The following is a 57,671-nucleotide window of genomic DNA, read 5'->3' as shown; positions in this document are numbered from 1 at the left end:
CGGGCCCATTGGCCACCAGCGAATCCCAGCGGCGCGAGCGCCAGTGTTCGGCAATCCGTGCGCGTTCGACCACCAGATGCGGCACGCCCAGCCGCGTCAGGTGTTCGCTGGCCGCGATCCCCGCCTGTCCACCGCCGATCACCAGCGTATCAACGCTTTCGCTGTGCATGCCATGCCATCCTTGTCGCCTGTGGCACAGGGTTTAGGGCCAGCGCTGGTTTGGATAAATACGGAAATATGTCAAGATTGCATCGGAAAAGCTGAACCAAGCCCCGTTACCAGCCGCGCGATCATCCGTTCGAGCATCGCATCGCAGCGCGCCAACTGGTCTTCGGTGACGAATTCGTCGGGTTTGTGCCCCTGATCCATCGAGCCGGGGCCGCAGATCACCGCCGGTACGCCCAGGCTTTGCGCAAACAGTCCGCCCTCGGTGCCAAATGCCAGCTTGATTTCGGCACCGTTGTGTCCCGATACCGCGCGGGCAAAGGCCAGTGCGCCGGGGTGGCGGGTGTCGAGGCCGGGATAGTGGTTGACCGGTTCGATCAGGATCGCGGCCTCGGCAAAGCGGTCGCGCCAGGGTGCCACGATCGCCTCGGCAGCGGCGCGGATGCGGGCCTCGATCGCGGTGACATCGTCGCTGGCCAGGTCGCGGATCTCGAAGTCCAGCGTGCAGCTATCGGGCACGATATTCAGCGCCTCGCCGCCGCGAATGACGCCGACGTGCACGGTGGAATAGCCCACGTCATAGGCCGGATCGGGCGCCGTGCCGCTGATCAGATCGTGTTGCACGGTGCGCAAGGCGGCAATGAAATCGCAGGCCAGATGGATCGCGTTCAACCCCTGCGGGGTCAGCGCCGAATGCGCCGCCCGGCCCGTGCATGTCACGCGGTACGCCGATTTGCCCTTGTGCCCGCTTGCTAGCGCCAGCCCGGTCGGCTCGCCGATCCACACCAGCAGCGGGCGCACTGGCTGCGCCGCCAGCATCGGCAGCAGCGAGCGCACCCCGACGCAGCCGATTTCTTCATCGAACGAGATCGCCAGATGCAGCGGCGTGCGCAGCGGCCAGCGCGCCGCCAGCAGCATCGCGCGGATCGCCGCGGCGACAAACCCCTTCATGTCGGCAGTGCCGCGGCCATAAAGGCGACCCCGGTCGGCGTGCAGCATGAACGGATCGCGGCTCCACGCCTGCCCCGCCACCGGCACCACATCGCTGTGGCCGGACAGCACCACTGCGGGCACATTCTCGGGCCCGACGCTGATCCACATATTGGCGCTGTCGCCATCGTCGGTCAGCACCACACGCGCGCCTGCCGGTTCGACCAGTGCGCGCACGTGTTCGACCAGCGCGCGGTTGCCGCTACGGCTTACGGTGGGAAAGGCGATCAGGTCGGCCAGGATCGCGCGGGTGGTCGGCAGGGTGTCGGGCATCGTATGCTTGTTGCGCAAACGCGGCGGCTTGGCACGCGGGATTTTTGGTGTCCCCACGTCACCAGGGGGTGTCCTTTAAAACACTTGCCGACGATTTTTCGCGCGCGTAACCGCCGCACAGACCCATTATAAAAGGCACTGCGCCATGGCCGGCATGACACGTTTCGACTGGAGCGATCCCTTCTTCCTCGATGCGCAATTGACCGAGGAAGAACGCATGATCCGCGACGCGGCGCAGGCCTATGCGCAGGACAAGCTGCAACCGCGCGTGATCAAGGCGTGGTCCGATGAAACCACCGACCCCGACATCTTTCGCGAAATGGGCGCGCTGGGCCTGCTCGGGCCGACCGTGCCGGAAATCTATGGCGGGGTGGGGGCATCCTATGTCGCCTATGGCCTGATCGCGCGCGAGATCGAAAAGATCGATTCCGGCTATCGCAGCATGATGAGCGTCCAGTCGAGCCTGGTGATGTATCCGATCTATGCCTACGGTTCGGACGAGCAGAAGCACAAGTATCTGCCCGGCCTTGCGCGCGGCGAGCTGATCGGCTGTTTCGGCCTGACCGAGCCCGATGCCGGATCGGACCCGGGCGGGATGATTACGCGCGCCGAAAAGATCGATGGCGGCTATCGCATTTCGGGCGGCAAGACGTGGATTTCCAACGCGCCGATCGCCGATGTCTTCGTGATCTGGGCCAAGTCCGATGCGCATGGCGGCGCGATCCGGGGCTTTGTGCTGGAAAAGGGCATGGCCGGGCTGTCGGCGCCCAAGATCGGTGGCAAGCTGTCGCTGCGCGCCTCGATCACCGGGATGATCCAGCTCGACGGCGTCGAAGTGGGCGAAGACGCGCTGTTGCCGCATGTCGAAGGGTTGAAGGGGCCGTTCGGCTGCCTCAACCGCGCGCGCTACGGCATTTCGTGGGGGGCATTGGGCGCGGCGGAATTCTGCCTTCACGCCGCGCGGCAATATGGCCTCGATCGCAAACAGTTCGGGCGGCCGCTGGCGGCGACCCAGTTGTTCCAGAAGAAACTGGCCGACATGATGACCGATATCGCGCTGGGTCTGCAGGCCAGCTTGCGTGTCGGGCGGCTGATGGACGAAGGCCAGTTCGCGCCCGAAATGGTCTCGATCGTCAAGCGCAACAATGTCGGCAAGGCGCTCGATGTGGCACGCATGGCGCGCGACATGCACGGCGGCAACGGCATTTCCGAGGAATACCAGGTGATGCGCCATCTCGCCAATCTGGAAACCGTCAACACTTATGAAGGCACCCACGACGTCCACGCGCTGATCCTGGGCCGGGCAATCACCGGCATCGCGGCGTTCTGAACGATGACCCCGCTGGCAGGGCTGAAAGTCGTCGAACTGGCGCGCGTGCTGGCGGGGCCATGGGCCGGGCAGATCCTGGCCGACCTGGGCGCCGAGGTGATCAAGGTGGAAAGCGCCGCGGGTGACGACACGCGCACCTGGGGGCCACCGTTTGTCGAATATGCCGATGGCAGCCGCGATGCCGCCTACTACCACGCCACCAACCGGGGCAAGCGGTCGATCATTGCCGATTTCGCGACGCCCGAGGGGCAGCAGACGGTGCGCGACCTGATCGCCGATGCCGACGTGCTGATCGAGAATTTCAAGCTGGGCGGGCTGGCCAAATACGGGCTCGACTATGCCAGCCTGTCGGCGATCAACCCGCGTCTGGTCTATTGCTCGATCACCGGGTTTGGGCAGGACGGGCCCTATGCCCCGCGCGCGGGCTATGATTTCATTATCCAGGGTCTGTCGGGGATCATGGACCTGACGGGCGATCCCGCCGGATCGCCGCAAAAGATTGGCGTGGCGTTCGCCGATATCATGACCGGGCTCTATGCGGTGATCGCCATTCAGGCGGCGCTGGCGGCGCGTGCCGTGACGGGGCGCGGCGAACATATCGACATGGCGCTGTTCGATGTGATGGTCGGCGTGCTGGGCAACCAGGCGCTCAACTATCTGGTGTCGGGGATCAGCCCGACGCGCATGGGCAACGCCCATCCCAATGTCGCGCCTTATGCGGTCTATCCCACTGCCGATGGCTGGTTCATTCTGGCAGTGGGCAACGACGGGCAATTCGCCAAATTCTGCGCGGAGACCGGCTGTCCCGAGCTGGCCGGCGACCCGCGCTTTGTCGGCAACACCGCCCGGCTGGAACACCGTGAGGCGCTGGAAACAGCGATCCGCGAAGTCACGCGCAGATTCACCCGCGACGATCTGCTGGCGCGGCTGGCGACGGCAGGCGTCCCGGCGGGGCCGATCAACACTGTGGCCGATGCCTTTGCCGACCCGCAGATCGTCGCGCGCGGCATGCAACTGGCGCTGCACGCCGATGATGGCACGCCGATCCCCGGCGTGCGCACCCCGATCCGCTTTGCGGGCCTCGATCTGGCCACCGACAGCGCGTCTCCGCGCAAGGGGCAGCATAGCGCATAAGGCCAAATTCGCTGGCCGCGCCGGGGCGCATTGCTATAGTTGCGGCATCTGCGAAAGGATCGCCATGCGCCGGATTGCCCTGATTATCGCGCTTGCCCTGTTCACCAGCGTGCCTGCCCTGGCCCAGACTTCGGCGGTGATCGCCGATCCCCCGGTCGATGCGGCGCATCCGGCGGCGCAAGTTGCCTTTGTCCTGCCGGTCAAGGATGGCGCGATGAATGCGGTGATGCTGCTGGCCTCGGGCGCCGGTCCGCATCCGACTTTGCTGTTGCTGCACGGGTTTCCGGGCAACGAGCAGAATCTCGATCTGGCCCAGGCGGCGCGGCGCGACGGGTGGAACGTGCTGACGCTGCATTATCGCGGTTCGTGGGCCAGCCCCGGCACGTTCTCGCTGTCGTCGGCGGCCGAGGATGCGCATGCCGCGCTGGCGTTCCTGCGCACGCCTGCGGTCGCGGCGAAATTCCGGGTCGATCCGGCGCACATCGCGGTGGCTGGGCACAGCATGGGGGGCTTCATGGCCGCCGATGCCGCCGCCGACGATCCGGCAGTGATCGGGCTGTTCTTGATCGATGCCTGGGATATCGGGCGCGAAGCGCATGGGCTGGCGACGCCCGAGGGGCGCAAGGCCTGGCACGAGGAAGCCGTTGGCGACCTGCCGCCGCTGACCGGCACCAGCGAGGCGGCATTGTCCGCCGAAATGATCGCCAAGGCCGAACGCTTTTCGCTCGAAGCGCGCATCGCCGCCTATGGCAATCGGCCGCTGGCGGTCTATGGCGCCGCGCGTGGCAACGGTGTGGGCAATCTGGCCTATCTGTTGGCGGCGCACAAAGCGGGAAATACCCATTTGATCGGTGCGCTGTGGAACACCGATCACCCGTTTTCCGACAAGCGCATCGCGCTGACCCAGGCGCTGATCGAATGGCTTGACGAGATTGCGCCGCCCGTCCGCTGATCGGTCGCACCCTTTTTGGCGGCCTCTGAAAAATGTCTATACATAATCGCCCGTGCGTGGCAGATTTTGCGCCTTGGTAGACGGGCAAAGGCGGAACGCGCGTGGTGGCACAGCAGGCGGGGACAGGGGACAGCGTCGTGCGCGCCGCTGCGCTTGTCGCGGCGCCGTGGGTCAATGGCGGCGGGGTCACGCGGGTGATCGCCGATGGCCCGCTGTTTCGCCTGAGCCTGGCGACGATTGCGGGTGAGGGGCCGTTTTCGCTTCTGCCGGGGGTCTTGCGGCATTTTGCGCTGGTGACGGGCCGCGTCGATCTGGTCGGCACGGCACCGTGTTTTCCCGCCATGCTGGATGCGATCTCGGCGCCGATCACGTTTTCGGGCGATGTGGCGGTGCACGCGACCCCGCGCAGCGGACCGGCGCTGGCGCTCAATCTGATGGTGCCGCCCGGCGCGCCACCCTTGCGGTTGGAACGCAGCGACGGCGGCGTGCTGCCCGATGCGCGCGCGGTGTTTGCCTGCGACGCGGTCAGCATCGACGGGCTGGCGCTCGCCCCGCATGATACGTTGTTTCCCACCGGCGCAGTGCGGCTGGTCGGGCGCGCGCTGGTGGTGCGATGATCCGCGCGGGCGTGCTGGCGCTGGCGCTGCTGGCCGGGGCCTGCCATGGCGCGGCGCGCAGTGGCGATGATCTGGTGATCGGCACCGAGGGCGCCTACCCGCCGTGGAATTTCACCCGCGCCGATGGCACGCTGGCAGGGTTTGAGCCCGATTACTTGCGCGATCTGTGCGCGCGGCTGCACCGGCCTTGCCGCATGGTGGCGATGGATTGGGACGGGATGATCGGCGCCTTGCAGACCGGCAAGATCGACCTGATCGCCGATGCCGTGCAGATCACCCCCGACCGCGCCGCGGTGCTGGCGTTCGGGCGGCCCTATGCGATGACCACCGGGGTGATCGCCACCTTGCGCGGCAGTGCGTTGTCGCGACTGGCCGACACCGGCGCCACGCTCGATGTCGATCGGCCCGATCCACTGCGCGAAGATATCACCGACCGGTTGCGCAAGGCGCTGGCGGGCAAAGTGGTTGGGGTGGAATTGTCGGGCGCGTTCGACGCGTTCCTGACCCAGACAATCGGGCCGGGCGTTACCGTGCGCTATTACCGCACGATGGGCGAACGCGATCTCGACTTGCTCAACGGGCGGATCGACGCAACGCTTGAAGACGAATCCTATATCCGCCCGTTGCTCGCCACGCGCGATGGCACGGCGCTGGTGATGGTCGGGCCACGGCTGGTCGGCGGCTCGCTGGGGCGTGGCGAGGCACTGGCCTTCCGCAAAGGCGACACCGCGCTGCGCGCCGATTTCGATCGGGCAATCGGGGCCAGCCGGGCCGACGGCACGGTCCATCGGCTCTATCTCCAATGGTTCCGTATGGACGCCTCGCCGCAATGATGGACGCGGATCTTTCGCCGCTGGTCTTGCTGGGTGGCGGGCCCGACGGCTGGGGCCCGGCGCTGCTGGCCGCCGCCATGCTGACGCTGGCGGTGGCGGCGGCGGCCATGGCAATCGGCACGGTGCTGGGCGCGGCGCTGACGGCGGCGCTGATGTCGCGGCGGCGCTGGCTGGCACGGGCGGCGGCGACTTATGGCCTGATCTTGCGCGGGGTGCCCGAATTGCTGGTGGTGCTGTTGCTCTATTTCGGCGCACCGGGGTTGCTGGCGTCGGTCGCCGCGCTGATGGGGTCGCCCGCGCCCGGATCGCCGCCCGCGTTTCTGACCGGGTGTCTGGCGATCGGGCTGGTTTCGGCGGCCTATCAGGCCGAAGTGTTTCGTGGCGGGTTGCTGGCGGTGCCGCCGGGCCAGATCGAGGCGGCAATCGCGGCAGGGATGGGGCCGTTCACGCGGCTGCGCCGGATCATCGCGCCCCAGGTGCTGCATCGCGTGCTGCCGCCGTTGGGCAATATCTGGCAATTCAATCTGAAGGATTCGGCGCTGGTGTCGATCACCGGCCTGGCCGAACTGATGCGGGTCAGCCTGGTCGCGGCGGGATCGACGCGGCGGCCGTTCCTGTTTTTTGCGGCGGCGATGGTGCTCTATCTGGTGCTCACCAGCGCCAGTTCGGCACTGTTTCGCCTGGTCGAAACACGTGGGCAACGCTGGGCAGGGGGGCGATGAACGAAGAAATCGCCTTTCTGACCGTGACCGGGCTGGCCATCGTGCGGGCGCTGCCGGTCACGGTGGTGCTGGCGCTGACGAGCGCGCTGGGCGCCAGTGCGGTTGCGGTCGCGCTGGTCGCGGCACAGGCGACGCGAGTGGGGCGTCCGCTGGCGCAAGTATGGATTTTCGTGTTTCGCGGCACGCCGCTGCTGTTGCAGATGTTCATGGTCTATTATGGCCTCGCCGCCGTCGGCCCGATCCGCCACGGCCTGCTGTGGCCGCTGTTTCGTGATCCGCTGTTCTGCGCGTTTGCGGCGATGACCTGTTGCTGTTCGGCCTATATCGCCGAAGTCTTGCGCGCCGCGTGGCAGGCGATCCCGCCGGGACAGGTCGAGGCGGCACAGGCCTGCGGCATGTCGCGCTGGACCCGCGTGCGCCGAGTCATCGCGCCGCAGATGCTGCGTCTGGCGCTGCCCGCCTATGGCAACGAACTGGTCATGTTGATCAAGTCGACCTCGCTCGCCAGCACGATCACCGTGCTCGATGTGACCGGCGTGGCGCAGACCCTGATCGCGCATTCCTATCGTACGCTCGAAGTGTTCTGCCTGGCGGCGGCGGTCTATCTGGGGCTGACGGCAGGCCTGACCGCGCTGTTGCGGCGCATCGAACGCAATCTGGAAAGGGGCACGGGCCGATGACCGAAGTGTTGCGCGCGCGCGGCATTACCAAAAGCTTTGGCGGGCGGGCGGTCCTGCGCGGGATCGATCTGGATGCGCAGGCGGGCGATGTGGTGTCGATCCTGGGCGGTAGCGGATCGGGCAAGAGCACGTTCCTGCGCTGTCTCAACTTGCTCGAATTGCCCGATGCGGGCCGTATCGAGATTGCCGGAACCACCGCGCCGCTGGATCATGATCGCAAGGGGCGGCCCCGGATCGCCGATCCGCGCGCGCTCAACGCCTTGCGCGCTAAAACCGCGATGGTGTTCCAGAATTTCAACTTGTGGTCGCACATGAGCGTGCTCGACAACGTGATCGCCGCCCCGGTGCACGTGCATGGCCAGCCGCGCGGCGAAGCGATCGAGCGCGCGCATGGCCTGCTCGACAAAGTCGGCATGACTGGGTTTGCCCAGCATTGGCCGCGCCAGTTGTCTGGCGGGCAGCAACAGCGTGTGGCGATTGCCCGGGCGCTGGCGACCGATCCCGATCTGATGCTGTTTGACGAGCCGACCTCTGCGCTCGATCCCGAACGCGTGCGCGAAGTGCTCGACCTGATGCGCGCGCTTGCCGCCGAAGGGCGCACGATGCTGATCGTCACGCACGAAATGGCGTTTGCTCGCGATGTGTCGAGCCGGGTGGTGCATGTGCGCGATGGGGTGATCGAATCGATGGGCCCGCCCGACGCGATGTTCGGCGCCGGGGCCTCGCCCGCGTTCCGCGCGTTTCTCGCTCACTGATCTCGGGACAGGCCCGCGCGCACCAGGTCTGCGCCGCTTTCCATCACGCCCTGCATCGCGCGATCGTCGGCATAGGCGGGGATCTGCGCACGGACGTGGGCGTGCAACCGGGCGGTGGCGGGCGCACGCGCGGCGGGGGGCACCGCGGCATCGTGCGCTTGCGCGGCGGCGGCCAGTTCGATGCCCAGGATTGCCTCGACATTGGCGACGATCGTCAGCGCCTTGCGCGCGGCGGCGGTGGGGTGCGACAGGTAATCCTCTTGCAAGCCCGAAGTGATCCCGCCATCGAGGCTGGCCGGCGCAGCCAGGCGACGGTTTTCGCCGACCAGCGCAGCGGCGCTGTACTGCGCGATCATGAACCCGCTCGACACCCCGGCCTGATCGGCCAGAAACGGCGGCAGGCCACTGACCAGCGGATTGACCAGCCGGTCCAGCCGCCGTTCGGCAATCATGCCCAGATGCGCCACTGCCACGCCCAGCGAATCGAGCGCCATCGCCAGACCCGCCGCCACGGCATGCGCCTCGGACCCGGCACGTGGCGCGTCGGGCGTGCCGAGCACGACCGGATTGTCGGTGACCGAGGCCAGCTCGGTGTCGATGATCGCACCGACATGCGCCAGCGCATCGCGCACCGCGCCATGCACATGCGGGATTGCGCGCAGCGACAGCGGGTCCTGCAACCGCCCCGGTGCCGCAAGGTGCGCGCTGCCCGCCAGCCAGCCATTGAGCGCCGCAGTGGAGGCGGCGATCCCGGTCGACCGGTGCAGCGCCATCAGCGCGGGGTCAAACGCCGCGGGATTGCCGCCCAGCGCCTCGAAACTGAGCGACGCGACCGCATCGGCCGCCGCCACCGCGCGGCGTGCGCGCGCGAGCGCGACCGCGCCAAGCCCGGTGGCGCACGGCGCGCCATTGATCAGGCTCAGCCCTTCCTTGGCCTCCAGCACCAGCGGGCTCAGCCCCGCGCGCGCCAGCGCCTCGGCCCCGGTCAGGCGCTCACCGCCAATCCGCGCATGGCCTTCGCCGATCAGCACCAGCGTGATATGCGCCATATGCGTCAGATAGCCGACCGATCCGCCTTCTGGCACATCGGGCACGATGTCGTGGTGCAACAGCGCCAGCAACGCCTCGACCACCGCGACCCGCACCCCCGAATATCCGTGAGCGTGGTTGTTGGCCTGTGCGGCGATGATCGCGCGGACCTCGGGGGCGGGCAACAGCGGCCCCACACCGCAGGCGTGGCTCATGATCAACTGGCGCGACAGCCGCCGTTGCAGCGCCGGTTCGACCGCGCGGTCGAACAGCGCGCCAACCCCGGTGTTGATGCCATAGGCGGGCACGCCGCCCGCAACGATGGCGCGCACCAGCGCGTGCGCTGCCGCAATTCGCGCCCGCGCGGATTCGCCCAGGGTCAGTTGCGCCCCCCCGGCGACCGCCGCCAGGGCTGCGGCATCGAGCGGTCGGTCGAGCGAATGGGGCAAATGTGTCACCGGAAAACCTCCATGGCGGGGCCAAACGATCTTGTCGCCACCCTTTTATGTCTAGTCATATTGACAAAACACCCTTGATAGCAAGGATGTTGTGCAACCGCGCCAAGTTACGCAACATGGTGTGGAAATCCGGGGGTAGCGGACAATCCGTCCGGGTCGCAGGGAAAACCAGGAAGCAGGAGTTTCGGGACATGGGGGCTACATATTCGGCCGCACGCAAGGCGGCATGGTTGCTCGCAGGGGCCGCACTGGTGCCGTTCGCGGCAACATCGGCGATGGCGCAGTCTGCCGACAGCAGTCCGGCCACGGGCGAGGCCGCGACGGCCAATACGTCGGGCGAAATCGTGGTGACCGCACAAAAACGGTCGGAAAGCATCCAGCACGTGCCGATCAGCATCCAGGCGCTGGGCGCGGCCACGCTGGAACAGCATCAGGTCACCTCGTTCGACGATTACGCCAAGCAATTGCCCAGCGTGTCGTTCCAGTCGTTCGGTCCGGGGCAGAGCCAGTTGTTTTTCCGGGGCATCACCTCGGGCGGCGACGGTCTGGCATTTGGCGCGCTGCCGACCAGCGGCGTCTATCTCGACGAAATCCCGGTTACCACGATCGGCGCGCTGCTGGATATCCATGTCTATGACATGGCGCGGGTCGAGGCCCTGTCTGGCCCGCAGGGCACGCTGTTCGGCGCCAGTTCGCTGTCGGGCACGTTGCGGATGATCACCAACAAGCCGGTGCTCGACAAAGTCGAGGGCAGTTTCGACGTGACCGTCGACAAATATGGCAAGGGCGATGCCGGTGCCACCGTCGAAGGCATGATCAACCTGCCGCTGGCCAAGGATGTGGCCGTGCGCATTGTCGGGTTCTACGACCACGAAGGCGGCTATATCAACAACACCTATGCGACGCGGACGTATCCGAACTATTACGATGATGCCAACGGCAATCTGCAAAGCGCGCCCTATACCGCCAACAACAGCGCCTATGTGAAGAACCATTACAACGACGTCACGACGTATGGCGGGCGCGTGGCCCTGGACATCGAGCTGGAAAACGGCTGGAAGATCAGCCCGCAAGTGATTGCCCAGCACATGCATAGCAACGGCACGTTCCTTTACGATCCGGCCGATGGCGATCTGACGGTGCACGATTTTACGCCCGAATACGATATCGACCAGTGGCTGCAGGCTGGGTTGACGATCGAAGGCAAAGTCGGGGACTGGGATCTGCTCTATTCGGGCGGTTTCATGGCGCGCAAGATCCTGACGGCGGCGGACTACAGCTATTACACTGTGGCCTATTCGCAGCATAACGGGACGACCGTGGGTGGGTATGCCGGGTACACGCGGTTCACCGACGCGAACGGCAACCAGCTCAACCCGACGCAGCAGTTCAGCTCTTCGCAAAAACTGACCAAGCATACCGAAGAAGTGCGTTTGAACTCTCCCGGATCATCCGCGCTGCGGTTGACGACGGGCCTGTTCTATCAGGAACAGACCAATCACAACGTCAACAACTATGCCGTTCCCGGCGCCGCGACCGCCAATTTCACCGGCTATGCCAACGGCGTGAACGTCTATGGCGATGATCTGTTTCTGACCAACGCCTATATCACCGATCGCGACTTTGCCGCTTATGCGCAGGGCAACTATGACATTACCTCGCACCTGACGCTGACGGCGGGCCTGCGCGGATTTATCTATACCAACACGCTGGTCGGGTTCTCGGGGTATCCCTTCTACGTGCCGCCCAATTCGACCTGCACGTTCCCGCTGGCGACGCTGGATTCGTGCAATTTCAACAACAAGCGGTCGCATGATTCGGGCGAGACGCACAAAGTCAACCTGACCTGGCAAGTCGATACCGACCACATGGTCTATGCGACCTATTCGACCGGGTTTCGCCCGGGCGGCAACAATCGCGATCAGGGCGCAGGGATCGGCACGATCTACAAGCCGGACAAACTGAACAATTTCGAACTGGGTTGGAAAACCAGTTGGTTCGATCACCTGCTTCGCTGGAACGGCGCAGCCTATTATGAAAAGTGGAACGATCTGCAATATGCCGAACAGGCGGCGGGCGCGGGCATCACCAATATCCAGAATGTCGGTGGCGCGCGCGTCTATGGTGTGGAAAGCGATCTGCAACTGCGGCCTGCCAAAGGGCTGACGATCACCGCGACGGGCGCCTATAACGATGCGGCGCTCACCACCAATTTCGGCAACCCCGGCAAAGGCAACTATGCGCCTGCGGGAACCCGCCTGCCGGTGCAGCCACGGTTCAAGATGTCGGCCACCACGCGCTATGAATTCCCGGTCGGATCGGTCGATGCGTTTGTTCAGGGTTCGATGAACACCCAGAGCAATTCGACCAGCCTGCTCGGCGTGGGCGATGATGCGGTGTTCGGCAACAGCCCGGGCTTTACCACGGCGGATTTCTCGGTGGGCGGCAAGAAGGGCAATTATACCTTCCAGTTGTTCATCCAGAACGCCTTTGATGAACGCGGATCGCTGTCGCACAACGCGCAGATCTCCCCGGCCGACTTTGAAAACACGTTCCCGGCCGGATCGAGCCCCGCGCATTATTCGCGCACCTATCCGATCAAGCCGCAATATTTCGGTCTGAAAGTCGGCACCAAGTTCTGATAAAAAAGGGGGGCGAAAGCCCCCCTTCTTCATGTGCCGCCGCGCCGAAGCGGGCGAGCGGCTGCGTTCGACGTCCGATATCGACACCCGTTTGCATCCGACGGGTCCCGATCCGATCAGAATTCGGCGCTGAAACCGAATGTAAAGGTCCGCCCGCTCTTGGTGTAGACTTCGGTCCGGTTGGCGTTGAGGTCAACCGACTGGACGATCGGTTCGTTGGTCAGGTTGATCGCTTCGGCAATCAGCCGCATGCGGGGCCGGATGTTGTAATGCGCCTGAAAATCAACGTTGTTGGTACCGCGATAGCCATCGCCGCTGTTGTTGATATCGGTCCCGGCGCCCGTCAGATAGCCGCTGCGATAGGCATCTGAAATGCGCGCGCCCCACACCAAATTCTCATAATACAACGTCGCGTTGGCGGCCCATTTTGAAAGGTTGTATAGCGGCAGTACTTTGGGCACGCCGCTGTAGAACACGGTCTGTGCACCATCGAACCAGGTGCCATTGGCGACCACGCCAAAATGCTTGAGTGCGCCGGGCAGGAAATTGAAATCATGCTGAAGGGCTGCTTCCAGACCTTTGATGTTGGCGCCCGGGCCGTTGATCGGCTGGGTTACCGTGAACACCGTACTGGCATCCTCGCCCTGCACCAGCAGCGACAGCGGAAGGCCGGTCTGGCCATACGGTACATTGGTCGTGGCCGAGGTGATGAAGCTGTCCATGTGCTTGAAGAAAAACCCGAGCGACGCAAACCCGTGGTGATCCATGTAATATTCGACCGATCCTTCGACCGAGGTCGCCATGTACGGCCGCAGATAGGGATTGCCCAGGCTGAGGCTGCCGCCATTCGGGCGCGTGGTGATCGAACCCGCTGCGGCAAGATCGGCCAAAGCCGGACGATTGACATCGCGACTTGCGCTCAGGCGCGCGACGACCTCCTTGCTGACATCGAGCGCCACGTTTGCGGCCGGCAGAAAGGCGTGGCTGTCGGTGCCGATCGCAACCGGTTCATACCCGCCACCCGTCGCAAGATGGCCTGATGAGGTCAGATCGGTCGAATAATAGCGCAAGCCTGCGTTGGCGCGCAGGCGCATGCCTGCAAGCATCGTATCGAGATCGACCTGCATGTAACTGGCCCAGGTCTGTTCATCGATCTTGTAATCGCTGCCCGCCTGAAGATAGGCCGGCGAAAGGTTGGTCGGATCGCCGATATAGTTGTATACCCCGTTGACGTTGCCAACGGTATATTGCAGCAAGGTCTGCGTTCCAACACCCTGCTTCAGATTGTTTGGAACGACGGTATCTGTGGGAACATTGTGAAACACTTTGTTCACCCAGGTATAGCCACTATTGATAAAGTGCTTGAACTCCCCGCCGACCTTGAATGTTAGAACGTCGGTAAGGCGATAGTCGAGGTCGATCTTGCCATTGGCATATTGGCTGGAAATCTTGTTCTGCTGCACGTCCAGCCGCTGAAGATTCCAGTTGTTCGGGTCGGTCAGGTTGGCGCCATAGGTGTTGACTGGGACCGTCGGGCGATCGTCAAAGCTGAAGGCGGTGTTCTTCAATTCGAGAAACACTTTGTCGAACACCGGCTGCCCGAAATCCGATTCCTCGTAACCGCCAAGCGCGTGCACCGTCAGTCGATCGGACACGTTCCAACTGGCATTGGCCACGCCCTGGTAGAAATCGGTATGATTGACAATGATATGGTGTTCCGAACGCAGATCGATGCCGGTGTAGCTTGCCGCACGCAAGGTATCGGTGCTGTCGACGACCGCCGACTGGATGACTTGCGTGCCGCTGATCGGGGTTCCTGTCAGCGCGTTGCTGCCGGCACTGGCAAGCGCATAGTCATCGCGGTGATCGGCCAGGCGACCGTAGAGCAGATCGACGTCGAGCTTGAAATCGTTGCCGGGGTGGTACTGCAGCGACGTGGTCAGCCCCAGGCGATGGCGATCGGTATACCAGCTCGACGGCGATTCCGCCTGCGGGGCATAGACCCCGTTGATCAGCGCGTTGCGCGTCGTGCTGTCGATGTTGGGGCTGATGTTGGCGGGGTTATACTTGACCAGACCCCAGCCCCAGTTGCGATAGCCAAATTCCACACTCTTGATTTCGCTGTAGGCAACCGACACCAGCGCGGCGAAATCTCCCCAGCGGTGCGACACCAGCGCGGCGACGCGCGGGGTCACGCCCGATGCATATTCATTGGTCTGGCCTTTGGCGGAGATGACCAATTTGTCACCGGCATCGAACGCCTTGGCGCTGGTCAATTGGACTGTGCCGGCAATGCCGCCTTCATCTTGTTCGGCCGAAAAGGATTTCTGAACCGCCACCCGGTTGAACAGTTCCGAGGCGAACAGGCTGTAATCGAACGACCGAGTGCGGCTTACCCCGCCCCGATTGTCCATGCCCGATGCGGTGTTGCCCAGCACTTCCATGCCGTTCAACTGCGTGCGCGTGAAGTCTGCACCAAGACCCCGCAACGCGATCTGTCGGCCTTCACCGGTGTCGCGCGTGATGGTGATGCCGGGAATGCGTTGCAACGATTCGGCCAGGTTCAGGTCTGGAAAGGCGGCGATATCGGTTGCCAGAATATCGTCTTCGGCGCCCACGGCGTGACGCTTCAGCGCCTGCGCGGCATCGATGCTCTGGCGATAGCCCGAAACGATGATATCGTCGGGGCGGTTGGCATTGCTGATGTCGGGCAGCGGGGCCGAACCGGATTCCAGTTGACTGCTGACCGCGGGCGCAGCGCGGTCTGGCCGCCGTGTTGCGGGCTTCAGCACCGCGACATCGCCGTCGAACGTTGCGGTCAGCCTGGTTCCGCGCAGCAACATGTCGATCGCATCGCGTGCGCTCATGCTCCCGTGAACGCCACCACTCGTCTGGCCGTTCAACGCATATGGCGCAACCACGACCTGCACACCCGACACTTTCGAGAATTTCGAGATGGCGCTGCGCAAATCGGATGCATCGATGTCAAAGCGGATCGCGCGGGCTGTGCCTGCCTCGGCCGGATGAGCCTGCGCCCAAACCGGTGTCAACACGGCCAGGGTCGTGGCCAAAGTGATGAACGATTTGCCCCTAAGTCGTTTCATGATGTCCTCCGAGTGGACGTAATTGCCCCACGAACGGAAGACGGTGCGCATCCAAAATCAGGACAAAATAATTTTGTTTCAATAAGATGTCATAATTTTTGCAGTTACATGACGCCTGGCTTCAGCACGATCTTGCCGCCTTGCTCTACCGCTGCAAAGCCATAGGCGGGCCCGATCGCGCGCAACAGGTGCGGGGCATTGTCCAGTTTGAAGCGCCCGGCCAGCATCAGCCCGGCGAGCTTTGGCGGTGGCGAATTGATGATCGGGCCGCCGCTGCGGTTGAGCGCATCAACCAGATCTTCCAGGCGGATTCCATCGGTATCCAGCCATTTGTGTCGCCAGTCCTGTTGCGTGGGATCAAACCGTGTCGGCGCGAGGGCCGTGTTTCCGGCAAAGCGCGATTGCCAGCCGGCGGCCACATCCACGCTGCCGTTCGCCCCGCCAAAACGCACCAGACCGCGATAGACCTGAATTTTAACTTCGTGCCGCGCGACATTGATATCGAACGCGGTGCCCAGCACGCGGGTTTGCGAGCCTGCGGCGGAAATCACGCATGGCCGTTTCGGATCGTGCGCAATGTCGAAATAGGCCTCACCACGTTGCAAGACGATGTCCCGCTCCGGGCCGCCCAGGGTAACGTCGACCGCGGTCGCACCGTTCAGCTCCAGCTTTGATCCGTCGGCTAGTGCGACTTCGCGCTGTTGGCCCGGTTGCGTCTGATAATGCAACGTTGGCGCGCGTGCGGGCGCGAGGATCCTGGCCTGCCAGGCGCCGAGACCGATTGCCAGCACCAGCGCGCACGTTGCGCCGGTTGCGAGATGCCGGCGCCGTGCCGCACGCATTGCGCGCACATCCTCGTCAGACAAGCGACCGAGCGCGGCGACTTCGGCCAGGGCCTCGGCGAGCGCGGGATCGTGCCGTGTCGCATAGGCATCGGCGGCAATCGAAGCGCTGTCCGATGCCGGGCGCTCAACGGCAGCATGTTCGGGCCGCCCCATCATCGCCGTGCTCCCGGCGGCAGTCCGCGTCGTTCGAGCGCTGCGCGCAGATCGGCGAGCGCGCGCGTGCAATGCTTGTCGACCGCCGCTCGGCTCAACCCAAGATCGCTGGCGATCGTTGCGGCGGGAATGTCATCGAGTTGGCGGCGCAGGAATACCTCGCGCCGCAGCGGGGGCATCGTTTTCATCGCGCGCACCAATATTGCCACGCGCTGGCGATAGTCGAGCACTTCTTCGGCCAATGGCCGGGTACAGGCAAGTGTCTCGTCAATGGGTTCGGACTGCGGCGCATTCCTGCGGCGACGAAAATGATCGAGGATCAGGTTTCGCGCCACGGCAAAGCAGAATGCGCCGACATTTTCGATGGGCCGGGTGCGTCGGTAGTCGACAAAGCGAAGATATGTTTCCTGCACGATATCGTCGCTGTCGTCGCGATGACCAAGCCGACCGCCGACGTACCGCTGTAACGCCGCGCGCAATTCCTTTTCCTCGCGCCGGGCATCTCGCCGGAGCAAGATCGCCACGGAATCGTTCATTGCACCGCGCTCCATGCAGAATATCCGTGAATCCTCGCGTCGCCCGTCACCCCTGCATCGGCCGTGCCTGAGACGTTGCCCGCGATCCGGTCCGCGTTAGGAGACTTGCGTGAATCCTGCGTGACAGAATGCCGGGTGACTTCAGTGTGAAAGAATCGACGGGCAGACCCTCGCGCTCGGTACGGGCAAGGGATGGTGTCGATGCGCTTGGGTTTCCGATTGGCGACAACGGTCTTGCTCTGGTCTGCTCTTGCTGCGGCATCACCGCCGCCGCAGCTCAGCATCGGCGTGATTGCCGATGCGCAATATACCGATGAGCCAGACAGCGGCCAGCGCCTGTACCACACCGTACCGGCCAAACTCGCGGCGGCAGTTGCAGATTTCAATCGCCGCAAGCTCGCGTTCGTCGTCCATCTCGGAGACTTTATTGACCGCGACTGGGCGAGCTATGACGCCCTGCTGGCGGTTGCGCGGCGTTCGCGCCATCCTTGGCATTTTGTGCTCGGCAACCACGAATTCGCGATCGACGAAGCGCACAAACCGCTGGTCACCGCCAAGCTGGGCATGCCGGGCCGCTATTACAGCTTTGTCCGGTCAGGATGGCTGTTCATCGTCACGGATGGCAACGATCTCAGCAGTTACGAATGGCCCAAAGGCAGCGCGCAGGAGCGGGCCAGCATGGCGCTGCACGCCACACTCTATCCCGACAAACCACTATGGGACGGCGGTATCGGTGCCACGCAATTGCGCTGGATAGACCGCCAACTGGACAGCGCCGACCGTCGCGGGCTGAAGGCCATGCTGTTCTGCCACTTCCCGCTCTGGCCGGAAAATCCCCACAACTTGTGGAACGCAGACGCCGTGCGCGCGCTGCTCGAACGCCATCCGTCGGCAAAGATATGGATCGACGGGCATAACCATGATGGCAATTATGGGGAACGCGCGGGGATCCACTACGTCAACCTGAAAGCGATGCTGGACACGCCCGAGACATCGTATGCCAGGATCGATTTTTATGCCGGTCAGGTGGTCGTGCACGGCACCGGACGCCAGCAGGACCTGACTTTGATGTTGCGCTAGAGATTGGGGCCGAACCGGGCGACCAGTTCGTAGCGGTCGGCGACGAAATATTGCCGCACGCGGGTCACTGTGTCGGGCCCGCGCCAGGTGCGCCGTTCCAGCACCAGGCACGGCGCGCCGCGCGCCATGCCCAGTGCGCGGGCAATCGCGGGCGGGGCGGCGGCGGCGCTGATGCGGTTTTCCGCCTCGGTCCATGGCACATGCGCGATCAGCCACGATCCGGGCGGGGTCTGCGACAGGTCGGCGTCGGCGATGCCGGGCACCAGCGCCAGATTGACCATGCGTTCTTCGAAGGCCAGCGGCAGCTCTTCGGCAAAATGCACGCCCGTCACGCTCAGCACTTTTGCCGAAACGCCCAGCGCTTCGGCCTGGGCGCGGTCGGGCGCGGTGATCTTGCGGCTGGCGATGTCCCAGCGATAGCGTTGTCCGCGCGCGGCGATCGCGGCGGCCAGATCGGGCACGTCGAGCACCATCGATTGCGCACGCGGGCGCGCCACGAACGAACCCGCTCGCTTGCGCCGTTCCAGCATGCCAGCGCCCGCCAGCGCCGACAGCGCCTTGTTGACCGTCATCCGCGCGCAGTCATACTGCGCCATCAGCTCGGTTTCCTTCGGGATTCGGTCGCCGGGGCGCAAGTGCCCGGCCATGATGGCGCTTTCGATTTCGGCGCGGATACGTTCGTGCAACGGCACAGGCTTCATTCAAGCATTCCGGTCAGGACGGCGCGATACTGCCGGACAATTGCATCGCGCGCGTGATGGCGCCCTTGCGATACCAGTTTGACGCCATGGCGCCAGACGCAATCGATGGCGCCGCGCCCGGCGGCAAAGATCCAGCCATCGAGCAGCGCGTCGCCGCTGCGCCCGATCAGGCAGGGGTGTCCTGCATCGAGGCTGATCAGATCGGCGCTATGCCCCACCGCGATCCCCGCCGGGGCACCCAGCGCCGCCGCGCCGCCGCGCAGGCTTTGCCCGAACAGCGCCGCGCCGGTGCTGGTGCCCGGCGCCGGCGCCAGCAAGTTGCGCCCACGATAGACCAGCCGCTGGCCATATTCATAAAGCCGCAATTCCTCGCTGGCGTCGATCAGCACGTTGGAATCGCTGCCGATGCCCCAGGCGCCGCGATAGTCGCGTGCGGGAAACAGCCCGTCGCCCAGGTTGGCCTCGGTAATCGGGCACAACCCGGCGGTCGCCCCGCTGCGCGCCAGCCGGTCGGTTTCCGCAGGCGTCATGTGGGTGGCGTGGACCAGGCACCAGCGCGCATCGACCGGAGCATGGTCGAGCAGCCATTCGACCGGTCGCGCGCCGCTCCACGCCAGGCAATCGTCGACTTCGCGGGTCTGTTCGGCAATGTGGATGTGGATCGGCGCGGTCCCGGCCATGGTGGCCAGCGCGCCGATCTGGTCGGGCGTGGCCGCGCGCAACGAATGCGGCGCCAGGCCCAGTACCGCATCGGGTAGGGGCGCCAGCGCGTCTCCCGCCGCCGAGCGCAGGCGCGCAAACCGGTCAAGATCGGTCAGGAACCGGCGCTGCCCGGCATTGGGCGCCGCCCCGCCAAACCCGCCATGGGCATAGAACACCGGCAACAGCGTCAGCGCGATGCCGGTCTGCGCGGCGGCCTGGGCAATTGCCGCGCTCATCGCGGCGGGATCGGCATAGGCGTTTCCGTGCGGGTCGTGGTGCAGGTAATGGAATTCGCCGACGCGGGTGAACCCGGTTTCGAGCATTTCGATATAGGCCAGCGCGGCAATCGCGGCCAGATCGTCGGGCCCCATGCGTTCCAGAAAGCGGTACATCACTTCGCGCCAGGTCCAGAAACTGTCGTCGCTGGCGCCGCGCCGTTCGGCCAGTCCCGCCATGCCGCGCTGAAACGCGTGGCTATGCAGATTGCCAAGGCCGGGCAATGCGATCGCGACAGGCTCGTCGCCCGGTGCAGTGACTGCGTCGGTGTCGATCGCGGTAATCCGTCCCCCATCCACCGTGATGCGCACCGCGCTGTGCCAGCCATCGGACAACAGGGCCGTTGTGGCAAACAGTGTCTGGGGCATTACCGGTTTCCTTTCATCGGCCTACGGTGCAGAGAGGGGCTTGCGACGGCAAAATAATGTCTATACATATTAACAGACCGAGGCAATGCGATTCCTTGGCATGCGAATCCTGTTTCCCGCCGTTTGAAAGGGTGGCCGATGTCTGCAACTTTGTCGTGCGATACCGTCTGGACGGCGGCACGGCTGTTGCCGATGACAGTGCCTGGCCAGCCCGATGCGGTGATCGAGCAAGGCGTGGTTGCTGCGCGCGACGGGCGGATTGTCTATGCCGGTTCTGCCGAGGCGGCGCCAGCGTTTGCCGCAGGCCGCACGATCGATTGCGGCGGGCGTCTGGTCACCCCCGGCCTGATCGATTGCCACACCCATCTGGTCTATGGTGGCAGCCGCGCGGGCGAATTCGAGGCGCGGCTGGAAGGTGCCAGCTATGAAGCGATTGCGCGGGCCGGGGGCGGGATCGTTTCGACCATGCGGGCGACGCGCGCCGCCGATGAAGCCGGGCTGATCGCGGCAAGCGCGCCGCGCCTGGCTGAGATGATCGCCGAAGGGGTGACGACGGTCGAAATCAAGTCGGGTTATGGCCTGGAACTGGCGGCAGAGCGCGCAATGTTGCGCGCCGCGCGGGCGCTGGGCTCGCAGATGCGCGTGTCGGTGGCCACCACGTTCCTGGGCGCTCATGCCTTGCCGCCCGAATATGCCGGGCGCGCCGATGCCTATATCGATCTGGTGGCCGACACGATGCTGCCCGCGCTCGCCGCCGAAGGGCTGGTCGATGCGGTCGATGCCTTTTGCGAAGGGATCGGTTTTTCCGCCACGCAAGTCGAACGCGTGTTCGCGGCGGCAGGTGCGCTGAACTTGCCGGTGAAGCTGCACGCCGAACAGTTGTCTAACTTGCACGGTGCCGCGCTCGCTGCGCGCCATGGCGCGCTGTCGGCGGACCATCTCGAACACTGCGATGATGCGGGCATTGTCGCGATGGCGGCGGCGGGCACGGTGGCGACTTTGTTGCCCGGGGCTTATTATTTCACCCGCGAAACCGTGTTGCCGCCGGTCGCCGCGTTTCGCGCGGCGGGGGTGCCGATCGCGCTTGCCACCGATTGCAACCCGGGGACCAGCCCGATGACATCGCTGTTGCTGGCGATGAACATGGGGGCGACGCTGTTCCGCCTGACGGTCGCCGAATGTCTGGCCGCGGTCACCATCAACGCCGCGCGCGCGCTGGGGCGGCGCGATATTGGCGCGCTGGCGCCGGGCCTGTGGGCCGATCTTGCCGTGTGGGATGTCGCCCAGCCGGCCGAACTTGTCTATCGCATCGGGGGGCGTCCCCTCCATGCGCGTTATTGGAGAGGTCAATGACCACGCTAGTGCTTGTCCCCGGTGCCGTCGCCTTGTCCGACTGGCGTGCCATCTGGCAGGGGGCGCCCGCGCGGCTCGATCCCGCCAGCGCACCGGTGATCGCCGCCAGCGCGGCGGCGGTTGCGCGCATCCTGGCCAAAGGCGAGCCGGTCTATGGCATCAATACCGGCTTTGGCAAATTGGCCAGCGTGCGCATCGATGATGCCGATCTGGCCACGTTGCAGCGCAATATCGTGCTCAGCCATGCGGCGGGCACGGGCGATCCCGCGCCGGTCGCGGTGGTGCGCCTGATGATGGCGCTGAAACTCGCCAGCCTGGCCCAGGGTGCCAGCGGGGTGCGGCCCGAAACCGTCGCGCTGCTCGAAGCAATGCTCGAACGCGGGGCCACTCCGGTGGTCCCGGCGCAAGGCTCGGTCGGCGCCAGCGGCGATCTGGCCCCGCTGTCGCATATGACCGCTGCGATGATCGGGGTGGGCCAGATCGATCTGGGCGGCGAGCGCCTGCCCGCGACGGTGGCGCTGGAACGCGCCGGGCTGGCGCCGGTGGTGCTGGGGCCCAAAGAGGGCCTGGCGCTGCTTAACGGCACCCAGTTCTCGACCGCCAACGCGCTGGCCGGGCTGTTCGGCGCGGAAAACCTGTTTCAGTCGGCGCTCGTCACCGGGGCCCTGTCGACCGAGGCGGCCAAGGGATCGGACACCCCGTTCGATCCGCGCATCCACACCCTGCGCCGCCATCAGGGGCAGATCGAGACTGCCGCCGCGCTGCGCACGCTGATGGCGGGCAGTGCAATCCGCGCCAGCCACCGGGAACACGATCCGCGTGTGCAGGACCCCTATTGCCTGCGCTGTCAGCCGCAAGTGATGGGCGCCGCGCTGACCGTGCTGCGCCAGGCCTCCGCGACGCTTGATGCCGAAGCCAACGGCGTGTCCGACAATCCGCTGATTTTTCCGGAAACCGATGAAGCGCTGTCGGGCGGCAACTTCCACGCCGAACCGGTGGCCTTTGCCGCCGACATGATCGCGCTGGCGGTGTGCGAGATCGGCTCGATCGCGGAACGCCGCGTGGCGATGCTGGTCGATCCGGCGCTGTCGGCACTGCCCGCGTTTCTTACGCCGCGCCCGGGTCTCAATTCGGGGTTCATGATCCCGCAAGTAACCGCGGCTGCGCTCGTCTCGGAAAACAAGCAGATGGCCTATCCGGCCAGCGTCGATTCGATCCCCACCAGCGCCAATCAGGAAGATCACGTGTCGATGGCCGCGCACGGCGCGCGGCGGCTGGCGGCGATGGTCGCCAATGCGCAAGCGGTGATCGGGATCGAATATCTGGCGGCGGTGCAGGGGCTGGAATTCCACCTGCCGCTGCGGTCTTCGGGCGCGCTCGAAGCGGCGCGCGATCTGCTGCGCGACCACGTTCCCGCGCTGGAGGACGATCGCCATTTCCACCCCGATATGGAGGCGGCCAATGCGCTGGTGCGCAGCGGGCGGCTGATCGCGGCGGTTGGCCATACCTTGCCCGGCGTGCGCTGATGGACTGGCTGCAGGTGCATCGCGGGGATGCCCCGCTGGTGGTCGCGTTTCCCCATGGCGGCACCGATCTGGCCGGGCTCGATGCGCGGTTTGTGTCGCCATGGCTGGCGCGGCGCGATGCCGACTGGTGGATTGCTGATCTCTACCGGTTCGCGCGCGATCTGGGCGCGACCACGGTCGCCACCACGATCAGCCGCAGCGTGATCGATTGCAACCGTGATCCGTCGGGCGCCTCGCTCTATCCGGGGCAGGCGACCACCGAACTGGTGCCGACCACCACGTTTGATGGCGAACCGCTCTATGCCGGGGCCTTGCCCGATGCCGATGACATCGCGGCGCGGCGGGCGGCGTGGTTCGATCCCTATCATGCCGCGCTGGCGGCGGAAATCGCACGGCTGCGCGCAGTGCATCCGCGTGTCGTGGTCTATGATGCGCATTCGATCCGCAGCCGTATTCCGCGCCTGTTTGATGGCGAACTGCCGCAGTTCAACATCGGCACCAATGCGGGCCAGACTTGCGCGCCCGCACTCGAAGCGGCGATTGCGCAGGCTTGCTACCAATCCGGGCTGGGCCATGTCGTCAACGGCCGGTTCAAGGGCGGCTGGACCACGCGCCACTATGGCCGCCCGGAAACCGGTGTCCATGCGGTGCAGATGGAACTGGCGCTGCGCGGCTATGTCGCCGAACCCGACCCGATCGATTCCACCAACTGGCCACAACCGCTCGATGCGGCGCCGGTCATCGTCCCCACCTTGCGCCGCGTGCTCGATGCCGCGCTCGCCTTTGCCATTTCGGGAGAATCCGCATGAGCACCCGTCTCGACAACACCCGCGTCATCCGCGCCGCGACCGGAACCGAACTGACCGCCAAATCGTGGCTGACCGAAGCGCCGTTGCGCATGTTGATGAACAACCTGCACCCCGATGTGGCCGAACGGCCCGAGGAACTGGTGGTCTATGGCGGGATCGGTCGCGCCGCGCGCGACTGGGATGCGTTTGACAAGATCGTCGCCGCGCTGCGCGATCTGGAAGACGACCAGACGCTGCTGGTGCAATCGGGCAAGCCGGTCGGCGTGTTCCGCACCCACAGCGATGCGCCGCGCGTGCTGATCGCCAATTCCAACCTCGTGCCCAAATGGGCGACCTGGGAACACTTCAACGAACTCGATCGCAAGGGGCTGGCGATGTACGGCCAGATGACGGCCGGGTCGTGGATATATATCGGCACACAGGGCATCGTTCAGGGCACGTATGAAACTTTCGTCGAGATGGGCCGTCGCCACTTTGACGGCGATCTGGCAGGCAAATGGATCCTGACCGCCGGCCTTGGCGGCATGGGCGGGGCGCAGCCGCTCGCCGCGGTGATGGCGGGCGCCTCGTGCCTGGCAATCGAATGCCAGGCCAGCCGGATCGATATGCGCCTGCGCACCGGCTATCTCGATCGCCGCGCCGACACGCTGGATGAGGCGATGGAAATCATCAACGCCGCCAATGCCGCGAAAACGCCGGTGTCGGTCGGGTTGTTGGGCAATGCCGCCGAAGTGCTGCCGCAGATGCTCGAACGCGGCATCCGTCCCGATCTGCTGACCGACCAGACCAGCGCGCACGACCCGGTCAACGGCTATCTGCCGGCCGGTTGGACCGTTGGCGAATGGATCGAAAAGCGCGAGCGTGAACCCGAAGTGGTGGCGCGTGCCGCCAAGGCCAGCATGGCACGCCATGTCGAAGCGATGCTGGCGTTTCAGGCGCTGGGCGTGCCAACCACCGATTACGGCAACAACATCCGCCAGGTGGCGCAGGATGAAGGCGTGATCAACGCCTTTGCCTTTCCCGGCTTTGTGCCCGCCTATATCCGCCCGCTGTTCTGCCGGGGCATCGGTCCGTTCCGCTGGGCCGCACTGTCGGGCGATCCCGAAGACATCTATCGCACCGATGCCAAGGTCAAGGAACTGATCCCCGACAACCCGCATTTGCACCGCTGGCTCGACATGGCGCGCGAAAAGATCCAGTTCCAGGGCCTGCCCGCGCGGATCTGCTGGGTCGGTCTGGGTGACCGGCACCGGCTGGGGCTGGCGTTCAACGAGATGGTGGCGAGCGGCGAATTGAAGGCGCCGATCGTGATCGGGCGCGATCACCTCGATTCGGGTTCGGTCGCCAGCCCCAACCGCGAAACCGAGGCGATGCTCGACGGATCGGACGCGGTGTCCGACTGGCCGCTGCTCAACGCGCTGCTCAATTGTGCCAGCGGCGCGACCTGGGTGTCGCTGCACCACGGTGGTGGCGTCGGCATGGGCTATTCGCAGCATTCGGGCATGGTGATCGTCGCCGACGGCACGCCCGAGGCGGCACGTCGGCTGGAACGCGTGTTGTGGAACGATCCCGCCACCGGCGTCATGCGCCACGCCGATGCCGGCTATGACATCGCACTCGACTGCGCGCGCGAAAAAGGCCTGAACCTCCCCGCGATTCTGCCCTGAACTCTCCTCCCCGGCACGGGGAGGGGAACCGCGCAAAGCGCGGTGGAGGGGCGGCGAACTGTGCGTGGGGCACCGCCCCTCCACCAGCTTCGCTGGTCCCCCTCTCCGTGCCGGGGAGGTGGGCAAGTTGTTGGCATGGCTTGCTGCAAACGATTGTTGCCAGAGCATGCGATCTGTGACATGACCCCGCTATGAGGGCCGACAAGGCCCCTGGGGAGAAGATCGGTGCCTGCCCAACGCCCGCATTTGTCGCTTGGCCGCATTCTGGAAATGAACCTGGGGTTTCTCGGGCTGCAATTCAGTTTCGGGCTGCAACAGGGCAACATGTCCCCGATCTACAGCTATCTGGGCGCCAACGAGAGCCAGTTGCCACTGCTGCAACTGGCCGGGCCACTGACCGGGCTGCTGATCCAGCCGCTGATCGGTGCGATGAGTGATCGCACCACCGGGCGCTGGGGGCGGCGCACGCCCTATTTCCTGCTGGGCGCGGTGTTGTGTTGCGCCGGGCTGTTCCTGATGCCGCTGTCGGCCTCGATCCTGATGGCGGCGTCGCTGCTCTGGCTGCTCGATGCGGGCAACAACATCACCATGGAACCCTATCGCGCCTATGTGTCCGACCGGCTCGATCCGGCGCAGCGGCAATTCGGGTTTCTGTCGCAAAGCGCGTTCACCGGTCTTGCGCAAATGCTGGCGTTCCTGACGCCGTCGATCCTGGTCGGGTTCGGCATGAACCAGGACTGGGTCGATGCGCACCACATCCCCTATACAGTGCGGGTGGTGTTCACGATCGGCGCGGTGCTGTCGCTGACGACCATCGTGTGGTCGATCTGGCGCGTGCCCGAATTGCCGCTGACCCCTGTCGAACGCGCCGAAATCCTGGCGCGACCGGCCGGATTTGGCGCTACCCTGATGGAAATCGTGCACGCCATCCGCGACATGCCGCGCGCCATGCGCAAACTCGGCCTGATGAGCCTGTTTCAGTGGTTCGGCATGTCGGGGTATTGGACTTATGCGGTCTATTCGCTGGGCCGCACGATCTATCACACATCAGACCCGCAGACGTCTGCGTTTCACAGCGCGGTGCTGACCAATGGTGAAGTCGCCGCGTTCTACAACGCGGTGGCGTTCGTAGGCGCCTTTGCAATGGTGCCGCTGGCGCGCCGGATCGGGCCGGGGCCGCTGCATGCGCTGGCGTTGGGCTGCGGCGGGCTGGGCATGATTGCGCTGCCGCTGGTCCATGCCAAGGCGCTGCTGTTCATCCCCGCGATCGGCATCGGGCTGGCCTGGGGCAGCATCATGGGCAACCCCTATACTATTCTCACCAGCGCCATTCCGCCCCAGCGCACCGGGGTCTACATGGGTATCTTCAACATGATGATCGTGCTGCCGATGCTGTTTTTCGCGGTGGTGATGAGCAGGCTGGATCTTGGTTTCGTGTCGATCGGGTTCGATGTCTATCATCGCCTGCTCGGCAACGATCCGCGCAATCTGCTGCGGCTGTGCGGCGTGTGCCTGATCGCCGGGGGGCTGGCGGTGGCCTGGGTCGAGGAAGGGCGCGTGCGCCCGGCTGCGCTGGAGCCCGCCGCCGCATGATGCCGCTGGTGCTCCATGCGGGCGGCGGCTCGCTCGTGCTGGAACCGGTGGCCGATACGGCGCCACTGTGGCGCCATTGCGGTGCGCGGGTTGTGCCTGGCGCACTGTCGCCGCTGGCCGCCACACGCACGGCGGCATCCTATTCGCTCGATCGCGATTGCCCGCTGTCGACTGCGCCACTGGCAGGGCAGGGCTGGTTCGGCCCGCCGGTGCTGACGCTGCGCCGCGACGGCATCGCGCTGGCGCCGGTATGGACCCGCGCCCGGGTGGAAACCGGTGAAGATCGCTGGCGCATCACGCTGGGCGATGGTCGCTCCGGGATCGAACTGGTGCAGACCGTTCGGATCGAGGCCGGGGTCGGCTGGCGGATCGGCGCGGCGCTGACCAACCGGGGCGAGGCCCCGATCGTGCTCGATCATCTGAACAGCGTGATCGCGCCCTTGCCGCCGGGCGCGGCGCGGGTGGTGTCGTGGCGCGGGCGGCACAACGCCGAACTGGTCGAATGTGACGAGGCGCTGCCCGAACATGTCTGGCTGCGCGAAACCCGGCGCGGCATTTCCGGGCACGGCGGCGCGCCGGGCGTGCAGGTCTTGCAGGCCGGGGCAGGGTGGGACCATGGCACCGTGTTGGCGCTGCAACTGTGCTGGTCGGGCGACAGCCGCATCGCCATCGAGCGCGACGATGAAGGGTTTTACGTGCTCAGCGCGGGCGCGGTGCTGCAACCGGGCGAAGCGGTGCTTGCGCCCGGCGCGACCTGGGCCGCGCCCGATGCGCTGCTGGCGATCAGCGGGGCGGGACGCAACGGCGCAATGGCGGCGCAGCATGCCATGGTGCGCGCGATGCTGCGCTGGCCGGGCGGTGCAATGGGCCCGCGCAAAGTGCATCTGAACAGTTGGGAGGCCTGCTATTTCGACCACGACGCCGCGCGCATCCTCGATCTGGCGCGCGCGGCGGCAGATATCGGCATCGAACGGTTCGTGCTCGACGATGGCTGGTTCAAGGGGCGCGGCGATGACAGTGCAGGGCTGGGCGACTGGACGGCCGATCCGGTCAAATACCCGCACGGGCTGAAGCCGCTGGCCGATGCGGTGCGCGCGCTGGGCATGGAATTCGGGCTGTGGGTGGAACCTGAAATGGTCAATCCCGACAGCGATCTCTATCGCGCGCACCCCGAATGGGCGCTGCATCGTGCGGGCACGCCGCTGCTGACCGCGCGCGGGCAACTGGTGCTCGATATGCGCATCGCTGCGGTGCGCGATTATCTGTTTGGTGCGCTCGATGCGATCTTGCGCAGCGTGCCGGTCGGCTATCTCAAATGGGATCACAACCGAGATCTGGTACCGGCCGGTGGCGCGGGCCAGGTGCGCGGCACCTATGACCTGCTGGCTCGGCTGCGCGCCGCGCATCCCGCCGTGGAGATCGAATCCTGCGCGGGCGGGGGCGGGCGCAGCGATGCCGGGATGGTGCCCTACGTCCATCGGTTCTGGACCAGTGACAATATCGATGCGGTCAGCCGGGTGGCGATGCAGCGCGGGTTTCTGGCGTTTCTGCCGCCCGAACTGATGGGTTGCCATGTCGGCGCCAGTCCGGCCCATGCCACCGGGCGCAGCCAGTCGCTGGCATTTCGCGCCGCCGTCGCCAGTTGCGGGCATTTCGGCGTGGAGCTTGATCCCGCCGCGCTCGCACCGAACGATCGCGCCGCCCTGGCGCAATGGATCGCGTTTGCCCGCTCTGCGCGCGATCTGGTGCACGGCAGGGGCGTCTGGCTGGGGCAGGCGGGCGACGGGCTGGTGTGGCAGGCGCAAGGTGCGCCGGACACCGGGCTGTTGCTGTGGGTCATGCGCGCGGCGCCGCCGCTCGACCGGCGACCGTGCCCGCTGGCACTGCCGTTTCTGGCCGGGGCGGGCGCGCTGCGGGTGCGCCTGCTCGGGATTGCCGGGGGGGGCGGCCATGCGCCGCCCATGCCCGCGATCTGGACCGGGGCTGACCCGGTGGACTTCATGGGCGACTGGCTGGCGCATGCCGGGTTGCCGTTGCCGCCGTTGCGCGCCGAAACTGTTGGCGTGTTTCACCTTGCCGGGGTCGGGTGCACCACCGATCCGCTGGCTCCGTTTCCCTCCTGATCCAGGTTCAAGACTGCCCCCCATGACCAACGACGCGAAACCGGACCAACAATCGATTGATCAATCGATTGGAAATTTTGGCGCCAGCCGCTGGATTGCCTCTGACTATGCCGATCCCCCGCAATTGCCGCCGATCACGGCGGCAGACGTTGCGCCGATCCTGCCCGGGATCGATCTGTGGGATTGCTGGCCGCTGGCCCACGAAGACGGGCGCAGCGTGGTGCACCACGGGCGCATGTTGTGGTTCTTTCTGGGCGCCCCGGCGCTGCCCGATCCGGCCGATCGCCATGTGATCGCGCGCATCCGTCTGCTGTCGCACGGCACCGATGGCTGGCGCGATCATGGCCACGCGCTGCCTGACGGGCTCAACCCGGGCACGCGTGAATGGGCCGGCAGCGCGGTGCTGGGCGATGACGGGGTGACCGTCACGCTGTTCTACACCGTTGCCGGGCGGCGCGATGGCCCGTCCTCGGTCGAACAGCGCCTGTATGCGGTCGATGGCCGGCTGGACGAAGAGGGCATCGGCCACTGGCAGACCCCCCGCGAAATCATCGTTGCCGATGGCGTGCGCTATCTCCTCGACCGGCAGGAAGTCAGCAATCCCGCACCCGGCACGATCAAGGCGTTTCGCGATCCGGCCTGGTTTCGCGACCCTGCCACGGGCAAGGCGCATGTGCTGTTCTGCGCCAGCGCCGCGTGGAGCGATGATCCGCACAACGGGCTGATCGGTATCGCCACGCGCGAAGGCGATGCATGGGTGCCGGGCAATCCGCTGATCGAGGCGATCGGGGTCAACAACGAGCTGGAACGGCCTTGTCCTATCCACCGCGACGGGCGCTATTACGTGTTCTGGTCGACCCAGCGCCATACGTTTGGCCCCCATGCAGTGGCCGGGCCGAATGGGTTGTATGGCGCGGTGGCCGATCGGATCGAGGGTCCCTGGCGGATGATCAACGGCAACGGACTGGTCGCCGCCAACCCGCTGGACGAACCGACCCAGAGCTATAGCTGGTGGGTGACCGGTGAGGGCGAAGTGTGGAGCTTTGTCGATTACTGGGGGATGGCCGGGCGTGCCCTGGCTGATCACCCCGAACTGCTGCGCAGCCGGTTTGGCGGCACGCCCGCGCCGGTGTTCCGCCTGCGGTTCGATGGCGACCGGGTCGCGATCGCCTGATCAGGCGCTTTCGCGGATGACCAGTTCGGGTTGCAGGATGGTGGCCGGGGCGTTGATCCCGGCCATGCGCTGCATCAGCGCGCCCACCATCGCCTTGGCCCCGCCGGCGATATCCTGACGCACCGTGGTCAGTTGCGGCACCGTGCTGGTGGCGATCGGCAGATCGTCGAAGCCGACCACGGCGATCTGTTCGGGCACGCGCGCGCCGCGTTCGTGCAGCGCGCGCAGCACCATCATCGCGATCACGTCGGATGCGGCGACAATCCCGTCGAGATCATCGCCCAGTTCCGCCAGTTGCGCCACGACGTGTTCGCCCAGCGCTTCGCTCGACAACGGCGTCGGCACCTGGCGCAGCACGACATCGCTACGTCCGGCAATTGCATCGCGCACCCCGGCCAGCCGGTCGGCAATTTCGGGGCCCCTGGTTTCGCCCAGAAAGGCCAGCCGGGTCTTGCCGATTGCCAGCAGGCGCTCGGCAGCCAGCCGCCCGCCCAGCCGGTTGTTGCTGCCGACGGTGCAATGGATCTGGTCGGCATGGTGCGTTCCCCATACCACCAGCGGCATATACCGGCTGGCGACCGCATCGATCACCGCGCTCTGGTCCGACTGGCCGATCACCAATGCGCCGTCGAGCATGCCCGAATCGACAATCCGGTCGAGCCATTCGGTATCGCCGGGAATCACCCGCGACAGCATGATGTCGTGCCCGCTTTCGGTCAGTTCGTCGGCCAGATAGCCGAACAGCGTCATGAAGAACGGATCGGAAATGTGCTGACGGCTTTCATGGCCGAGCGGAAACACCACCCCGATGACCCCGGTGCGCTGCGTACGCAACCGGCTGGCCATCTGATTGAGGCGAAAGCCATGTTCACGCGCCAGCGTCTGGATGCGATCGCGCGTTTGCGGATTGACCAGCGATTTTCCGGCCAGTGCGCGCGACACTGTGCCCGGCGAGACACCGGCCAGCCGGGCCAGTTCGGTGATGTTGCGGATGCGCTGGCGCGGCGCGACGATTTCGTCGGGCGAATGGCCTGCGGTCCGTTCGATCGTGTCGCTGTGTCCGTCGCGGTTATCGGTCATGGCTATGTGTCTGGCCTGTGCCCATGGGGAATGCAAGGGACGCCGCGCCGGGCAGGGTGTCCTTGTTTGGGTTCGGTTTAATGCCGGGATCGCCCGGCCTCCTGACCTTTGGGACAGGTGATGCGCTTTCGCAACAGGTCGTGGCCCGTCTGGAATGCAAATGCAATCCTTTGCATTTTCGGTTGCAAACGTTTGTTGTTGGATTTAGTCAGAATGACAGTTGACCCCTGCTAATGGAAGCGGGGGCATTCCATGGGGGAGTTCCTGATGAAGCGCCCAGCTCTGCATACCTGTGTCTCGGCGGCGGCCATTGCCGTTGCCGTTCTTGCGTCTCCGGCATTCGCTGCAGACCAGACGCCCGCCGCCACACCGGCAGCGACCACACCGACCGATGACACGCTCGCGGCGATCGTGGTGACCGCATCGACCGGTTCGCGCACCAAGCTGAACACGTCGACCTCGATCAGTTCGCTGACCAGCGCCGACATCCAGAATTTCGATGCCACGTCGACCGCCGAACTCTACCGCCTGATCCCGGGGATCCAGGTGGCCGGGACGCAGGGCGATGGCGGCAACTCGAACATCGGTGTTCGCGGCTTGCGCACGCCGACCGGCGGTTCGCCGTTTGTGCAGATCCAGGAAGACGGCCTGCCGGTCGTGCTGTTCGGTGACATCCAGTTCGGCAACAACGACTACTGGACTCACCCGATGGTCACCGACGAACGCGTCGAAGCGATCCGTGGCGGCACCGCCTCGACGCTGGCATCGCAGGCCGTCGGCGCCGTGCTGAACCACATCAGCTATACCGGCCGCAACGACGGCGGCTTTGTCGAAGTGGAAAAGGGCGTCAACTACGACTGGTCCAAGGTCAATTTCCGCCTGGGCAGCAGCATCAACGACAGCACCTATTTCAACATCGGCGGCTATTACGACGTTGGTCACGGCATCGAACACGCCGATTACAACGTCAGCAATTCCTATGCGTTCAAGGGCAACATCACCAAGGAATTCGCTGACGGCAAAGGTTATATCCGACTGCTGTTCAAGGTCGCCAACACGCAGGAGCCCAGCTATAACGGCTGCATCAGCTCGGCCAACCTGAACGGCAACAAAGTGTCGGGGATCGGGCCTTCGCCGCTGTGCGATGCACGCAACCAGGCGCCCGGCTATTCGGCGCTCAATTCCAGCGTGCTGTTTGCCGACGCCAGCGGCGCGATTTCGCGTCAGCCGATCGACGGCATCCTGACCCGGGAAAAGATGCTGCAATTCCAGACGCATTATGATTTCGGCGGTGGCCTGACCGTCGATGACAATGCGCGCGTGGCCCGTATGAGCGGCAATTTCGATGTGCAGTTCTATGGCGCGACATCGACCGCCAGCGTGCTGTCGGGCACGCAGTCGTTGATCTATGCCAACGGGCCCAATGCCGGCAACGTGTTCAACGGCGCCTATGTCAGTTCGAGCGAGGCGGTTCATACCAACATGAACCACATGGACCACATCGCCAACGATCTGGCCGCGCGGTATGAATTTGCCACCGGCCCGTTCAAGGGCGACCTGAAAGTGGGTTACCAGTACTTCTCGCAGCGCATTGCCGAAGACTGGCATTCAAATCCTTCGATCAACGAAGCGACCGGATCGACCCCGGCTGAACTCGATCTGGTCAGCGGGCTGAACGGCACCGGCAATCTGCTGTCGGTGGGTGGACAGACCGGCTTCAACCAGGGCTGGAACCAGCAGTTCGACCTGACCTTCACCGACAATGCACCTTATGCCGACCTCAACGTCGATGTGGGCAGGCTGAACCTCGATGCCAGCATCCGTGAAGAGCTGTTTTCGGGCAGTGGCTGGGCGCAAGGCAGCACCGGCGCGGCGGTCGGCACAGCCAATGTGTCGCAGATCGACCCGCGCACCGGCACGTCGGTGACGACGGCCTTGCCGCTGCTGGGCTATAACGGTGCGGTCAACGCGGTGAACTTCAGCGAGAGCGCGACCAACTGGTCGGTCGGCGCGCTGTACAAGGTGACCGACGCGCTTTCGACGTTTGTTCGCGCTTCGCACGGCACACGTTTCAACGCCGATCGTCTGACCAACAGCACGCCCTCGTACTTCAACGCCAATGGTTCACTCAGCGCAGCGGGTCTGGCCAACGCGGCATTCCCCGTCGATCAGTACGAACTCGGCCTGAAGAACCGCGGCGATCTGGCGGGCGGCCACTACACCGTGGAATTGACCGGGTACTATTCGAAGTACAGCATTTCTTCGCAGGAAATTTCGCAGACCAACTGCGAAAACATCCTGGGTATCAACGAAGAAACCTGCATTATTTCGGGAAAGTATCACGACACCGGGGTGGAACTGTTCACGACGTACCACAACCACGGTTTCAATCTGGTGCTGAGCGCGACGTATGACCACTCGCTCGTCGCGGCCAGCCAGAATGCGCCGTTCCTGAAATCGCCCAACATCCCTGATCTGACGTATTCGGCACTCGTCAGCTACAAGATCGACAAGGCCGAGGCAGGCTTCAGCGTCAACGGTCAGACCAGCACGCTGGGTGGCGATGGCAACACGTATGCCGGATCGGCCCTGTTCGGCCTGTTCGCCAAAGTGCGCCCCGTGCCGCATATCCAGCTCGGGCTGGATATCTACAACTTGTTCAACACTTATGCGACGCAGGGCGCGTCGAACTTTGTCGGCGGCACCACCAACCTGCTCAACGCGGGCGTCGCCCAGGGTCGCGCGGTCAAGGGTTCGGTCCGCTTCTCGTTCTGATCATGACTTCACACCGGGTGTGCCCCTTGCATCCGGCGTGACCTGATTGCGGGTGGAGGATCATGGATCCTCCACCCGCTTTTTTGCCGACTGTTCGACAACTGCGGTGCGGGCTATAGCCGCTGCCAGACCAGAGGTGGGAATGATGCCGTCGCCAGACACTGACCGCGCCATCCGTTCGATCGTGATTGTTGGCGGGGGTTCGGCAGGGTGGATGACCGCCGCTGCGCTGTGCCGCACGCTGCAACGCGATTGCACGATCACGCTGGTCGAATCCGAAGAGATCGGCACGGTCGGCGTGGGCGAGGCGACCATTCCGCCGATCCGCCTGTTCAACGAAATGCTCGGCATTGCCGAAGCGGATTTCGTCAAGGCGACGCATGGTTCGTTCAAGCTGGGCATCCAGTTCGTTGGGTGGCAACAGCCGGGGCAGACCTATTTTCACCCGTTTGGTACATATGGCAAACCGTTCGATACGGTCGGCGTGCACCAGTTCTGGCTGGCGCAGCATCGCGCGGGCGCGATCGATCCGCTCGACAATTATTGCATGGCCTGGGTGCTGGCGCAGGCCGGAAAGTTTGCCCCGCCGTCGCGCGATCCGCGCAACGTGCTCAGCACGTATGACTATGCCTATCACTTCGACGCGGTCCGTTATGCCGCCTTTCTGCGCAGCTATGCCGAGGCGCGGGGGGTGATCCGGATCGAGGGCAAGGCGGTTTCCGTCGCGCTCAAGGGTGAAACCGGTTTTGTCGAAAGTGTCACGCTGGCCGATGGGCGCGTGATCGCCGGCGAATTGTTCATCGATTGCTCGGGCTTTCGCGGCCTGCTGATCGAGGGTGCGCTGCACACCGGGTATGAAGACTGGTCGCACTGGTTGCCGTGCGATCGCGCGCTGGCGGTGCCCTGCGCTCCGACCGCCGATTTTATTCCCTATACTCGTTCGACCGCGCAAAGCGCGGGATGGCAATGGCGCATTCCGATCCAGGGACGCACGGGCAACGGCTATGTCTATTCATCGGGGTTCATCGACGATGACCGCGCGGCCAGCGATCTGCTGGGGCGGCTTGACGGCACCCCGCTGGCCGATCCGCGCCCGTTGCGGTTTGTCACCGGTCGTCGCCGCAAATCGTGGAACCGCAATGTCGTGGCGGTTGGGCTGTCGAGCGGGTTCATGGAACCGCTGGAATCGACCAGTCTGCACCTGATCCAGGCCAATATCTCGAAATTGCTGGCGTTTTTCCCCGATCGCGATTTCGATCCGCTGGTCATCGATGAATTCAACCGGGTGGCCAGTGGCGAAACCGAGCGTATTCGCGATTTCCTGATCCTGCACTATCACCTCAACCGTCGTGACGAACCGTTGTGGCAATATTGCGCCAACATGGCGATCCCCGACACGGTGCAGGCGCGGATCGATCATTTCCGTCGGTTCGGCCGGTTGATTGTGCGCGACATGGATCTGTTTGGGGCGCCGTCATGGACCGCAGTGCATATCGGCCAGGGCAATCTGCCCGAACGGCTGGACCCGGTGGCGCACTATCGCGAGGCCGATGGCGCGGCCTGGCTGGCCAAGTTCAAGGCCGCGATGGCGGCAGAGGCGCAACGCCTGCCCAGCCATCGCGACTATGTTGCGCAGCATTGCCGGGGCGATGTCTGACATTGCGGCATCGCGCGCTCTTGCCGAAGCGATGGCGCATCGCGGCGCGCAGCGCATGGATCAAGCCGATGCCGCGCTGACACTCGCGCACAGTCTGGCGCCCGCCGATCGGCGCATCGCCTTTCTGTTGGCGCAATTGCGGTATGAACGCGGGCTGCCGGCCGCAGAACTGTTTGCGCGTGCCGAAGCGCTCGATCCGGCCAACCGCGATGCGCGGCGCAATCGTGCAATGGCACTGGCCGCCGAGGGCGATCCGGCAGGGGCACAGGCCTTGCTGATCGACGCGATTGCCGCCGCGCCCGATTGGCTCGATGGGTTGCGCGTACTGGCGTCGATGCGCTGGGTGGCGGGGGAGGTGGCGGATTTCGATCGCGACTGGGCCGGGGCGGCGCGGGCACATCCGGCGCAGCAAGGCCTGTGGCTGGGCTGGTTCGGCGCGCTGGCGCAGATACGCGATTGGGACCGGGCGAGTGCGGTGCTTGATGAGGCGCAGCAGCATCTGGGCGAGACACCTGCGCTGCTTTCCGCGCGGGCGTTCGTGGCGGGCGAATCCGGTGCGCTTGACCGGTGTGGGGCGCTGCTCGACCGGTTGGCGGGCGGTGCCGATCCGTTTGTCCATATCGCGCGGATGCGGCTGGCGCTGCGGCAGGGGGATGCGACGCGCGCGCGCAACCAGGCGCTGGCGATGTTGCCGGGCCCGGCGGGGCGGCAGGCGTGGTCCTATCTGTCGACCGCGTGGCGCATGCTGGGCGATCCGCTGGGCGACTGGCTGGAGGGCGATCCGGCATTCGTGCGCGCGCATGATGTTGGGTTGTCGGCGCAGGATCTGGCCGAACTGGCCGGTGTTCTGCGTGGATTGCACACCGCGCAGCAGGCCTATGCCGAACAATCGGTGCGCGCCGGGACACAGACCGATCGATCGGTGCTGTTGCGGCACGAGCCGATCTTTGGCCGCGTGCGCGCGGCACTGATGGCGGCGGTGGAGGCGCATGTCGCGGGTTTGCCGCCGCACGATCCGCGCCATCCGCTTCTGTCGGTCCCGCGCGACGATTTGCGCGTGGCGGGAAGCTGGTCGGTGCGGCTGGGGCCGGGCGGGTTCAATGTCACCCACAGCCATCCGATGGGGTGGCTCTCATCGGCGTTCTATGTCGCGCTGCCCGATGGTGCCACGATGGGCGCGGCGCCTGCCGGGCATTTCCACTGGGGCGCGCCGCCCGCCGAACTGGGCGTCGATTTGCCCCCGCGCGGGATGATCGCGCCCTCGGTCGGTCAACTCGTGCTGTTTCCGTCCTACGTCTGGCACGGCACGGTGCCGATCGACGCGGGCGAGCGGCTCAATCTGGCGTTTGATGTTGTGCCAGCGCCTGACGGCCGAGCGCAATCGCCCCGGTGATCCCCGCATCGTCACCAAGTCCGGGCGTAACAATATAGCGTTCGAGCCCCGGATCGAGCCGGTCATTGCGGACATAGCCGTTCAACCGCTTTTCGGTGCGCCGCCGCACCGCCTCGATCAGTCCGGGCGCCTTGATCACCCCGCCGCCAAAGATCAGCCGGTCGGGCATGTGCATCAGCACCAGATCGGCGGCCAGGTCGGCGATATAGCCGCCGATCAGCTCGATCTTGGCCGGATCATCGGCCAAGTGGTCGAGGCTGGTACCCCAGCGCTTGATGATCGCCGGGCCCGCCACCAGCCCTTCGAGGCAGTCGCCGTGATAAGGGCACCAGCCGGGGAAGGGGTCGGCGGCGTGGTCATGGCTGGGGTGGATATGCCCCATTTCGTAGTGCGAAAACCCCATCAGCGAGCGCCCGTCGCGCAGCACCCCGGTGCCGACGCCGGTGCCGATGGTGGTATAGGCCAATGTGCGCGCGCCCTGGCCTGCGCCGGCCTGCCATTCGCCGATCGCCGCGCCGTTGACATCGGTATCAACCACGAAGGGCACGCCGAAGCGATCGAGCACGTCGTGAAACCGCGCGCCCTGCCAGCCCGGCTTTGGCGTGGTGGTGAACGTGCCATAGGCGGGCGAGGCGGGATCGATGTCGATCGGGCCAAAGCTGGCGACACCGAACGCGGCAATCGGCCCGTGGGTTGCGGCGCTGTCGTGAAAGAACGCGGCGACTTCGGGAAAGCATTCCTCCGGGGTGCGCGTGTCGATGCGCGCGCGCGCGACAATCGTGCCATCGGGGCGGGCCAGCGCACAGATGAACTTGGTGCCGCCTGCCTCGATCGCGCCGATCAGGCTGTTTTCATCGCTGTGCATCGGGTTCGGTGTCCTCTCCTGCCGTGGCGCACCAGTGCCACGGGGAAAGGCCCTCTGCCAAGCGCGAAGCCGCGCTATGCAATCGTTTTACCTAGGCGGTGAGCGGCACCACGGTCTTGCCGAACCGGGCGCGGACCTGCCAGGCGATGATGCAGGCGACAAACACGCCCGCCGACAGCGCCACTTCGGAAAATTCCTCGGGCGACAGCAACATCATCACCAGCACCGCCACAATGCTCGCCGCCGCGGCATAGCTGACAAGCGGGAACAGCCAGACTTTGACGGCCAGCGTTTCGCCCGCGCGTTCGAGGCGGCGGCGCAGCGCGATCTGCGCAAACACGATCAACAGATAGACACACAGGATCGTCGCACCCGAGGCCTGTACCAGAAATGCGAACAGCCCGCCTGGCGACACCACCGAGGTCAGCACCACGCCATAGCCGAACAGCGCGGCGGTGACGATGCCGACCGCCGGCACTTTGCGCGCGGACACCGTGGCGAACACCGCCGGGGCATCGCCGCGCTGCGACAATTCGAACAGCATCCGGCTGGTGACATAGATCGCCGAATTGAGGCACGAGACAATCGCGGTGAAAATAACCGCGCCAATGATCGCCGAGGCGCCCGGCACATGGATCAGGCCCAGCGCGGCGACAAACGGCGATTTGCCCGGCACCACCTGATCCCACGGCAGGATCGCCTGGATCACCGCGATCGAGCCGATGTAGAAGAACATGATGCGCAAGGCGACCGTGCGCCCGGCACGCACCACATTGCGCGCGGGATCGGCGGTTTCGACCGCCGCGATGGTGGCGACTTCGCTGCCCATCATCGAAAAGATCACCGTCGGGATGGCCAGGAACACCGTTGCCAGCCCGGTCGGCGCGACCCCGCCATGCGCGGTGAACTGGTGCGCCAGCGCAGCCAGGCCAGGGCCGAACCCGAACACATAGCCGAGCCCCAAGGCGATGAAGCCGATGATTGTCACCACTTTAAGGCTGGCGAACCAGAATTCGAACTCGCCATAAGTCTTGACCGACATCAGGTTGACCCCGGTCATCGCCGCGATCAGCAGCGCCGACAGCGCCCACATCGGCAGAGGGATGAACGGCATCAGCATGTTGGCGCCCGCGATCGCTTCGACCGCGATGGTGATCACCCAGAAATAGGCATAGAGCCAGGCGTTGGTGAACCCGGCCCAGGGCCCCAGCCCAAGCGAGGTGTAGCCGGTGAACGAGCCCAGACCGGGCCGCGCGATGGCCATTTCGCCCAGCATGCGCATGATCACAAAGACCAGCAACCCGCACAGGAAATAGCTGGCCAGCACGGCGGGACCGGCAATGTGGATCGCCACGCTCGATCCGACGAAGATCCCCGCGCCGATGATCCCCCCGATCGAGATCATCGTCACGTGGCGCGGTTTGAGCGAATGCGCGAGTGCTGCGGATTGTGACATGGGTGTACTTTTTTCCAGACGATCAGTTGGTGGCGGTATTTTTGTGCTGTGCGGTGTAACCCTGCCGCTGCTGGTCGATCAGATAAGCGTGGATCGCGTCGACATCGCCGGGGCTGACCATATCATTGAGCGGTGCCATGCCGAGCCCGGCGAGCGCGCCCTTGAGCACGATATCGTTGAACATGGCGTGCACCTCGGCGGGCAGGCGCGACAGATCGGGGGTGACGCCGGGCCCGAACACATGGCAGCGCGAACAGAATTCGGTGAACTTCGCCTCGCCGCGCGCGATCACCGCCGGGGTGGCGTTGAGCGCGGGTGGGGCGGGGTAATCGAATGGATCGGGGCGCAATTGCGGCTGCGGCACTGGTCCGCCGCCCAGCTTGAACACCAGAATGCGGTTGGTGTTCATGTTGCGATAGGCCGCGTCGCCCGGCGGAATGGGATAGCTGATACCGATCCCGCCATAACCCGCTTGCACCGCGATATATTGCACCCCGCCGATGCGATAGGTCATCGGCGCGGCCATGATATGCGTGCCGGTCTGGATCGCGGTGATCTGTGCGCCGGTGGTGGCGTTGTAGACGCGCAAGGTGCCATCGCCGCGCCCCTGTACGACGATATTGCCCGCCGTCGACAGCACCCCGCCGTCATAGCCGCGATTGCCCTCGGACGTGACGTGTTCCCACACCACCTTGTGCGCCACCGGGTCCCAGGCCTTCAGGACTTCACGCACCAGACTGGTCTTGCCGCGTTCCTTCTGCAATTCGGCCTTGCTGGGCAAGGGGCCGAACAGGCGGCTTAATGTGGGCACGTCATAAGTATCGTCGGGGATGATCCCGTTGGCGTTGAAGAACCCTTCCAGATGGTCAAGCTCGCCGCCGTTGCGCGGCAGATTGACCATGACATTGGGCACATCGAGCGTGGGGATATAGACCAGCCCGGTGGTCGGGCTGAACGACATCGGGTTCCAGGTGTGGCCGCCCGCCCACGACGGATAGACGTTCTTGGGCTTAGCGCTGTAATCGGCGATCGGGGTGAAATGGGGGCGACCGGTGGCCAGGTCGACGCCGCTGGCCCAATTGACATACGTAAACGCATCGGCGGCCAGCAATTTGCCCGATTTCAGGTCGAGCGTGTAATAGAACCCGTTTTTCGACGCCTGCATCACCACGCGGCGCGTTTCGCCGCCGACCGGCAGATTGGCAAAAATGAACTTCTGCACGGCATCATAGTCCCAGGCGTCGCCGGGGGTTTCCTGATAATACCAGTTCATCCGCCCCGAATGCGCATCGACCGCGATGATCGAGGCGTTGAACAGATCATCGTGGCGTTCGGCGGCACTTTTTGCGCGCACATAGGGCGATGCATTGGCGGTGCCGAACACGATCTGGTCGGTCTGCGCATCATACGAAAGCCCGTCCCACACGGTGCCGCCGTTCTGATAGCGGCCGTCGTGGTCCGGGCCCCACGATTTGGCGGCCAGCGCCAGTTCGGGATGTTCGAACGGCTGGCCGGGGGCGGGCGGCACCGTGAAAAACCGCCATTTGAATGCGCCGGTCTTGATATCCCAAGCCGAAATATAGCCGCGCGTCGAACCGTCACCCAGATCGGCGCCCGAATTGCCGATCACCACCGCATCGCTGGTCAACACCACGGCGCCGGTCGAGGCATATGTCTGGTGGCGGTTGATGATCGTGTCGGCCGCCCATTTTTCCGCACCGGTCTTGGCATCGAGCGCGTGCAGGCGGCCATCTTCGGAGGCGACGAACACCACCCCGTCGCGCACCGCGATGCCCCGGTTGACCGTGTCGCAACAGGCATTGCGGGCCGAGGCGGGATCGATGCCGGGATCGAACTGCCACAGCAATTTGCCGTTCGTGGCATCAAGCGCATAGACGATGCCCCATACGCCCGAGGTGTACATCACCCCGTCGATCACCAGCGGGGTCGCCTCCTGCCCGCGATCGGTGCCCATGTCATAGGCCCAGGCAAAGCCCAACTGGCCCGCATTGGTGTCGTTGATATCGCGCAACGCCGAAAACCACGTGCCCGCCGGATCTCCGCCCACAAAGGGCCACTGGTCGGCGGCGACCGGATAGGGCGCCGCCGCAAAATCGGGTAGCCCGGCATGGAGCGATGATCCGGCCAGGCCACATGCACACAGCAGGCCGAGCAGGGGTTTGCGCATGGAACGTGTCAGCATGCCATCCTGTCTCCGTCGGAAACGCCGCCATGGCAAGCGTGTTTTAGGCTGGCTCGCCACCGGGGCCGTGGTGTCCCGGTGGCGAGCCCGGTAATCAGAAGTGATAGCGTATGTTCACGCCCCAGGTGCGCGGTTTGGCATAGATGCCTTGCGCGTTGCCGTAATAGAGCGAGGCGTCGTAGGCATAGAGCCGATAGGCGCGGTTGAACACGTTGTTGACATAGGCGGCGACGTCGAACGCGCTGTCTTTTGGCGTCAACGAGATGCGTGCGTTTTCGACATGATAGGCACCTTCCTGTTCGACCGGCGCGCACATAACCGAAAAACACATGTGCGACTGGTACAGGCTGTCGGCCTGAACCCCGGCGAGCCCCAGCGGTGTGTCGAATTCATAGCGCACCAACGCATTGCCCGACCAGTGCGGCGCCTGCGGCAGATCGTGCGTGACGATGGTCAGATCGTCGGGCAGCAGCACGTCGTGGACATGGCTTTCTTCCCACGAACCCGACAGGTTCAACGTCAGCCCGCGGATCGGATGGGTCGAGAATTCGGCCTCGATCCCGCCCGCCACGGCCGGCAGATTGCGCACTTCCTGCGTGTAACCGACTTGCACGAACGCCTGATAGTTGTGGTAATCATAATAATAGGCTGCGATGTTGAAACTGGAATGCGCGGGCAGGCTGGCCTTCACACCGATTTCATAATCGTCGAGAACTTCGGGGCGATAGGCAATGCCGTTGATCGTGTCATAGACCGCCTGGCCAGGGGTCGGCGTGCCGGTCGAGAACGTGAACCCGCCCGATTTTGATCCCCGGTTGTAGCTGATGTAGATCAGCGTGCCGACGCTGGGTTTGTAATCGAGTTCGGCGCGCGCGGTCACGCCGCGAAACGTCGGGTGGGCGTCGGCGGGCGACGCGGTGATCGACCCGCCCGCACTCTGCGTGGCGTTGGTGGGATCGACGAACGAAATCCCGTCGGGGCAATAGTGTATCGAAAAGCCCGACCAGTATTCCGACCCGTTGTAACACCCGAGCTTGCGATCCTGCCAGTACCGGATCCCGCCGATGAATTTCAGATCATCGGTGATCTTGTATTCATCCTGGGCAAAGAAGGCAAAGCTGGTGGTGTGCTGATAGAACGCCACCTGTGGGTCGTATTCGTCAAACGGGGTGGCATATTTCGCGCCAAAATGGCTTTCGATCGTCATCCCGAACGCGCCGAACACCAGATAGTTTTTGCCAAAAGTCGTGGCGGCGTGCAGCTCTTCGGAAAACTGGTTGGTGGTGTCGAGCTGTGAAAAGATCGTCGCCGGAGCATAGCAGGTGACCGAAAGCTCGCCGGGGCAGGGGCCGGGGGTGTACGATGCGCCCTGCACATAGGGGAATTCGGGCTGTCCATCGCCCATTTCGTTGTAGAGCTTGTGCACGTACTGGTAATCGCTGATCGAGGTGATGTCGAACAGCCCGGCCTTGGCATCGAGGCGCAGCGTGCCGCCAAAGAACTGGCGATCGACGCCCGGATCGCCGGTCGCGGCGATTTCCCAGGGATTGCCGCCCTGCCGTGCGATCACCGCCTGGTTGTAATAGCCGGTGGCAATCGCGCCGGGCGTGGTGTTGGTGCCAAAGCCCGATGACGGCGCATACCCCGGCTGATTGTACGACGAATTGGGCGCCCAATAGGGACAGACCACATTGGCGGGCAGATAGACGCCCTGATTCTGCGCATTGGGGCAGGCGGGCGACAGCGTATAGAGCCCGCCCTGCCGCTCGTGATCGGATTCGGTATAGCGCAAAGTCAGCTTGGCGGTGAAATCGGTCGAGGGCGACCATTTGACGATGCCACGCAGCGCCCAATGGTTGTTGCCGCCCCGGTTGGGCTGATCGGGGATCACATCCTTCAGATAGCCGTCGTCCCGGTCAAAGATGCCCGATATGCGCACGTCCAGATCCTTGGCAACCTGGCCCTGCAGTGCGCCTTCGATAGTGGCCTGGTTGTAACTGCCGAACGTTGCCGAGACATAGCCTTCGGTGTCGTCCTTGGGCTGGGTCGAGATGAACTGCACCGCGCCGCCGGTGGCGTTGCGCCCGAACAGCGTGCCCTGCGGGCCGCGCAAAGCTTCGGTGCGGGCAAGGTCGAACACCGGAAAGCTGGCGGTGGCCATCGAGGAGGAATAGCTGTCGTCCTGATAGACCGCGACCGGGGGTTCCTGTTCGTCGCCGTAATCGTTCTGCGCCACGCCGCGCATGTTGAACACCACCTGGCTCGACGCATAGGCGTTGAAGCGCAAGTTGGGGATCGCGCGCACGATGTCGGTGGCGTTGGTGATGTTGAGGTTCTTGATGGTGTCTTTGTCGAGCACGGTGATCGCGATGCCGACGTCTTTCAGCTTTTGCTCGCGGCGTTGTGCGGTCACCACGATGTCGGGCGTGGACGTTGCGGCATCGGCCGGCGGTGCGGCGGTGGGCGTCTGGGCGGCCTGAGCACTGGCCATGCCGGGTACGAGTGCGGCCAGCGCGGCCCCGGTCAGCAGGCCGGTGGCCAATGCGCAGCGTGCAGGGCGCCGCGCGCCCTGTCGAATGGACCTCATCATGGACAGCTCTCCCTTAAAAGCTATCGGGCGCCATCGCGTCCAGCGCGCGGTGGTTGTCTCCCTATGCGCAATAGGTGCCCCAAATGTCGCATTCGGGCAAGCACAACCAATCTGGTCGATTTAGGCGACGGGGCGAGGAGGGCTCGCGTTGATTTAAGGAAAATGTATTTTTATCATATAGTTGCCTAATCCTGTTGGTGCGCGATCGGCATAATGAATGCTAATGTTGGCAATAATCTTTTTTGGCATCATTGCCCGTATGGGCCCCTGTGGCAGCGCGCCTGCGGTGTTGGTAGAAGGGTCGGTGGCAAGGTCGAGTCCCGGCACTGCCTTGATTAAGATTGGCTGATATTCGGCATTAGTGTTTCGTATGAAGTCGGGTGTGGTTGGCGTGCTATGCGTGTTGCTGCCATACCGGCATTCCAAACCCGGTTAGAACGGCCTGAGAGGCAAGCATGAAAACGACAGCGCGCGTGGTGGTGATTGGTGGCGGAGTGGTCGGGGTCAGTACGCTGTACCACCTGGCCAAGCTCGGCTGGTCGGATGTCGTGCTGATCGAGCGCAAGGAACTGACCTCGGGCTCGACCTGGCATGCGGCCGGGCTGCTGCCGCTGTTCAACCTCAGCTATTCGGTCGGCAAGCTGCATCAGTATTCGGTTGATTTCTACCCGACGCTGGAAGCGGAAACCGGGCTCAATGTCGGGTTTTCCAATGTCAGCAACATTCGCCTGGCGACGAGCCCCGACCGTATGGACGAATACCGCTATTACGCGGGCGTGGCCAAGACGATCGGCGTCGATGTCAAATGGCTGACCCCCGAGCAAGTGCGTGAAGTCTGGCCGCTGGCTGAAACCGACAACATTCTGGGCGCGATCCAGCATCCCGCCGATGGCTATATCCAGCCGGCCGATCTGACCCAGGCGCTGGCCAAGGGTGCGCGCCAACTGGGTGCGACGATCTATCGCAACACCACCGTCACCGACATTACGCAAAAGGCCAATGGCGAATGGGTGGTCACCACCGATCAGGGTGAGATCACGTGCGAACATGTGGTGTCGGCCACTGGCAGCTTTGCCCGCCAGACCGGTGAAATGGTCGGCCTGGATATCCCCGTGGTGCCGGTCGAGCACCAGTATATCGTCACCGAACAGCACCCCGCGATCATGGAGCGCAAGCGTCAGGGCCTGCCTGAAATGGGTGTGCTGCGCGAATCCGATGCAAGCTGGTACATGCGTGAAGAAGCCGGCGGCCTGTTGCTCGGGCCCTACGAAATTGGCGCGCCGGCGTGCTATGTGAAGGGCCCTGCGGCCAACAGCGAATACGAGCTGTTCCCCGACGCGCTCGACCGGCTGGAGCCCTATATCCTGTCGGCCATCGCACGCGTGCCCGCATTTGGCGAAGTGGGCGTCAAGAAAGTCTACAACGGCGCGATCGCCTATACCCCCGACGGTTCGCCGATCGTCGGCCCGGCGTGGGACAAGAAGAACTTTTGGCTGAACGAAGGGCATTCGTTCGGGATCACCGCTGCGGGCGGGGCCGGGTGGCAATTGGCCGAATGGATCGTCAACGGCGAACCCAGCATCGACATGATGGGCGTCGATCCGCGCCGCTTTGGCGATTATGCGGGTGAAGGCTACCTGATCGAAAAGAACGAGGAAGCCTATGCCAAGGTGTTCTCGATCCACTATCCCGACGAAGAGCGCGAGGCGGCCCGCGCGCTGCGTCGCACGCCGTGCTATGACCGGATGAAGGATCTGGGCGCAGTGTTCGGCAGCGTGTTCGGCTGGGAACGCCCCAACTGGTTTGCGCCCAAAGGCTATGAACTGACCGACGCCGATCTCGATCGCGCCGATGTCATCCTGAACCACAACCACCCCGATGTGGCCGGAGAAGCGATCCGCGAAAAGTGGTCGTTCCGCCGTTCCAACTATTTCGATTTCGTCGGCGCCGAATGCCGCCACGTGTCTGAAAAAGTCGGCCTTCAGGACATGAGCGCGTTTGCCAAGTGCCTGATTTCGGGCCCCGGTGCCGAACACTGGCTCAACGGCCTGCTGTCGAACATGGTGCCCAAAAAGATCGGCAAGCTGTCGCTGTCGTACCTCCTGACCGACAGCGGCGGGGTGCGCGCCGAATTCACCGTCTACAAGAAAGGCCCGCAGAGCTATTATCTGGTCTCGGCCGGCGCGCTTGAACGCCACGATCAGGACTATCTGCTCAAGGCATTGCCGACCGACGGTTCGGTGCGGTTTGAACGGCTGACCACGGCCATGGGCGTGCTGGTGCTGGCAGGGCCGCGTGCGCGCGATGTGCTGGCCAAAGTCACCCGCGCCGATCTGTCGAACGCGGCGTTCCCGTGGCTGACCGGCAAGTCGATCTCGATCGGCGCGGCACGCGTCGACGCGCTGCGCGTCAATTTCATCGGTGAACTGGGTTGGGAAATCCACCACCCGATCGAAATGCAGAACTACATCTTCGACACGCTGATGGCGGCGGGCGCGGAATTCGACATCAAGCCGTTCGGCATTCGCGCGATGACCGCGATGGCGCTGGAAAAGAGCTACAAGCTGATTCCGCGTGAACTGTCGATCGAATACAATGCGCTGGAAAGCGGGCTCGACCGGTTCATCAGCCTGAAAAAGCCCGCCTTCAAGGGACGTGACGGGATTGTTGCGGCCAAGGAGGCCGGGGTGAAATGGCAATTGATCACGCTCGAAGTGTTCGGCGTGACCGATGCCGATGCTCGGGGGTCGGAACCGATCTATCGTGACGGTGCGCTGGTTGGCCGCGCAACCTCGGGCGGCTATGGCGCGCGCGTCAACAAGAGCCTGGCACTGGCGATGGTCGGCCCCGAACACGCCGCCGTCGGCACGCAGCTTGAAATTGCCATCCTGGGCACCACGCATCAGGCCGTGGTAATCCCGGACTCGCCGTTTGACCCGGAAAACAACGCTTTGCGGAGCTGATCCGATGCAACAGTTCGACACGATTGCCCGCCTGCTGGAAAAGAACCGTCCCGGCTATACCCTGCCGCGCGATCTTTATGTCGGCGAGGAAGCCTATCGCTTCGACGCCGAAGTGATGCTGAAATCGGTGTGGCTCTATGCCGGCACGGTGGCCCATGCCAAAAAGCCCGGCGACTGGTTCATCTTTGAACTGGGCAACAACCAGGTGATCATCGTGCGTGGGCGCGATGGCGAAGTGCGCGCGTTCTACAATTCGTGCCGCCATCGCGGCGCGCGCGTTTGCGAAGCGACCAGCGGCAATGCGCCCCGGCTGATCTGCCCCTATCACTTCTGGACATATGGCCTCGACGGCAGGCTGCTGGCCGCGCGCAACATGCCCGAAGGCTTTGAAAAGTCCGAACATGGGCTTGTGCCGGTGGCGATCGAGAATGTCGCCGGGCTGCTGTTCGTGTGCCTGTCGGACAATCCCCCGCCGTTCGGTCAGGCGAAGGCGGATATCGCCGAACAGGTCGGGCTCTACAATCTCGACAAGCTGAAAGTCGCGGTTCAGGACACCCTGATCGAACCGGCTAACTGGAAGCTGGTGATGGAAAACAATCGCGAGTGCTATCACTGCGACCAGAACCATCCCGAACTGCTGAAATCGCTGTCGACTTATGGCTTTGGCAAGGGCCTGCCCGAAGATGGCGAAACCGATGTGGTCGACGATGTGGCATTCGATGCCATGCTTGAGGCGCAGCGGCAGCACTGGCGCGATCTGGGCGTGTTTCATGAACTGATCGAATTTCCCGAAGAGCATGGCCGCGCCGGCTGGCACCGCGTCGCGCGGCTGCCGCTGGCGCATGGCGCGGTGTCGCAGACGCTCGATGGCAAGCCGGCCTGCCGCATCCCGATCTGGGAACATGGGCTGGATGAGCAATCGAGCCTGTCGGTGTGGACCCAGCCCAATAGCTGGCACCATTTCTGCAACGACCATGTCGTGACGTTTTCGCTGACGCCGCTCGGGCCCGACAAGACGCTGCTGCGCACCAGTTGGCTGGTGCACGAAGATGCGGTCGAAGGGGTGGATTACGATCCCGACAATCTTGCGGCAGTATGGCGCGCGACCAACAACCAGGACAGCTATCTGTCGGCGGTCAACCACCGGGGCATCACCAGCGACGGCTATCGCCAGGGGATCTATTCGGTGGAAGAAAAGCTGGTTGACGCATTCAAGACGTTCTACGTCGATGCCAGCGTGCGGGCGCTGGGCTAAGGGTTTGACCATGAAGCGCTTTTCCGGACTTAACCTGTTTGCCGAGGCATTCAACGGCCACAAGGGCTGGCCCGAACATTGGCCCGACAAGGCGCCCAAGGCGGCCTATGACGTGATCATCATCGGTGCGGGCGGGCACGGGCTGGGCGCGGCCTATTACCTGGCGGCCAAGTATGGCATCACCAATGTCTGCGTGATCGAAAAGGGCTGGCTGGGCGGCGGCAATGCCGGGCGCAACACCACCATCATCCGATCGAACTATCTCTACGATGAAAGCGCGCATCTGTATGATCACGCGGTCAAGCTGTGGGACGGGTTGAGCCAGGAACTGAACTACAACGTCATGTATTCCAAGCGCGGCGTGCTGATGCTGGCGCACAACGTGCATGATATCCAAAGCTTCAAGCGGCATATCCACGCCAACCGGCTGAACGGTGTCGACAACGAATGGCTGTCGACCGAGGCGTGCAAGGCCTATTGCCCGCCGCTCGATATTTCGCCCAACGCGCGCCATCCGGTGCTGGGCGGTGCGTTGCAACGGCGCGGCGGCACCGCGCGGCATGACAGCGTGGCCTGGGGCTATGCGCGCGGCGCGGTGGCGCGCGGGGTGGATATCATCCAGAACTGTGCGGTCACCGGCATTCGCCGTGGGCCCGATGGTGCAGTGATCGGGGTCGAAACCGAAAAGGGCTTTATCGGCGCGAAGAAGATCGGCGTTTCGGCAGCGGGCAGCACCTCGCTGGTGATGCGCATGGCCGGGCTCGATTTCCCGCTCGAATCCTATCCGTTGCAGGCGCTGGTATCCGAACCGGTCAAGCCGATCTTTCCCTGCGTGGTGATGTCGAACACCGTGCACGCCTATATCAGCCAGTCCGACAAGGGCGAGCTGGTGATCGGCGCGGGCACCGATGCCTATGTCAGCTATTCGCAACGCGGCGCGCTGCACATCATCGAACACACCCTGGCGGCGATCTGCGAGATCTTTCCGATCTTTACCCGCATGCGCATGTTGCGCACCTGGGGCGGGATCGTCGATGTGACGCCCGATCGCTCGCCGATCCTGGCCAAGACCCCGGTGCCGGGGCTCTATGTCAATTGCGGCTGGGGCACGGGCGGGTTCAAGGCGACGCCGGGCGCGGCCGATCTGCTGGCGCACACCATCGCGCACGATGCGCCGCATGCCATCAACGCGCCGTTCAATCTCGACCGGTTCCGCAACGGCCGGCTGATCGACGAAGCTGCCGCCGCAGCCGTCGCGCACTGACGGAAAAGCCCATGATTCTGATCCATTGCCCCTATTGCGAGGAAGACCGGCCAGAGGTGGAATTCACCTATGGCGGCGAAGCGCACATTGCCCGCCCGCTCGATCCGGGCGCGCTCGATGATCGCCAATGGGAAACCTATCTCTATATCCGCCGCAATCCGCGTGGGGCCCATGCCGAACGCTGGCGCCATGCGCACGGCTGCGCACGGTTTTTCAACGCGGTGCGCGACACGGTGACCGACCGGTTCGAAGTGACCTACAAGACGGGCGAGCCTCGCCCTGCGGGAGACACCAAGTGAGCGGCTATCGGCTTGCCGCCGGGGGGCGGATCGATCGCAGCCGACCGCTGGCGTTCAGCTTTGACGGGCAGGGCTATCAGGGTTTTGCCGGGGACAGTCTGGCCTCTGCGCTCGTCGCGTCGGGCGTCACGCTGTTTGGCCGCTCGTTCAAGTATCACCGCCCGCGCGGGCTGGTCGGGATGGGGCCCGAAGAGCCCAATGCGCTGGTGACGGTCGATCGCGGCCCGGCGCGGATCACGCCCAACTTGCGCGCGCCGCAGGTTGCGCTCCATGACGGGTTGCAGGCCAAGAGCCAGAACCGCTGGCCCTCGCTGAAATTCGATGTCGCCGCGCTCAATGACGTGTTCGGCGCACTGTTTCCGGCCGGGTTTTACAACAAGACGTTCATGTGGCCGCGTTCGGCCTGGGAAAAGCTGTATGAACCGGTCATCCGCCAGTTGGCGGGGCTGGGCGACAGCCCGGTGGCGCGCGACCCCGACCATTATGACGCGACCTATGCTCACTGCGAAGTGCTGGTGGTCGGCGGCGGCATAGCCGGGATCACTGCGACGCTGGAGGCGGCGGCGCACGGCGGCCGGGTGATCCTGATCGACGAACAGGATGAACTGGGCGGCGGCGCGCTGGCCGATCCGGTGCAATGGGCCGCGCTCGATGCGTTGAAGGAGAAGCTGGCGGCGGCAGGCAATGTCACGGTGATGACCCGCACCACCGCGTTCGGCTATTACCATCAGAACTTCATCGGCGCGACGCAGAGCCTGACCGACCATCTGGCGCCCGCCGATGCCAGCGGGCCACGCGAGCGGCTGTGGCGCATCCGCGCGGGCGAAGTCGTGTTGGCGCAAGGCGCGATCGAGCGTCCGCTGGTGTTCAACGGCAACGATGTGCCCGGTGTCATGCTGGCCAGCGCCGGGCGCATGCTCGCGCTGCGCTATGGCGTGGCGGTGGGCCATGCGGTGGTGGTGATGGCCGCGCACGACAGCGGCTGGCGCGATGCGCTGGCGCTGGCCGGTGCGGGGGTGCATGTCGCCGCGATCATCGATGTGCGCAACGTGGTTGGCGCCGATCTGGCCGATGCAGCGCGCGATGCGGGCATTGCCGTGCATATCGGCTGCGCGATCACCGCCGTGCACGGGCGCCATGCCGTGACCGGGGTGACCTTTGCCGCGAACGGCACTGGCCCGGCGTGCAAGCTGGCCTGCGATGCGGTGCTGATGGCCGGCGGCTGGACACCCAGCGTGCATCTGTGGAGCCATGCCAAGGGCAGCCTGACCTGGAGCGAGGCGTGGGGTGCCTATCTGCCCGGCACGCCGATCGAAAACTGCCGCGCGGTGGGCGCGGGGGCGGGCGCTTGGGACATGGGCCACGGCGTGGTGACCGCGGTATTGCCCAGCCATATCGACGTGCGCGCGCAAAAAGCCTTTGTCGATTTCCAGAACGACGTGAAGGCGCGCGACATTCATCTTGCGGTGCAGGAAGGTATGCGCTCGATCGAGCACATCAAGCGCTATACCACCAACGGCATGGCCACCGATCAGGGTAAAACCAGCAATCTCAACGGGTTGCAGATCGCGTCCGCCGCGCTGGGGCGTCCTGTCGAACAGATCGGGCTGACCACGTTCCGCCCGCCCTATACGCCGCAGACATTTGGCGCGCTGATGGGGCACCACAAGGATGCACTGTTCCAGCCGGTGCGCAAATCGCCGATCGACGAATGGGCGACCGAGCATGGCGCGGTGTTCGAAAACGTGTCGAACTGGCGTCGCGCGCGCTATTTCCCGCGTGGCGGTGAAGACATGGACGCCGCTGTGCTGCGCGAATGCGCGGCAGTGCGCCGGTCGGTCGGGATCTTCGATGCCTCGACGCTGGGCAAGATCGAAGTGGTCGGCCCCGATGCGGCGGAGTTTCTCAACCGCATGTACACCAACCCGTGGAAGGGGTTGCAACCCGGCCGCTGCCGCTATGGCCTGTTGTTGCGCGAAGACGGGTTTATCACTGATGATGGCGTTTCGGCGCGGATGGCCGATGACCGGTTCCACCTGACCACCACCACCGGCGGTGCCGCGCGGGTGCTGGGGATGATGGAAGACTATCTCCAGACCGAATGGAGCGATCTCGACGTCTGGCTGACCTCAACCACCGAACAATGGGCGGTGATCGCGCTGCAAGGCCCGCGCGCGCGCGACGTGATCGCGCCGCTGGTTTCGGGCATCGATCTTGGTGCAGAGGCATTCCCGCACATGGCCGTGCGCGAAGGCACCATTGCCGGGGTGCCGACCCGGCTGTTCCGGGTGAGCTTTACCGGCGAACTCGGCTTTGAAATCAACGTGCCCGCCAGCGAAGGCCGCAAAGTGTGGGAAGAGGTGTGGGATGCGGGCCAGGCGCACGGCATCACCGCCTATGGCACCGAAACCATGCATGTGCTGCGCGCCGAAAAGGGCTTCATCATCGTCGGGCAGGATACCGATGGCACGATGACGCCTTATGACATGGGGCTCGATTGGGCGGTGGGCAAGAAAAAGCCCGATTTCGTGGGCAAGCGCTCGCTTGCGCGGCCCGACATGGGCCTGCCCGGGCGCAAGCAGTTTATCGGCCTGCTGACCGAAGATCCGCAGGACTTGCTGGAAGAAGGTGCCCAGGTGGTGGCCGACCCCGACGCGCCGATGCCGATGCCGATGATCGGGCATGTTACATCGTCATACCGCAGCGCCGCGCTTGGCCGCACGATTGCTCTGGCGGTGATCGCCGATGGCCGTGCGCGGATCGGGCAGACGATCTTCGTGCCAATGCCGGGCAAAGTGATCCGCGCGACGGTTACCGCACCGATGTTCTATGATGCCGAAGGAAGCCGCCTCAATGCTTGAGATCGCACCGATGGCCGTCGCCGGCATCGATCTGAAACGGGGCAGCCAGCCCATCACCGGCGCTGTCTACGGATTGCCCGTCACGCTCGCGCCTGCCGCACCGCTGGTACGCTGGTCGCTGCGCGCAAAGGACGCGGCACTGCTGTCGGTGGCGCTTGGCCGTACTTTGCCCGATCGCGTGGGCACGCATCATGACGGGATTGCCCGGCTTGGCCCCGACGAGTGGCATGGCTTGCTGCCGCTTGGCACCACGCTGCCTGCGGTTTCGGGCCAGCCATTGGGCATGGTCGATGTCAGCGCGCGTTCGGTCGGTTTTACGCTGGAAGGCCCCGGTGCAGTCGCTGCCCTGACGCGCGGCTGCCCGCTCGATGTGGCAAAATTCACCCCTGGCCGGGCGACGCGCACGGTGTTCGAAACGGTCGAAATCCAGATCTGGTGCCTGGCGCCAGACCGCTTTCACGTCGAAGTGTGGCGCAGTTTCGCCCCCTGGCTGTGGCACGCGCTGGCCGAAGCGATCGGCTGAGCGTACCACCAACAGTTCCACCCTTGGGCCCGCACGTCTCACCGATGTGCGGGCCCTTTTTTGTCAGCGCATCAAATCCTCGATCCACGGCAGCCGCTGCAACAGCGGGGTCATGGTATCCACCATCAGCACTTCGCGCGCCATTTGCGCGGTCTGCAGGGCCAGGTTGCCCAGTTCGCCGCTGCGGCCGACGACTTGCACGCGGCGGGAAAAGCGGCCGCGCGGCAGGGGTTCGATGCGCAACTGGTCGAACAGGCCGGGCATCGCGGCCAGGCACAGCGCGCTGGTGATGCTCCAGCCGATGCCGAGCGCGACCGAGGTCAGTTGCTGGTGCATGATGTCGACCTCGATCACATTGGGCAGGCGCAGCTTCATGCGGGTCAACTGGCTTTCGATGCGCTGGCCCATGCCATGGTCGAGCGAATAGCGCACGAACGGCATCCGTTCGGCGGCTTCGGCGGGATCGCTGCTGCCGTTGTAGTCGCGCGGGAAAATCAGCACGAACGGGTCGTCCATCACATCGTGGTGTTCTGTGCCGGGATGCTTTTCGAGCGTGTTGCTGCCGGTCACCAGCATGTCGACGCGGCGGGCCAGAAAATCCTGCTGCTGGACCAGCGAAATGCCCGAACGGATGCGCCAGCGTCCGACTCGGTTGCCGAACCGGCGCAGCACCGGCGCGGTCAGCAGTGTGGCAAAGGTTTCCGACATGCCCAACGTGATCTGGTCTACCGGCAGGCTGGCGCCTTCGCGCACTTCGTCGATTACTGTGCGTGCAGTGGTCAACAGGCGGCGCGCGCGTTCGTACAGCGCGCGTCCTGCAGGCGTCAGGCCCAGCGGTCGCAACGACCGGTCGAACAGCGGGGTGCCGATCCCGGCCTCGAGCCGGGTGATAGTCTGCGACACCGCCGATTGCGTGATGCGCAACTGGGTCGCGCTGGCGGTCATTCCGCCAAGTTCGACCGTGACCACAAACACCTCCAGCGCGTGGAGGTCGAATTCCGCCGGTAACCGTAGCATGGCCGCGCCCTCAATTATGTCCTCTTAATCTATATATCATTCATTCTTATTCCGTCCAAATGAAATTCCAGCATGGCGCGGTGTGCAATAGACATGCTGGCAACAAAGGCGTTTTTGCCGGGGAGCCGTGCCGACCATGACCGAAAAACCTGATTTCGTGCTGCTGGTGTCGTGCCAGGATCGCAAGGGGATCGTCGCGGCGATCGCCGGTTCGATCGCGGCGCAGGATTGCAACATCATCCACAACGCCCAGTTCGGCGATGCCCATTCGGGGCGCTTTTTCATGCGCGTGGCGTTCAAGGGGCCCGAGGGCCTGACTAGGGAGGCGTTCAACGCGGCATTCCTGTCGGTCGGCAGCGCCTACAACCTCGATTGGCAGGTCCACGATCTGCGCGTGAAGCTGCGCGCGCTGATCATGGTCAGCAAGGGCGGCCATTGCCTCAACGATCTGCTTTATCGCACCGCGACCGGCTATCTGCCGATGGAGGTGACCAGCGTGGTGTCAAACCACCAGACCTGGCAGCGCCGTGTCGAACACGAAGGCATCGCGTTCCACCACCTGCCGATCACCGCCGAAACCAAGCTGGAACAGGAAGCGAAACTGTTGGCGATGATCGACGAACAACGCGTCGACCTGATCATTCTTGCGCGCTATATGCAGGTGCTCTCCGATGCGACCTGTCGCAAGCTCGAAGGACGCGTGATCAATATCCACCATTCCTCGCTGCCCGCTTTCAAGGGCGCCATGCCGTATCACCGCGCGTGGGAACGCGGCGTGAAGATGGTCGGCGCGACCGGGCATTATGTCACGCCCGATCTCGACGAAGGGCCGATCATCGCGCAGGATGTGTCGATGGTGGACCATGCCGATACGATCGACGACCTGATTGCCCAGGGCCAGGAAACCGAAAGCCGCGTGCTGACGCGCGCGGTGAAGGCGCATTGCGAACATCGCGTCATGCTCAACGGCACCCGCACGGTGGTGTTCAAATGACGCTTTACGATGATTTGCAGGCACTGGGCATCACCTGGAGCGCGTTGGAGCACGAGGCGGTGTTCACGGTCGAGGAAAGCGAGGCGATCCACGCCGCGCTGCCCGGTGCGCATACCAAGAACCTGTTTTTGAAAGACAGCGGCGGGGCGTTTTATCTGGTTACGGTCGATCACGCCTTGCGCGTCGATCTCAAGGCGCTGGCGCCGGTGATCGGCGCCAAAAAGCTCAGCTTTGGCAAAGCCGAAGACATGGCGGCGCTGCTGGATGTCACCCCCGGATCGGTCACGCCGCTGGCGGCAATCAACGATGCGGCGGGCAAAGTGCGCGTGGTGCTCGATGAAACGCTGGCCGATGCGGCGGCGGTGCATGTGCATCCCTTGCGCAACACCGCGACGATCGGCCTGCCGGGGGCAGACCTGATCCGCGCGCTGGCACATTGGGGCCATGCGCCCCTGATCGCCGCCATTCCCGAGCGCGCAGCATGATCGCGGGCTTTTTCGATCTGTTCAAGATCGGCATCGGGCCGTCGAGCTCGCACACCGTTGGGCCGATGGTGGCGGCGCGGCGGTTTGGCGAACGGCTGGCCGAACGCGGGCTGCTGACAGCGACGGCGCATGTCGATGTGGCGCTCTATGGCTCGCTGGCGCTGACTGGCAAGGGCCACGCCACCGACAGCGCGGTGATTCTGGGGCTGGCGGGCGAAGTGCCTGCGCTGATCGATCCCGACCGCGTCCCCACGCTGGTCGCGCAAGTCCATGCCGAAGGGCGCCTGGCACTGATGGGCGTACAGGATGTGGCCTTTGTGCCCGATCGCGACATCCATTTCTGGAAACGCGAGCGCAAGCCGTTCCACAGCAATGCGATGACGATCACCGCGCGCGATGCGGCGGGCACGGTGATCGACCAGCGCACCTATTATTCGATCGGTGGCGGCTTTGTGCTCGATGAGGACGAGGCGCAGGGCAATATGCGCGAAGGCGATGCCGATGTGGCCATTCCGCACGATTTCGTCTCGGCCGGCGAACTGCTTGACATCGGTGCGCAGCAGGGTCTCAGTTTTGCGGAGATCATGCTGGCCAACGAATGCGCGCGGCGCCCGTTGTCCGAGGTAGAGGCCGGGCTCGACCTGATTGCCGACACGATGTCGCAATGCATCGATCGCGGCTGCCGCAACGAGGGCACTTTGCCCGGCGGACTGAAAGTGCAGCGCCGCGCCGCCGTGCTCACCCGCGAACTCGCCGCGCGCCAGCAAACCACGCTGGGCGATCCGCTGGCGGTGCTCGACTGGATCAACTTGTGGGCGATGGCGGTCAACGAGGAAAATGCTGCCGGGGGCAAAGTGGTGACTGCGCCGACCAATGGCGCGGCGGGGATCATCCCGGCGGTGCTGCGCTATTACGAGCGGTGCTATCGCGGCACACGCGAAGGGCGCCGCACGTTTCTGCTGACAGCGGCGGCGATCGGCGCGCTGTACAAACGCAACGCGTCGATTTCGGGTGCCGAAGTCGGCTGCCAGGGCGAAGTCGGCGTGGCCTGCTCGATGGCTGCGGGCGGGCTGACGGCAGCATTGGGCGGCAACAACGGGCAGATCGAAAACGCTGCCGAAATTGCCATGGAGCACAATCTGGGCCTGACGTGCGATCCGGTCGGCGGGCTGGTGCAAATCCCCTGTATCGAACGCAATGCGATGGGCGCGGTCAAGGCAATCGATGCCTCGCGCCTGGCGCTGCTGGGTGATGGCACGCATATGGTCAGTCTCGACAAAGTGATCGAGACGATGCGCCAGACCGGGCACGACATGCGCGACAAATACAAGGAAACCTCGCAAGGTGGCCTTGCGGTCAATGTGGTCGAATGTTGAGGAAACGGACATGAAAGCTTTGGTC

The 57,671-nt window shown here is 64.5% G+C and carries 43 protein-coding genes (1 of these 43 running past the window's edge); 29 read left to right on the top strand and 14 right to left on the bottom strand.

Annotated features, from left to right (window positions below):
• A protein-coding gene (locus AQZ49_RS17910; RefSeq protein WP_067618945.1) for a flavin-containing monooxygenase crosses the window boundary here: on the bottom strand, positions 1–169 show its beginning. It extends 1,076 nt beyond the left edge of the window; 169 of the gene's 1,245 nt are visible here — the first part of the coding sequence; the start codon lies at positions 167–169; its stop codon lies beyond the left edge, outside the window.
• A 71-nt stretch (positions 170–240) separates the two neighbouring features.
• Positions 241–1,428, bottom strand: a complete 1,188-nt coding sequence (argE, locus tag AQZ49_RS17905; RefSeq protein ID WP_067618941.1) for an acetylornithine deacetylase — start codon at positions 1,426–1,428, stop codon at positions 241–243.
• 145 nt (positions 1,429–1,573) lie between these two features.
• Between argE and AQZ49_RS17900 the strand changes: the two genes are divergently transcribed.
• The 8 genes from AQZ49_RS17900 to AQZ49_RS17865 all read left to right on the top strand — a co-directional run bounded on the left by AQZ49_RS17900 (position 1,574) and on the right by AQZ49_RS17865 (position 8,451).
• A complete protein-coding gene (locus tag AQZ49_RS17900) occupies positions 1,574–2,758 on the top strand; it encodes an acyl-CoA dehydrogenase (RefSeq protein ID WP_067618937.1) in 1,185 nt (394 codons plus the stop codon).
• A gap of 3 nt (positions 2,759–2,761) precedes the next feature.
• Positions 2,762–3,892 carry a CaiB/BaiF CoA transferase family protein gene (locus AQZ49_RS17895; protein WP_067618934.1) on the top strand — a complete coding sequence of 377 codons (1,131 nt, stop codon included), beginning with the start codon at positions 2,762–2,764 and terminating at the stop codon, positions 3,890–3,892.
• 64 nt (positions 3,893–3,956) lie between these two features.
• The gene (locus tag AQZ49_RS17890; RefSeq protein ID WP_067618931.1) at positions 3,957–4,844 is read left to right on the top strand and encodes an alpha/beta hydrolase family protein; all 888 of its coding nucleotides are present in this window, start codon (positions 3,957–3,959) and stop codon (positions 4,842–4,844) included.
• A gap of 101 nt (positions 4,845–4,945) precedes the next feature.
• Positions 4,946–5,461, top strand: a complete 516-nt coding sequence (locus AQZ49_RS17885; RefSeq protein ID WP_067618928.1) for a HutD family protein — start codon at positions 4,946–4,948, stop codon at positions 5,459–5,461.
• Positions 5,458–6,294 (top strand): transporter substrate-binding domain-containing protein, encoded by an 837-nt coding sequence (locus AQZ49_RS17880; protein WP_067618926.1) that lies wholly within the window; start codon positions 5,458–5,460, stop codon positions 6,292–6,294. The genes AQZ49_RS17885 and AQZ49_RS17880 overlap by 4 nt, the downstream gene beginning before the upstream one ends.
• Positions 6,291–7,016, top strand: coding sequence for an ABC transporter permease subunit (locus tag AQZ49_RS17875; protein ID WP_156428385.1), 726 nt, complete (start codon positions 6,291–6,293; stop codon positions 7,014–7,016). Before AQZ49_RS17880 ends, AQZ49_RS17875 begins: the two co-directional genes overlap by 4 nt.
• The gene (locus AQZ49_RS17870) at positions 7,013–7,696 is read left to right on the top strand and encodes an ABC transporter permease (RefSeq protein ID WP_231739297.1); all 684 of its coding nucleotides are present in this window, start codon (positions 7,013–7,015) and stop codon (positions 7,694–7,696) included. Before AQZ49_RS17875 ends, AQZ49_RS17870 begins: the two co-directional genes overlap by 4 nt.
• Positions 7,693–8,451 (top strand): ATP-binding cassette domain-containing protein, encoded by a 759-nt coding sequence (locus tag AQZ49_RS17865; protein ID WP_067618919.1) that lies wholly within the window; start codon positions 7,693–7,695, stop codon positions 8,449–8,451. Before AQZ49_RS17870 ends, AQZ49_RS17865 begins: the two co-directional genes overlap by 4 nt.
• Here the strand turns inward: AQZ49_RS17865 and hutH (AQZ49_RS17860) are convergent.
• A complete protein-coding gene (hutH, locus tag AQZ49_RS17860) occupies positions 8,445–9,938 on the bottom strand; it encodes an HAL/PAL/TAL family ammonia-lyase (protein ID WP_067618916.1) in 1,494 nt (497 codons plus the stop codon). The genes AQZ49_RS17865 and hutH (AQZ49_RS17860) overlap by 7 nt on opposite strands.
• Positions 9,939–10,129: 191 nt before the next feature.
• On the opposite strand from hutH (AQZ49_RS17860), the gene AQZ49_RS17855 reads away from it, so the two are divergent.
• A complete protein-coding gene (locus AQZ49_RS17855) occupies positions 10,130–12,580 on the top strand; it encodes a TonB-dependent receptor (RefSeq protein ID WP_067618913.1) in 2,451 nt (816 codons plus the stop codon).
• 116 nt (positions 12,581–12,696) lie between these two features.
• Here the strand turns inward: AQZ49_RS17855 and AQZ49_RS17850 are convergent, their stop codons facing one another.
• From AQZ49_RS17850 to AQZ49_RS17840, 3 genes are all read right to left on the bottom strand, one after another.
• A complete protein-coding gene (locus AQZ49_RS17850) occupies positions 12,697–15,684 on the bottom strand; it encodes a TonB-dependent receptor (protein ID WP_067618912.1) in 2,988 nt (995 codons plus the stop codon).
• A gap of 104 nt (positions 15,685–15,788) precedes the next feature.
• Positions 15,789–16,685 carry a FecR family protein gene (locus AQZ49_RS17845; RefSeq protein ID WP_082701892.1) on the bottom strand — a complete coding sequence of 299 codons (897 nt, stop codon included), beginning with the start codon at positions 16,683–16,685 and terminating at the stop codon, positions 15,789–15,791.
• Positions 16,682–17,218: an RNA polymerase sigma factor gene (locus tag AQZ49_RS17840; RefSeq protein WP_067618904.1), complete on the bottom strand. Its 537-nt coding sequence runs from the start codon at positions 17,216–17,218 to the stop codon at positions 16,682–16,684. The genes AQZ49_RS17845 and AQZ49_RS17840 overlap by 4 nt, the downstream gene beginning before the upstream one ends.
• Positions 17,219–17,419: 201 nt before the next feature.
• Between AQZ49_RS17840 and AQZ49_RS17835 the strand changes: the two genes are divergently transcribed.
• Positions 17,420–18,298 carry a metallophosphoesterase gene (locus tag AQZ49_RS17835; protein ID WP_231739296.1) on the top strand — a complete coding sequence of 293 codons (879 nt, stop codon included), beginning with the start codon at positions 17,420–17,422 and terminating at the stop codon, positions 18,296–18,298.
• Here the strand turns inward: AQZ49_RS17835 and hutC are convergent.
• Both hutC and AQZ49_RS17825 read right to left on the bottom strand, forming a co-directional pair.
• Positions 18,295–18,999, bottom strand: coding sequence for a histidine utilization repressor (gene hutC / locus AQZ49_RS17830; protein ID WP_067618895.1), 705 nt, complete (start codon positions 18,997–18,999; stop codon positions 18,295–18,297). The genes AQZ49_RS17835 and hutC overlap by 4 nt on opposite strands.
• Complete coding sequence (locus tag AQZ49_RS17825) at positions 18,996–20,345, bottom strand: formimidoylglutamate deiminase (protein WP_067618891.1); 1,350 nt, start codon at positions 20,343–20,345, stop codon at positions 18,996–18,998. Before AQZ49_RS17825 ends, hutC begins: the two co-directional genes overlap by 4 nt.
• Before the next feature lie 138 nt (positions 20,346–20,483).
• Between AQZ49_RS17825 and hutI the strand changes: the two genes are divergently transcribed.
• From hutI to AQZ49_RS17790, 7 genes are all read left to right on the top strand, one after another.
• Positions 20,484–21,698, top strand: a complete 1,215-nt coding sequence (hutI, locus tag AQZ49_RS17820; RefSeq protein WP_067618888.1) for an imidazolonepropionase — start codon at positions 20,484–20,486, stop codon at positions 21,696–21,698.
• A complete protein-coding gene (gene hutH, locus AQZ49_RS17815) occupies positions 21,695–23,224 on the top strand; it encodes a histidine ammonia-lyase (RefSeq protein WP_067618885.1) in 1,530 nt (509 codons plus the stop codon). Before hutI ends, hutH (AQZ49_RS17815) begins: the two co-directional genes overlap by 4 nt.
• Positions 23,224–24,033 (top strand): N-formylglutamate deformylase, encoded by an 810-nt coding sequence (gene hutG, locus AQZ49_RS17810; protein WP_067618882.1) that lies wholly within the window; start codon positions 23,224–23,226, stop codon positions 24,031–24,033. The genes hutH (AQZ49_RS17815) and hutG overlap by 1 nt, the downstream gene beginning before the upstream one ends.
• The gene (hutU, locus tag AQZ49_RS17805; protein WP_067618880.1) at positions 24,030–25,700 is read left to right on the top strand and encodes a urocanate hydratase; all 1,671 of its coding nucleotides are present in this window, start codon (positions 24,030–24,032) and stop codon (positions 25,698–25,700) included. The genes hutG and hutU overlap by 4 nt, the downstream gene beginning before the upstream one ends.
• A 270-nt stretch (positions 25,701–25,970) precedes the next feature.
• The gene (locus AQZ49_RS17800; RefSeq protein ID WP_067618878.1) at positions 25,971–27,293 is read left to right on the top strand and encodes an MFS transporter; all 1,323 of its coding nucleotides are present in this window, start codon (positions 25,971–25,973) and stop codon (positions 27,291–27,293) included.
• Positions 27,290–29,416 carry an alpha-galactosidase gene (locus tag AQZ49_RS17795; protein WP_067618873.1) on the top strand — a complete coding sequence of 709 codons (2,127 nt, stop codon included), beginning with the start codon at positions 27,290–27,292 and terminating at the stop codon, positions 29,414–29,416. Before AQZ49_RS17800 ends, AQZ49_RS17795 begins: the two co-directional genes overlap by 4 nt.
• A 22-nt stretch (positions 29,417–29,438) precedes the next feature.
• Complete coding sequence (locus AQZ49_RS17790) at positions 29,439–30,590, top strand: glycoside hydrolase family 68 protein (RefSeq protein ID WP_082701889.1); 1,152 nt, start codon at positions 29,439–29,441, stop codon at positions 30,588–30,590.
• Here AQZ49_RS17790 and AQZ49_RS17785 read toward each other — a convergent pair whose 3' ends face one another.
• A complete protein-coding gene (locus tag AQZ49_RS17785; protein WP_082701888.1) occupies positions 30,591–31,670 on the bottom strand; it encodes a LacI family DNA-binding transcriptional regulator in 1,080 nt (359 codons plus the stop codon).
• Positions 31,671–31,937: 267 nt separating this feature from the next.
• Here AQZ49_RS17785 and AQZ49_RS17780 point away from each other — a divergent pair, with 267 nt between their 5' ends.
• From AQZ49_RS17780 to AQZ49_RS17770, 3 genes are all read left to right on the top strand, one after another.
• Complete coding sequence (locus tag AQZ49_RS17780) at positions 31,938–34,445, top strand: TonB-dependent receptor plug domain-containing protein (RefSeq protein ID WP_067618870.1); 2,508 nt, start codon at positions 31,938–31,940, stop codon at positions 34,443–34,445.
• A gap of 145 nt (positions 34,446–34,590) precedes the next feature.
• Positions 34,591–36,102 carry a tryptophan halogenase family protein gene (locus tag AQZ49_RS17775; RefSeq protein ID WP_369819153.1) on the top strand — a complete coding sequence of 504 codons (1,512 nt, stop codon included), beginning with the start codon at positions 34,591–34,593 and terminating at the stop codon, positions 36,100–36,102.
• The gene (locus tag AQZ49_RS17770) at positions 36,095–37,495 is read left to right on the top strand and encodes a putative 2OG-Fe(II) oxygenase (RefSeq protein WP_067618865.1); all 1,401 of its coding nucleotides are present in this window, start codon (positions 36,095–36,097) and stop codon (positions 37,493–37,495) included. The genes AQZ49_RS17775 and AQZ49_RS17770 overlap by 8 nt, the downstream gene beginning before the upstream one ends.
• Here the strand turns inward: AQZ49_RS17770 and AQZ49_RS17765 are convergent.
• The 4 genes from AQZ49_RS17765 to AQZ49_RS17750 form a co-directional block, all read right to left on the bottom strand.
• Positions 37,437–38,360: an ROK family protein gene (locus AQZ49_RS17765; RefSeq protein ID WP_067618864.1), complete on the bottom strand. Its 924-nt coding sequence runs from the start codon at positions 38,358–38,360 to the stop codon at positions 37,437–37,439. The genes AQZ49_RS17770 and AQZ49_RS17765 overlap by 59 nt on opposite strands.
• A gap of 91 nt (positions 38,361–38,451) precedes the next feature.
• Positions 38,452–39,816, bottom strand: a complete 1,365-nt coding sequence (locus AQZ49_RS17760) for an amino acid permease (RefSeq protein ID WP_067618861.1) — start codon at positions 39,814–39,816, stop codon at positions 38,452–38,454.
• Between the two features lie 22 nt (positions 39,817–39,838).
• Positions 39,839–42,019, bottom strand: a complete 2,181-nt coding sequence (locus AQZ49_RS17755) for an outer membrane protein assembly factor BamB family protein (protein WP_067618859.1) — start codon at positions 42,017–42,019, stop codon at positions 39,839–39,841.
• 94 nt (positions 42,020–42,113) lie between these two features.
• The gene (locus AQZ49_RS17750) at positions 42,114–44,609 is read right to left on the bottom strand and encodes a TonB-dependent receptor (protein WP_067618856.1); all 2,496 of its coding nucleotides are present in this window, start codon (positions 44,607–44,609) and stop codon (positions 42,114–42,116) included.
• 455 nt (positions 44,610–45,064) lie between these two features.
• On the opposite strand from AQZ49_RS17750, the gene AQZ49_RS17745 reads away from it, so the two are divergent.
• The 6 genes from AQZ49_RS17745 to AQZ49_RS17720 are packed head-to-tail and all read left to right on the top strand — an operon-like array spanning position 45,065 to position 53,774.
• Complete coding sequence (locus AQZ49_RS17745; protein WP_067618853.1) at positions 45,065–47,572, top strand: GcvT family protein; 2,508 nt, start codon at positions 45,065–45,067, stop codon at positions 47,570–47,572.
• A gap of 4 nt (positions 47,573–47,576) precedes the next feature.
• A complete protein-coding gene (locus AQZ49_RS17740) occupies positions 47,577–48,827 on the top strand; it encodes an aromatic ring-hydroxylating oxygenase subunit alpha (RefSeq protein WP_067618849.1) in 1,251 nt (416 codons plus the stop codon).
• A gap of 10 nt (positions 48,828–48,837) precedes the next feature.
• Positions 48,838–50,091, top strand: a complete 1,254-nt coding sequence (locus AQZ49_RS17735) for a sarcosine oxidase subunit beta family protein (protein ID WP_067618846.1) — start codon at positions 48,838–48,840, stop codon at positions 50,089–50,091.
• A gap of 11 nt (positions 50,092–50,102) precedes the next feature.
• Complete coding sequence (locus AQZ49_RS17730) at positions 50,103–50,390, top strand: sarcosine oxidase subunit delta (protein WP_067618845.1); 288 nt, start codon at positions 50,103–50,105, stop codon at positions 50,388–50,390.
• Complete coding sequence (locus AQZ49_RS17725; RefSeq protein WP_067618842.1) at positions 50,387–53,251, top strand: 2Fe-2S iron-sulfur cluster-binding protein; 2,865 nt, start codon at positions 50,387–50,389, stop codon at positions 53,249–53,251. The genes AQZ49_RS17730 and AQZ49_RS17725 overlap by 4 nt, the downstream gene beginning before the upstream one ends.
• Positions 53,244–53,774, top strand: a complete 531-nt coding sequence (locus tag AQZ49_RS17720) for a sarcosine oxidase subunit gamma (protein WP_067618838.1) — start codon at positions 53,244–53,246, stop codon at positions 53,772–53,774. The genes AQZ49_RS17725 and AQZ49_RS17720 overlap by 8 nt, the downstream gene beginning before the upstream one ends.
• A 63-nt stretch (positions 53,775–53,837) precedes the next feature.
• Here AQZ49_RS17720 and AQZ49_RS17715 read toward each other — a convergent pair whose 3' ends face one another.
• The gene (locus tag AQZ49_RS17715) at positions 53,838–54,791 is read right to left on the bottom strand and encodes a LysR family transcriptional regulator (protein ID WP_067618835.1); all 954 of its coding nucleotides are present in this window, start codon (positions 54,789–54,791) and stop codon (positions 53,838–53,840) included.
• Positions 54,792–54,927: 136 nt separating this feature from the next.
• Here AQZ49_RS17715 and purU point away from each other — a divergent pair, with 136 nt between their 5' ends.
• The 3 genes from purU to AQZ49_RS17700 are packed head-to-tail and all read left to right on the top strand — an operon-like array spanning position 54,928 to position 57,646.
• Positions 54,928–55,785: a formyltetrahydrofolate deformylase gene (purU, locus tag AQZ49_RS17710; protein ID WP_067618832.1), complete on the top strand. Its 858-nt coding sequence runs from the start codon at positions 54,928–54,930 to the stop codon at positions 55,783–55,785.
• The gene (locus tag AQZ49_RS17705; RefSeq protein WP_067618828.1) at positions 55,782–56,270 is read left to right on the top strand and encodes a prolyl-tRNA synthetase associated domain-containing protein; all 489 of its coding nucleotides are present in this window, start codon (positions 55,782–55,784) and stop codon (positions 56,268–56,270) included. The genes purU and AQZ49_RS17705 overlap by 4 nt, the downstream gene beginning before the upstream one ends.
• A complete protein-coding gene (locus AQZ49_RS17700) occupies positions 56,267–57,646 on the top strand; it encodes an L-serine ammonia-lyase (protein WP_067618825.1) in 1,380 nt (459 codons plus the stop codon). Before AQZ49_RS17705 ends, AQZ49_RS17700 begins: the two co-directional genes overlap by 4 nt.
• The last annotated feature ends 25 nt before the right edge of the window (positions 57,647–57,671 follow it).

It is taken from the genome of Novosphingobium sp. FSW06-99 (assembly GCF_001519065.1).
Lineage (GTDB): Bacteria > Pseudomonadota > Alphaproteobacteria > Sphingomonadales > Sphingomonadaceae > Novosphingobium.
Note: the sequence above shows the minus strand (reverse complement) of the source record. Positions and strands in the feature narration are given on the sequence as shown.

Coding starts and splice junctions, on each gene's coding strand:
- argE (WP_067618941.1), bottom strand. CDS start 1,428: ATGCCCGACACCCTGCCGACCACCCGCGCGATCCTGGCCGACCTGATC.
- AQZ49_RS17900 (WP_067618937.1), top strand. CDS start 1,574: ATGGCCGGCATGACACGTTTCGACTGGAGCGATCCCTTCTTCCTCGAT.
- AQZ49_RS17895 (WP_067618934.1), top strand. CDS start 2,762: ATGACCCCGCTGGCAGGGCTGAAAGTCGTCGAACTGGCGCGCGTGCTG.
- AQZ49_RS17890 (WP_067618931.1), top strand. CDS start 3,957: ATGCGCCGGATTGCCCTGATTATCGCGCTTGCCCTGTTCACCAGCGTG.
- AQZ49_RS17880 (WP_067618926.1), top strand. CDS start 5,458: ATGATCCGCGCGGGCGTGCTGGCGCTGGCGCTGCTGGCCGGGGCCTGC.
- AQZ49_RS17875 (WP_156428385.1), top strand. CDS start 6,291: ATGATGGACGCGGATCTTTCGCCGCTGGTCTTGCTGGGTGGCGGGCCC.
- AQZ49_RS17870 (WP_231739297.1), top strand. CDS start 7,013: ATGAACGAAGAAATCGCCTTTCTGACCGTGACCGGGCTGGCCATCGTG.
- AQZ49_RS17865 (WP_067618919.1), top strand. CDS start 7,693: ATGACCGAAGTGTTGCGCGCGCGCGGCATTACCAAAAGCTTTGGCGGG.
- AQZ49_RS17855 (WP_067618913.1), top strand. CDS start 10,130: ATGGGGGCTACATATTCGGCCGCACGCAAGGCGGCATGGTTGCTCGCA.
- AQZ49_RS17850 (WP_067618912.1), bottom strand. CDS start 15,684: ATGAAACGACTTAGGGGCAAATCGTTCATCACTTTGGCCACGACCCTG.
- AQZ49_RS17845 (WP_082701892.1), bottom strand. CDS start 16,685: ATGATGGGGCGGCCCGAACATGCTGCCGTTGAGCGCCCGGCATCGGAC.
- AQZ49_RS17840 (WP_067618904.1), bottom strand. CDS start 17,218: ATGAACGATTCCGTGGCGATCTTGCTCCGGCGAGATGCCCGGCGCGAG.
- AQZ49_RS17835 (WP_231739296.1), top strand. CDS start 17,420: ATGCGCTTGGGTTTCCGATTGGCGACAACGGTCTTGCTCTGGTCTGCT.
- hutC (WP_067618895.1), bottom strand. CDS start 18,999: ATGAAGCCTGTGCCGTTGCACGAACGTATCCGCGCCGAAATCGAAAGC.
- AQZ49_RS17825 (WP_067618891.1), bottom strand. CDS start 20,345: ATGCCCCAGACACTGTTTGCCACAACGGCCCTGTTGTCCGATGGCTGG.
- hutI (WP_067618888.1), top strand. CDS start 20,484: ATGTCTGCAACTTTGTCGTGCGATACCGTCTGGACGGCGGCACGGCTG.
- hutH (WP_067618885.1), top strand. CDS start 21,695: ATGACCACGCTAGTGCTTGTCCCCGGTGCCGTCGCCTTGTCCGACTGG.
- hutG (WP_067618882.1), top strand. CDS start 23,224: ATGGACTGGCTGCAGGTGCATCGCGGGGATGCCCCGCTGGTGGTCGCG.
- hutU (WP_067618880.1), top strand. CDS start 24,030: ATGAGCACCCGTCTCGACAACACCCGCGTCATCCGCGCCGCGACCGGA.
- AQZ49_RS17800 (WP_067618878.1), top strand. CDS start 25,971: ATGAACCTGGGGTTTCTCGGGCTGCAATTCAGTTTCGGGCTGCAACAG.
- AQZ49_RS17795 (WP_067618873.1), top strand. CDS start 27,290: ATGATGCCGCTGGTGCTCCATGCGGGCGGCGGCTCGCTCGTGCTGGAA.
- AQZ49_RS17790 (WP_082701889.1), top strand. CDS start 29,439: ATGACCAACGACGCGAAACCGGACCAACAATCGATTGATCAATCGATT.
- AQZ49_RS17785 (WP_082701888.1), bottom strand. CDS start 31,670: ATGACCGATAACCGCGACGGACACAGCGACACGATCGAACGGACCGCA.
- AQZ49_RS17780 (WP_067618870.1), top strand. CDS start 31,938: ATGAAGCGCCCAGCTCTGCATACCTGTGTCTCGGCGGCGGCCATTGCC.
- AQZ49_RS17775 (WP_369819153.1), top strand. CDS start 34,591: ATGCCGTCGCCAGACACTGACCGCGCCATCCGTTCGATCGTGATTGTT.
- AQZ49_RS17770 (WP_067618865.1), top strand. CDS start 36,095: ATGTCTGACATTGCGGCATCGCGCGCTCTTGCCGAAGCGATGGCGCAT.
- AQZ49_RS17765 (WP_067618864.1), bottom strand. CDS start 38,360: ATGCACAGCGATGAAAACAGCCTGATCGGCGCGATCGAGGCAGGCGGC.
- AQZ49_RS17760 (WP_067618861.1), bottom strand. CDS start 39,816: ATGTCACAATCCGCAGCACTCGCGCATTCGCTCAAACCGCGCCACGTG.
- AQZ49_RS17755 (WP_067618859.1), bottom strand. CDS start 42,019: ATGCTGACACGTTCCATGCGCAAACCCCTGCTCGGCCTGCTGTGTGCA.
- AQZ49_RS17750 (WP_067618856.1), bottom strand. CDS start 44,609: ATGATGAGGTCCATTCGACAGGGCGCGCGGCGCCCTGCACGCTGCGCA.
- AQZ49_RS17745 (WP_067618853.1), top strand. CDS start 45,065: ATGAAAACGACAGCGCGCGTGGTGGTGATTGGTGGCGGAGTGGTCGGG.
- AQZ49_RS17740 (WP_067618849.1), top strand. CDS start 47,577: ATGCAACAGTTCGACACGATTGCCCGCCTGCTGGAAAAGAACCGTCCC.
- AQZ49_RS17735 (WP_067618846.1), top strand. CDS start 48,838: ATGAAGCGCTTTTCCGGACTTAACCTGTTTGCCGAGGCATTCAACGGC.
- AQZ49_RS17730 (WP_067618845.1), top strand. CDS start 50,103: ATGATTCTGATCCATTGCCCCTATTGCGAGGAAGACCGGCCAGAGGTG.
- AQZ49_RS17720 (WP_067618838.1), top strand. CDS start 53,244: ATGCTTGAGATCGCACCGATGGCCGTCGCCGGCATCGATCTGAAACGG.
- AQZ49_RS17715 (WP_067618835.1), bottom strand. CDS start 54,791: ATGCTACGGTTACCGGCGGAATTCGACCTCCACGCGCTGGAGGTGTTT.
- purU (WP_067618832.1), top strand. CDS start 54,928: ATGACCGAAAAACCTGATTTCGTGCTGCTGGTGTCGTGCCAGGATCGC.
- AQZ49_RS17705 (WP_067618828.1), top strand. CDS start 55,782: ATGACGCTTTACGATGATTTGCAGGCACTGGGCATCACCTGGAGCGCG.
- AQZ49_RS17700 (WP_067618825.1), top strand. CDS start 56,267: ATGATCGCGGGCTTTTTCGATCTGTTCAAGATCGGCATCGGGCCGTCG.